Below are 54,698 nucleotides of genomic sequence, written 5' to 3' on the forward strand. Positions count from 1 at the left end.
CGACCAGGCCGTCGAGCAACCCGTCGAGCAACCCGTCGGGAACGGCGGGTACGGCGGGCAGGTCCTCGACGGGCCCCGGCAGCAGCGCCGCGAGCCCGCTGAACGCGAGCAGCTCCCTCAGCGGGCCGCCCGCGTTCAGCAGCACCACGCCCACCCCGTGCCGCCCGGCGGCCAGGCGCAGCCGGGCGAGCGCGTCGACGACGGCCAGGTCGGGGGCGGTCAGCGCGCCCAGGTCACAGGTGACGGCGGGGGCGCGGGCGGGCACGGGTACGGCGGTTCGGGTCGGATCCATGCTCCTAGGACCGTCCGCCCGGCCCGCTCTCATCGCTCGGCCCCCTGATGCCCCGGAAAAAAAGCTTTTCGAGGAAATCCCGCTCGGAGCGATGAGTTCCGCCCGCACCCTCGGTCCTACCCCGTGAACGCGCGCCACCGGGGCGCCGGAACACGAACGAGGACGGACACCACCATGACCGAGAACCTGGGCGAGCTGACCATCACCCGCGAGCTGCCGGCCGCCCCGGAGGCCGTCTTCCGCGCCTACGTCGAGCCCGAGCAGTTCGTCCGCTTCTGGGGCCCGGTCGGCACCCACGTGGACCTGGACAGCGTGACCATCGAGCCGCGCGTGGGCGGCCGTTACGAGAGCACCATGACCATGGACGAGAGCGGCCAGTCGTTCCCGGTGGCCATGGTGATCACCGAGTTCGTTCCCAACGAGCTGATCGCCCTCAAGGAGGAGGCCGTGGGCATGCGCTCCACCATGACCTTCAAGGACCTCGGCGACGGCCGCACCGAGATCGTCCTGCACCAGCAGGACGTGCCCGGGATGTACCTCGGCCCGGAGGCCGAGGCGGGCCTCAACTCCAGCTTCGACCGCCTGGTCGAGCACCTCTCCTCCCTGGCCGGCTGAGCACCGGACACCCCGGACACCCGGGGGCGGGCGGTGGCAGAGTTGTGCCGCCCGTACCCGCCCTGCCCCAGGAGGACCGTCGTGTCGGCCGAGCCCTTGAAGTCCCGTGAGGAATGGTTGGCGTCCCTGCCCCGGATCTACGCGGCCGCCGGCTGCCTGCTGCGCGACGCGTCGGGCCGCATCCTGATCGTCAAGGCGGGCTACCGCGAGTTCTGGCAGTTCCCGGGCGGCACGATCGACCGGGGCGAGGGCCCGGTCGAGTGCGCCAAGCGGGAGTTGGAGGAGGAGACCGGGATCGTCAAGGACGCCGGCGACCTGCTCGCCATCTCCTGGACCCACCCCTCGGCCGAACTCGACCACCCCGCCGAGCACTTCATGTTCGACTTCGGCACCGTCCCGGACGGCACCCCCGTGACCGTCCCGGCCGGCGAACTCGACGACCACCGCTGGGCGACGCTCGACGAGGCGCTCGAACTCCTCGGCCCGGCCCGCTCGCTGCGCCTGCGCGCCGCCCTGGAGGCCCTCGAGGACGGCCTGGTGCGGATCGTCACCACCAAGGTCTCCGGGTTCTGAGGCTTTCGGAGCACCACGGCCGGCCCCGGGCGACACCGTCGCCCGGGGCCGGCGGCTACCGTGAGCCCTGTTTCCGCCGGGCCTACTCCGCCGGTCCTACTCCACCGGGTCGCCGTCCCGCGAGGCGGCCGCGAGCGCGGCGAGCGCCTCGGTCACGAAGGTCTCGGTCTCGGCCTTGTCGACCTTGAGCCCGTTCAGCACGCCCTCGCCGTTCTCCAGCTCCAGCAGCGCCAGCAGCAGGTGCTCGGTGCCGACGTAGTTGTGCCCGAGGCGCAGCGCCTCCCGGAAGGTCAGCTCGATGGCCTTCTTGCCCCGCGCGTCATAGGGGATCAGCACGGGCACCGACTCGACGGGGGCGGGCAGCACCCCGGCGACGGCCTCGCGCAGGGTCTGGGCCCCGACCCCCTGCGCGGCGAGGGCCCTGGCCCCGAGGCCCTCCGGCTGGGAGAGCAGGCCGAGGGTGATGTGCTCGGCGGTGATCTCGTCGTTGCCGGCCGCCCTGGCCTCCTCCTGGGAGGCCACGATGACCTTCCGGGCCCGGGTGCTGAACCGGCTGAACCCGTGGCTCATGTCCAGGTCGTTGGTGGTGCCCGGGTCCTTGGGGACGAAGCGCTTCTGGGCGGCCTGCTTGCTGACGCCCATGCTGCGGCCGATGTCGGTCCAGGAGGCGCCGGAGCGGCGGGCCTGGTCGACGAAGTGGCCGATGAGGTGGTCGGCGAGTTCGCCGAGGTGGTCCGCGGCGATGACCGCGTCCGACAGCTGGTCCAGCGCGTCGGGGCTGACCTTCTTGATCGCGGCGATCAGGTCGTCGAGGCGCAGGGGAGTGGTGCTCGGATCGAGATTCTCCATGCGTCAACCGTAGGTTGTCGATCCGAGGATCGTCAACCATCAGTTGACGCTAGGGAGAAGTCATCTCATCCGACCGGCGGCATCGGCATCATCGGCAGCAGCCGCTCACGAACGGCGGCGAGCTCCGCCGCGGTCGCCCCGGCGGCCAGCAGGTAGTCCGCCGCGTCGAAGCCGTCCAGGAGTCCGGCGACGACGTCCCCGGCGCCGGTCCCGGCCTCGGCCATCACCGCGTCGATCCGGCGGTACGGGTCCTGCAGGCGCAGCATTCCGTAGAGCGGGCGGACGTTCGGGTCGCTCAGCAGGTAGTCCTCGACGATCGCGGCCGGCGTCACCCCGGCCAGCGAGAGCAGCAGCAGGGCGGCCAGCCCCGTACGGTCGCGCCCGGCGCCGCAGTGCACCACCAGCGGGCCCGGGCGGGCGCCGGCCATCGCGGAGACCAGCGCGGCGGCGGCGTGCGGGCAGTGCTCCAGGTACGGGCCGAAGGCCAGCGGGGTGCCGTCCAGCCGGCCGTACGCCTCCCACCAGGCTTCGCCGGCCAGCTCGTCCAGCGGGACACGGACCAGGTCCACGCCCTCGGGCAGCGGCAGCAGCGGCTTGTGCTCCGAGGCGTCCCGCAGGTCGACGACGGTGCGCACCCCGTACTCCAGCAGGGTCTCCCGGCCCTCGGCGGTGAGGCGGTCCAGGTTGTCCGCCCGGACGATCGCCCCCCGGGCCGTCGGCCGCCCGGAGGCGGTGGGCAGGCCTCCGAGGTCCCGGACGTTCAGGCAGCCGTCCCATACCAAGGTGCGGTCCTCGGTGGCGGCCAGCGCGTGCGTCCGACTCATGGAATCCCCGTTTCCTCGACCGGGGGTCCCGTTACCCCCTTGTTATCAACTGTCTGGAACGACTCCCGAGTGGTCCGGATGGTTCCGCGACGTTCGACACACCGTCAGTGACCTGCGCGGACGGCCTCCGGGGCGCCGGCCTCGGCGCGGACGAGCGCGGCCATCGGTTCGACGGCGATCTGGCCGAGCATCGAGCCGGCCACGATCGCGCCGACCAGGAACACCGTCGACAGCCAGGCCATGGTCGACACCGGCAGGGTGAAGGCGCCGACCACCCGGGCCGCGCACTCGGTCAGCAGCGCGGTGCCCCAGATGCCCGCGAACACCCGCTCGTACCGGTGGAAGGCCCGCGAGCCCGCCGCCCGGCCCTCCGCCAGCCGCTGCCAGGCGGCGGAGAGGTCCCGGCGGCCCCTGGTCACGAACGGCATCAGCATCGGCGTCATCACCGGCCGGCCGACCAGCGCCGACACCAGGATCGCCAGCGCCACGGTGCCGCTGAGCCCGCCGTCCTTGGCGATCATCATCCGGGCGTCGCCGGTGACGAAGGTGAGCGCCAGTCCGGCCAGGTTCACCGTGAGCATCAGCGCGGCCCACAGGTTGACCCTGCGCTCGGCCAGCAGTCCGAGCACCGTCCGCCCGGCCGGGACGACGCTGCTCCAGGCCAGCGCGGCGAACTCGCTCATCCCGAGGGCCGAGTGCAGCAGGTAGTAGCCCGCCAGCGGCGCGACCACGTCGAGGGCGAGCGGGCGCAGCGCGGAGGCCACCGGGTTCGGCGCCTTCGTCCTGCTGGCGGTGGTGGCGGCGGCGGTCCCGGCGGTGACGGTCTGGCTCATGGTGGTTTCCTCCCCGGCTGCTGACTTCCGCGGGCCCGGCCCGCGGCGTGCCTCCAGTCTTCGCGGCCGACCCCGTCCCGCAGCAGTGCCGTCCGTTGCCCGATCCGTATGACAGCTGTCATGGGGGCGCCCATGACACCCCCGGTGACCTGCGCTTTCCTCCAGGATCTCGGCTCGTCCCGCCCGTCGGCCGCCGCGGCCGGCAGGTCCTCGCCCCGCCTCCCGGACCCCCCTACTCCCGTGACCGGAGCCGATCCGTTCGTCCGAATGGCGCATCATGTGGCGGGTGCAGAGTGCAGAACGCCCCGCAGCGGGCCCCGGCGAGCCGGGCGACCCCGCCGGCCGGCCGGGCCCGGTTCCGCCCGAAGGGCCTCCACCGGGCCGGGCCCCCGACCCCGCCGAGCTGACGGAGGCCGTCCGGGCCGCCCAGGACGGCAGCGAGGAGGCGTTCCGGCTGCTCTTCCGGACCGTCCAGCCGGGCCTGCTGCGCTACCTGCGGGTCCTGGTCGGCGGCCGCCCCGAGGACGCCCAGGACGCCGAGGACATCGCCTCGGAGGCCTGGCTGCAGATCGCCCGCGACCTGCGTGGATTCTCCGGCGACGGGGACGGCTTCCGAGGCTGGGCCGCCACCATCGCCCGGCACCGCGCCCTGGACCACCTGCGGGCCCGCCGCCGGCGGCCCGTCGCCGACCTGCCCTTCGAGTACCTCGCCGAGCTGGCCGGCGGCGACGACACCGCCCGCTCCGCCCTGACCACGGTCGGCACGGCCGACGCGCTGGCCCTCATCTCCCGGCTGCCGCGCGACCAGGCCGAGGCCGTCCTGCTGAGAGTGGTCATGGAACTGGACGCCGAGAGCGCCGCCCAGGTGCTCGGAAAACGAGCCGGAACCGTCCGGATGGCCGCCCACCGGGGGCTGCGCCGACTCGCCAAGCTGCTCGACCAGCCCCTCGCCGCGGGGATTCCGGCGGCCCGGGGAGAGGCTGCGCAGGGGGCCCCGGACCGGTCGGCGAAGCCCTTCCGGAGATCCGCGAGAAAAAGTTCTCCCCAAGGTGTGACGGAACACCGCGCCGCGACGCTGAAGGACATGAGATGAGCACCAACCGATCCCGTCGGATCGACCGTGATGCCGCCGAGCAGCTGCTCCGCGGTGCCGTGGGCGGCCCGTCGGCCGGGCAGGGCGACTCCCTCACCGGACCGGACGGTCCCGGGCCCGTGGCCCGGGTACTGGCCGCGGCCGCCGCTCCGGCGACGGCCGGGGAACTGGCCGGGGAGGAGGCCGCGCTGGCCGCGTTCCGGGCGGCCCGTCTCGCGTCCGAGCCCGTAGTGACCACACCCGTCCGGAGACGATCGATGGCGACCGCCACGCTGGCCAGGGCCTTCAGTGCGAAGGCCGCTGCCACCGTGCTCGGCGCCACCGCGCTCTGCGGCGTCGCGGTCGCCGCCGGCACCGGGAACCTCCCTGCACTGGGTGGTGGCGAACCAGCCGAACCGGCCCACACCCTGACGGGCACGGACGGCACCCCGGGCACCACCACCTCGGGCTCCAAGCCCGGCTCCGTCACCGGGAACCCGTCCCCCGGTGCGTCCGCCCACCAGCCCGGCACTCCGTCCGCCGGACCGCGGGCGGGCGGCCCGTCCGCCGTGCCGAACCCCGGCATCCCCACGGCGGACGGGCGCGGCGGAGAGGTCCCGGCGCCGCTGGCCCTGCTCTGCCGCGGCTTCACCGACCGTACGGGCAAGGGTGAGAACCCCGACCGGATGGCCGCCGAGCCGCAGTACAGGGCGCTGCTCGAGGCCGCCGGCGCGGCGGGCAGGATCGCCGAGTACTGCGCGGGGGACGACGGCCGCACGGGCGCCACGGGCCAGCCCCGCGACCCCGGACACGGCACCACCGGGCCGGACCACGGCAACGGCCAGAACAACCAGAACGGCGGCGGCAACTCCGGAGGTGCCAACTCCGGAGGTGGCGACTCCGGTGGCGGCGAAGGCGGGAAGCAGCCCGGCAAGAACGGTGTGACCGCCCCCGCCCAGCCCTCCGCGGCCACGCCGCCGGTGCCCCACGCGTCCAGGACCGAGCCTCAGGACGATCGGAGCGCCCCGAGGTAACCCCAGAACTCCGGATGGGCGGCGAGCGAAACCCCCCGGGCTCGTCGCCCATCCGGACCCAAACCACCCGCAACACCCGCAACACCCGCAACACCCGCAACACCCACCCGAAGACCCCGGGTGGACGGTCGGCTCCCCCGTGCCCGCCGTCCACCCGGCCGGCCCCGGCCGGCCCGGCAAGGCGCACCCCCCGGACGCGCCCCCGGGCCGACCGGCCCGGATTCGTGGGGGCCCCCCCCCCCCCCGCCGGGCGGGGCGCCCCCCCCCGCCCGGGGGGGGGGGGGCCCCGGCCCCCGCCCCCCCCCCCCGGCCCCCCCCGGGGGCCCGGCGGCGCGGGGGGGGGGGGCCCCCCCCCCCCGCTGGGGGGGGGCCCCCCACCCCCCGGCCGGCGGCCGGGGGACCGCTGCCCGGTCCCCCGACCGCCACCCCCCGGCGGCAGGCCCCGCTATCGTGCACGGGTTGCACGATCGCGAGGGGAGTCCCAGGTGACAGGTCGAGCGCTGAACGGGCGTTACGAGCTCGGCGAGATACTCGGGGTCGGCGGCATGGCCACCGTCTGGCGCGGCGTCGACCGCGTGCTGGGCCGCCAGGTGGCCGTCAAGGTCCTCAACGGGGGCCTCGCCGACGACCCCCGCTTCGCCGAGCGGTTCAGCCGCGAGGCCCAGCACGCCGCCATGCTGGCGCACCCCCGGATCGTCATGGTGTTCGACTCGGGCGTGGACCAGGGCACCCCGTTCATCGTCATGGAGCTGGTCAGCGGCCGTTCCCTCGCCGCCGTCCTGGCGCAGGAGCGGGTGCTGCCCGTGGAGCGCGCGGTCGGCATCGCCGCGGCCGTCTGCGAGGCGCTCGCCGTCGCCCACGCCGCGCGCCTGGTGCACCGCGACATCAAGCCCGGCAACATCATGATCACCGATGACGGCGGCGTGAAGGTCGTGGACTTCGGCATCGCCCGTGCCGGCTCCTCCGGCAACCTCACCCAGACGGCGAGCGTGCTCGGCACCGCCGCCTACCTCTCGCCCGAGCAGGCCACCGCCTCGGCCCTGGACGGCCGCACCGACCTGTACGCGGTCGGCTGCGTGCTGACCGAGATGCTCACCGGCGAGACCCCGTTCACCGCCGAGACCCCCGTCGCGATCGCCTTCAAGCACGTCAGCGAGCACCCGGTGCCCCCGTCCGTCCGGCGCCCGGGCCTGCCGCCCGCGCTGGACGCCGCGGTGATGCGCCTGCTCGCCAAGGACCCGGCCGCCCGGCCCGCGGACGCCGCCGCCGCCCGCGCCGAACTCCTCGCCACCGTGCCCGGGCTGATGGTCGGCGACCCGACCGCCGAGCTGCTCGCCACGACCTCCGCCGCCACCCAGCTGCTGCCGCCGGTGACCCCGGTGCACCCGAACCAGCAGCACACCACGCTCCTCCCGCCCCAGCCCCAGCCCCAGTCCCAGTCCCAGTCCCAGTCCCAGTCCCAGCCCCAGTTCCAGTCCCGGCCCCCGGCGGCCACCTCGGTGATGGCCCCCGTCCCGGCCGCACCGCCGGCCGCCCCCGGGTACGTGCCCGTGCCGCCGCCGCCCGCCTCCGGCCGTCGCCGCAGGCCCCTGGTGATCGGGGCGCTGGGCGTGGCCGCACTGGCCGGGGTCGCGGCCATCGCGCTGACCGCCTTCGACGAGCCGGCCGGCAACGCCGCCGCCAAGCCCGGGGCCACCGCCCCCCAGAAGCCCACCCCGGCCGCGACCACCCCCGCCACCCAGGCCCCGACCACGGCCGCCACCCCGACCGCCCCCGCACCGACCCAGGCCGTCCCGCGCAACCAGCCCGCGGCCGTGCAGATCCAGTCCTTCCGCCAGGCCGTCGCCCAGACCCAGGTGACCAAGGATCGGGACCACCAGGTCGAACTGCTGCGGATCCTCGACCAGACCGCCGCCCGCGTGAACGAGGGCGACCCGGACGGCGCCGCCCAGGAGCTGAAGGACGCCCAGAAGGTGATCAAGGACATGGGCAAGAAGCACGCCGTCGACGCCCCCACCTACGCCAACTGGAACGCGCGCCTCTCCGCCCTCTACGGCACCCTCCACACGGCCGCCGACCTCCAGAACGACTGACGCCGTCCACAGCCTGTGGACGACTCACTCCCCGCGGCGGCCGTGCGTGGAGATGCCGGCCAGGATCGTCCGCGACAGCGTTCCGGCGGCCGCGGCGATGAACACCACGCTGTACCCGATCTGCAGCATCACCAGGAGCCGGGGCCCCTGGCCGAGCGGGGTGATGTCGCCGTAGCCGATGGTGGCCAGGGTGACAGCGGTGAAGTAGACCGCGTCGAGCCGGGTGCGCAGGCCGTGGAACTGGCCGGGCTGCGAGGCGAGCACGTAGTAGGCCGCGGCGAAGATCGTCACGGCGAGGACGATCAGGAAGGTCAGCCAGGCCACCGGCCGGGGCTCCGACCCCTGGAGCACCCCCGCGATCTTCACCAGCAGCAGCCCGCTCAGCCCGGCCAGCGCCGCGCCGAGCACCAGCCAGCTGAGCACCGGGTGGTGATGGCCGAGCACCCGCAGGGGCAGCAGGGAGTACGCGAGCGCGAGCGCCGTGCAGGCGCCGAGCAGGCACAGGGCGGTCCGTAGGTCGGTGCGCGGGCGGGCCCGCACACCGCCCGGCCGTCCCGCGCCCGGCCGTCCCGCGTTCGGTCGCCGGCCGGGCGGTGCCCCGCTCAGGGCGATGCTCCGACCGGGCGTTCGGGCGCGTCCAGCAGCTCCAGCAGGGCCAGCACCGCGAGGAGCACCAGTGCCAGGCAGAGCGTCACCAGCACCGTCGGGTAGCTCCACAGCACGAAGGCCAGCGCCGCGCCCGCCACCGCCGCCCAGCTCAGCACCACCTTCCAGCGGTGGACGAACGGCCCCACCGGCCCGAGCCGCAGCCCGGCCCGGGCGCCGAGCCCCCGCAGGGCGCCCAGCGTCTCGCGCCAGCCGCGCCGTACGGCCCTCGCCCAGCGCCCGCCCCCGGTGATCCAGGCGCCCAGCGCGACCACCACACCGAGCGCCACGATCACCCGGACGGCCGAGCGCAGGTACCGCACCAGCGCGTCGTACACCGCCTGCGCGGCGGCCTGGTCCACCCCGGCCGGCAGCCGGTCCAGGTACAGCGCCCGGAACAGGCTCAGCCCGGCGCCCAGCAGCAGCGCCCCCGCCGCCATCCCCAGGGCCGCCGTCACCGCCGCCCGGCGCCTGCGCACCGCCGCCAGCACCCCGCCGACCGCGCAGGCCACCGCCAGCACCGGCACCCAGAACCCGGCGAGGTCCAGCAGCCGCACGCCGGTGCGCACCTTGGGGATGGCGTCGGACTGCACCAGCGTGTACGAGGTGTGCACCTCCGGGATCTTCGAGGCCAGGGAGAACCCCCGGTCGACCAGGTCGGTCTTCGCCCGGGCGATCACCGGCGCGAGGTCGAGCACCACGGTGTCGTCCCTGATCTCGACGGCGCCGCCGCCCCGCCCGGTGAGCATCTTCTCGATCGCGGCGTGCGCGTCCAGGTTGACCTGCCGCCAGATCGCGGCGAAGGCGTCGCTGTCCACGAGCCGCTGCACCTCGGTGCGGACGAAGCCGGAGAGCCCGTTGGCGAGGGTCTGCCCGACCTGGCCCAGCAGGCTGCGCAGCAGCGGCTGGTCAGCGGGGGCGACGGTGTCGACCAGCGAGTCGACGGGGATCTGCCGCATGATCTCGTCGGTCACCCGGTCGACGACGGCGGCCTTGATCACCGGGTCCTTCGCCAGCGGCTCGACCGTCGCCAGGTACCGGCCGGAGTCGTCGATCTCCGACTTCGCCCAGAGCGCGACGGCGCTCAGCGGCGTCAGCAGGCAGGCCAGCAGGAGGAGGACGGCGGCGAGCGAGGCCCGCCCGAGGTGGCGCCGTGGAGGGGGCGCCAGGGCGAGCCGCCCCGCGTGCGCCTCGACGGCGCTCAGTCGCGCCCGCAGGTCGGCCAGGTCGTCGGGCTCGGCGCTGCCCGGCTGGTCGGTCGGCATGCCGCGACTCCGTTCCGCTCCTCCTGTGGGTGCATACCAGGAGACAACGGATCAGATCGGACGGCCATTCGGACAGCGGCGCCGGGAACGCGTACGGCCCCCGGCGGGTGCCGGGGGCCGTACGGGAGGAACCGGGGTCGCTCAGACCGTCTTCTCGGTGTGCGGAGCCTCGGAAGCCTTGGTCACGTTGGTCGGCGCGACGGCCGGCTGCGGGGCGGCAGCCGGCTGCGGCGTGGCGGCGCTCTGCGCGGTGCCGGCGTCCGCCGGGGGCTCGTCCTCGCGCATGGCCTTGGTCTCGGCCTTCAGGATACGCATGGACTTGCCGAGGCCACGGGCCATCTCCGGCAGCTTCTTCGAACCGAAAAGCAGCACTACGACCGCCAGCACCACCAAGAGGTGCCAGGGCTCAAGACCGTTCCGCAGCATCCCTGGCCACCGGTCCCTTCTTGTCTAGAGTCGCGGGAGGGCTAGCGCCCGTGCTCGCCAGTATGCCTGGCCTTACCGGCGAACGGATACACCGCCCGGGAAACGCTGGCCGAAAACCAGGTGCCGCCCGGGCGACCTCACAGGGGCCGCCGCGCCGCCCTTTTCCCCATGTACGGCGGTTCGAAAATGAAACAGATGTACATCTGCTACATTTGTGGCATGAGTGAGCCGGTAGTGGAATCGATGGCCGAAGTCCGGAGCCACCTCGCGGACGTGATCGACCGGGCGCGGCGGGACGAGACCCCGACGATCATCACCAGGCGGGGCAAGGAGGAGGCGGTGGTGATCGACATCGCCGAGTACCGGCACCTCAAGGAGATGGAGGAAGCGGCCGAGGATGCCTGGCTGAGCCGTCTCGCGGCGGAGTCGGAGGCCGAGGGCAGGGAAGGCTCCGTCTCCCTGGAGGAGATGGCCGCGATCCTCCGCGAACACCACGGCTGACCGCGATGGGGTACGTCACGCAGTTCACCCCAGGTGGCCAGCGGGACCTGACCAAGGTGCCGCTGCCCGCCGCGACCCGCATTCTCCGTCGACTCACCGAGTTGCAGCGGGCGTTGGACGGAGGGGACATCTCGGCCTTCGACGTCAAGGCGCTCCAGGGCTACCCCTCGCACTGGAGGCTCCGGGTAGGGGACCACCGGGTCGTCTACACGATCGAGGACGGGGAGCTGATCGTCTGGGTCGTGTCGGTCGGCCACAGGCGCGAGGTCTACCGACGCTTCTAGCCCAGAGACGGCGGAGAGCCCCCGCCCGGGTGGGCGGGGGCTCTCGATGACTCGCGGGGATCGGTCGTGCCGTGCTGGGTCAGGCGGCGACGGGCTCGTTCTCCGTCTTCTCGTTCTCCGTCTTCTCCGGAGCCGCCGGCACCGGCAGGTGCCCGAGCAGCCGGTGGGCCAGCAGGGCGGCGCCGAGGGCGAAGACGAGGCCGACCACGGCCGCCATGTGCAGCCCGTCGGTGAACGCGCCCCGGGCCGTCTCCAGCAGCTGCGCCCCGACCTGCCCCGGCAGGTGGGCGGCGACGTGGACCGCCCCGCCGAGGGTGTCGGTCGCGGAGGAGTCCACGCCCGCCGGCAGCGCCCCGTCCAGCTGGTGCCGGTAGACCGCCGCGCCGGCCGCGCCGAGGAGGGCGATGCCGAGGGAGCTGCCGAGCTCGACGGCCGTCTCGGAGGTGGCGGAGGCGGCGCCGGCCTGCTCCGCGGGGGCCGCGGAGACGACCATCTCGGCGGTCATCGTCATCGTCCCGACCGTGCCGGCGGCCAGCACGCCCGCCGCCGTGAGGATGAGCGCCAGCGGTGAGTGGGCGCCGACCAGGGTCATCATCGCGAAGCCCGCCGCGCCGACCACGAACCCGCCGGCCATCAGGACCGCCGGCCGTACCTTGCCGGCCAGCGCCGAGGTGAGGCCGATCGCCGCGCCGACGCCCACGCTGGGCACCAGCGACCACAGCGAGGCGGTGAACGGGCTCATGCCCTTGACCAGCTGCAGGTACTGCGAGGTGAAGAGGGCGAAGCCCATCATCGCGAACATCGCGAGGCTGTTGACGCTGATCGCCCCGCTGAAGGTGCGGATGCGGAACAGCCCGAGGTCGATCAGCGGCGAGGCTGCGGTGCGCTGGCGCCGGTAGAAGGCGAGGGCGAGGGCGAGTCCGACGGGCAGGGCGAGGGCGGGCAGCAGGCTCCAGCCGTCCACGGCGAGGGTCTTGATCCCGTAGACGATCGGCAGGATCGCGGCCATCGAGAGCGCGGCGCCGGCCAGGTCGAAGCGGCCGCCGCGGGCGGGGGCCCGGTACTCGGGGAGCAGGCCGGGGGCGGTCAGCAGCACCAGGGCCATCACCGGGACGGCGATCAGGAACACCGCGCCCCACCAGAAGTGGTCGAGCAGCAGGCCCCCGGCGACGGGCCCGAGGGTCGCGCCGGAGGTGAGGACGGCGCCCCAGGCGCCGAGGGCACCCTGACGCTGCTTGGGGTCGTGGAACATGTTGCGGATCAGCGCCAGCGTCGAGGGCATCACGGTGGCCCCGGCGGCGCCGAGCAGCGCCCGGGCGGCGATGAGCTGCCCCGCGTCCTGCGACCAGGCGGCGAGCAGTGAGGCTCCGATGAAGCCGGCCGCGCCGATCATCAGCAGCCGGCGGCGGCCGATGCGGTCGCCGAGGGCGCCCATGGTGATGAGCAGTCCGGCCAGCAGGAACGAGTACATGTCCATGATCCACAGCTGCTGGGTGCCGCTGGGCGCGAGCGTGGTGGAGATGTACGGGACGGCGAAGAACAGCACGCCCATGTCCATGGAGAGGACGAGGGTCGGGAGCAGGAGGACGGCCAGGCCGATCCATTCGCGACGGCCTGCGCGGCCGGTGGTTGCGGTCATGAGGAAGACGGTACGGGCGTGTCAGACGCTTGTCTAGTACGAATGTGTAAATCGCTCGTGCAAGACATCCGTGCAAGACATCCGTCCAGTCCTTCCGTAGGATCGGGGGCATGGGAAACCGCGAAGACCTGATGGCCGGCGCCAAGCGCTGCCTGTACGAGAAGGGCTACGGCCGCACCACGGCCCGCGACATCGCGCAGGCCTCCGACGTGAGCCTGGCCGCGATCGGCTACCACTTCGGCTCCAAGGAGGCCCTGCTCAACGCCGCGATGATCGAGGCGATCGGCGAGCTGGGTGCGCACATGGGCGCGGTGGTCGTGGCCGCCAACCGGACCTCCGACGATCCGGAGGAGCGCTTCGCCGCCGCCTGGGAGGGGCTCAAGGGCGTCTTCGTCGAACACCGGGGGCTCTGGGCGGCCCAGTTCGAGGCGCTCGCGCAGGCCGGGCACTCACCCGAGCTGGCGGCCGCGCTCGCCGGGGTGCAGAAGGAGGGCCGCCTGGGCCTCGCGGCGCTGTTCCAGGGGCTGCCCGAGGTGCCGGACACTGAGGAGGAGATCGCCCGCGGCGCCTTCTACCAGATCCTGCTGGCCGGGTACTGCGCCCAGTGGCTGGCCGCCCCCGAACTGGCGCCCAGCGGCCAGGAGTTCCTGCGCGGCCTGCGGCTGGTCAGCGGCAGCGTGCTGGGGACGCCGGCGGCCTCAGACAGGCCCTAGCCAGGCCCTACGCCGTCACGGCCGTCAGCAGCACCACCGAGTCCACGTGCGCCAGCAGCCCGTGCCGCTCCTGGGGCACGGGCTCGAGATGCCCGGCCGGCAGCTCCAGCAGCCGGCCGGCGATGGTGAGGGAGACCCGTCCGCGCAGCACCTGGACGCTGCCCGCGGACGGCGGGGTGTGCTCGTCCAGCGCCGTCCCGGCGGTCAGCGCGATCACGGTCTGCCGCAGCACGCCGTCGTGCAGCACCAGATGGGCGCTGCGCCCGTGCGGGCTCTCGGCCGCCCGGGCGGCGTGCTCCACGGCGAGCCGCTCGAGATCCGGCATCGCACCGCCTCCGTTCACGCGCTTCCCGTCTGCTCAGAGTCGCGGACCGGCCCGTGGCCCGCACCCCGAAGCGGCGCCCGGACCGGTGCCCGGACCGGCGCCCGGACGGGTGCCTGGGCTGGTGCTCGGACCGGTGCTCAAGGTGCAGCCCCCGCCGACTGCCCGCATCGTGGAGGCATGGCGACCAACGAGAGAGTCCTCCCGGGCATCCGGGTCAACCGTGGGCTGCTGGCCGGCGGCGCGGTGCTCACCGGCATCGGCTCGCTGCTCGGCGCGGCCGGGGCGGTGATGCTCTGCGCGGCCGTGGTGACGGCCGGCCGCGACTGGATGCGCGGCCTGGAGAACCGGCCCACCACCTATGCCCAACGGGCGCTGCACGAGGCGCGGGTGGCCTCCACCGCCGGCTGGGAAGCCTGGCGCGCGGAGCACGGCTCACCCAACTGAGGCCGCTGAGGCCGCAGGGGCCACTGAGCCACTGAGCCACTGAGTCACGGAGGCCGGACGGGCGGGTGCGACGGGTGCGGCGGGCCGCCATGGGGGTGCGGCCCGCCGCGGTTCAGGGGCCGAAGGGCCTCACAGACCCATCGACTTCGCGATGATGCCGCGCATCACCTCGCTGGTCCCGCCGTAGATGCGGAACACCCGGTTGTCCGTGTAGAGCCGGGCGATCGGGTACTCCAGGATGTACCCGTAACCGCCGTGCAGCTGAAGGCACTTGTCGATCACGGTCGAAGCCGACTCGGTGCAGAACAGCTTCACCGCCGCCGCGTCCGCCACCGTCAACTCGCCCTGCTGGTACAGCTCCAGGGAGCGGTCGACCATGGACTGCTGCGCCACGACCTGCGCCTCGCAGTCCGCCAGGGTGAACTTGGTGTTCTGGAACTCCGCCACCGCCTTGCCGAACACCTTGCGGTCCTTGACGTACTGCACCGCGAACCGCACCGCCGCCGCGGCCGCCGCGTACGCGCCCACCGCGATCGCCAGCCGCTCCTGCACCAGGTTGTGGGTCAGGTACGCGAACGCCTTGCCCTCCTCGCCGAGCAGGTCCTCCACCGGCACCTTGACGTCGCTGAACGCCAACTCGGCCGTGTCGGAGGTCCGCAGGCCGATCTTCTGCAGCTTGCGGCCGACGGTGTAGCCGGGGGAGGTGGTGTCCACGCACAGGATGGACAGCCCGGCGCGCCGGTTCTCCGGGTCGTACGGCGAGGTGCGGCAGACCACCAGGACGAGGTCGGCCAGCACGCCGCCGGTGATGAAGGTCTTGGCGCCGTTGAGGACGTAGTGGGTGCCGTCCTCGGAGAGCTTCGCGCTGGTGGTGATGCCCGCCAGGTCGGAGCCCGCGCCGGGCTCGGTCATGGCGATGGCGGTCATGATGTCGCCGGAGACGAACCCGGGCAGCCAGCGCCGCTTCTGCTCCTCGTTCGCGTACTCCAGCAGGTACGGCAGCACCAGGCCCGTGTGCACGCCGGAGGAGCCGAAGCTCACGCCCGCCCGGGCGGTCTCCTCGGCGATCACCGCCTGGTACTTGAACCCGCTCTCGCCCGCGCCGCCGTACTCCTCCGGCACCTCGATGCCGTAGACGCCGAGCTCGCCGAGCTGCCGGTAGAAGTCGCGCGGCGGATGGCCGTCCGCCTCCCAGCTCTCGTAGACGGGGACGACCTCGTGCGCGATGAAGTCCCGGATGGTCTCCCGGAAGGCTTCGTGGTCCTCGGTGAACACGGTGCGGCGCACGGCGGCGCTCCCTTCGGCTGGGCCGGCGGCGGGGGCCGGCCGGGGCGGAACGGGCCAGGTGATGGCCTCACAAGTTAATCCGGGGTAGCTTCGGCTGTCCAGGGTCGGAGCGCCGTTCGGAACCCTTTGATCACGGGTGGACGGCCACGCTGGGTGAATCCTTGCTAGCCTTCCGTCCGCGACGTGTGCGGCCGTGCGGAGAGAGGGGCTCGTCATGGTGGTCCGACGCCCGCCCGGGCGGCGCGCCCAGATCCTCGCCGTGGCCGCCGACCGCTTCCACCGCAGCGGGTACCACCAGGTCTCCATGACCGAGGTCGCCGCCGGGGTCGGCATCACCGCGCCCGCCCTCTACCGGCACTTCCGCGGAAAGCCCGAACTCCTGGACCGCACCCTCCGGTTGGGCCTGGACGCCCTCGCGGACGGGCTGCGCGGAGCCCGTACCACCGCCGAGGTCGGCGCCGCGCTGGCCGCCGTCGCGGTCGCCCACCGCCCGCTCGGCACCCTGGTGCAGCGTGACGCGCGGCTGCTGCCCTCGGCCCGGCGGGCGGCGCTGCGCCGCGAACTGCGGGCGGACGTCGCGCTGATGACCGCCGTCCTGCGCGCCGAGCGGCCCGAACTCGACGAGCCCGACGCCCAGTTGCTCTGCTGGTCGGCGCTCTCCGCCTGCGCGGGCCTCTCCTACCAGTCGGCCGCGCCGCAGCCCCGCCGGGCCGAGGCCCTGCTGCGCGAACTGGTCGCGGCCGTCCTCGCGGTACGGCTGGACGGGACGGCCCCGGACGCGCTGCCCGAGCCGCCCGAGCCCCGCCCCCGGGCCCGCCGCGAGGAACTGCTCGCGGCCGCCGTCCGGCTCTTCCACCGGCACGGCTTCGACAACGTCAGCACCGACCGGCTCGGCGCCGCCGTCGGCATATCCGGCCCCAGTGTGTACCGGCACTTCGACAGCAAGGCGCACCTGCTGGCCGCCTCCCTGGTGCGCAGCCGCGAACGGCTCTGGCACGAGGTAGACGGCGCGATCGCGGCCGCGGAGGGCCCCGACCGGGCGCTGGCGGCCGGGCTGCACGGCTACGTCGGCTTCGCGCTGCGCAACGGCGACTACCTGGGCGCGATGCTCAGCGAGACGGAACGGCTCGCCCCCGCGGACCGCCGCGCGGCCGTGGACTTCCGCCGCGACTTCCTGCGCACCTGGGTCGAGTTGCTGCGCGGCGTCCGCCCCGAGCAGGACGCCGCAGCCGCCCGCATCCGGGTGCACGCGCTGTTCGCCCTGGTCAACGACGGCGTCCGCAACCGCCCGCACAGCGACCGCCCCGACCTCGGCGACTGCCTGCTGCGCCTGGGCCGCGCCGTCCTCGGCGTGGCCTGACCGGTAAGAACCCGAAAGGCCGGGCGCCCGCCCCCACCGGCGTGGGAGTGGACGCCCGGCCCCTTGGCAGGACAACGCCCCGGGAGGCGTGGGGCGTTGCCTAGTGCGGGTAGTACACCCGCGCGTCGAAGTTGCCGTTGCCCTGCAGGGCGCCGACGTTGCCGGAGTTCCCGGCGACGGCCAGGCCGTTGTTCTGGTTGCTGGCGCCCGAACCGGTGGCCGTCTGCTGGGTGTTGACCAGGTTGCCGTTGACGGTGCCCAGCACGTTGCCGGAGCCGACGTTGCTCACGACGCTGCTGTTGGAGTGGTCGATGGCGCCGGCGCCGTTGTCGGCGTGCGCGGTGGCGGCGCCGACGCCGACCAGGAGGAAGGCCCCGAGGGCGGTGACGGCGGCGGCTGCGCGGATACGGGACACGATGGTCTCCCTGAACTGTGGTGCGAGGATGGCGACTTGCGGAGTGGCCGCTCCGAATCGCCGGGGCTTGACGTCGCACACCCAGCATTCACCAGGGCTGCGGACGAACTCCACCGAACGGGTGGCAATTCCCCCGATGGTGGGGGAGTGGTCAATTCCGGATTGACCACGATCCGTCGGAAATCGGGAAGAGCTGGCGGGGGAGCGGGCGCGGAGCGGTCCTCCGTAAAGAAATGGTCGCCGGATTGTCGCACTGGCACACTGGGGACTCATGTCTGATGGTGCCCCGTCCGAGCCCATGCCCACCGACGATCTGCGCACGACCGAGGTCGACCTCGGCGGCCTGGTGACCGTCCTCGCCAGCCACCTCTACTCCACCCCGCTGGTCGCCCTGCGCGAACTCGTCCAGAACGCCCACGACTCGCACACCCGCCGCTTCCTGGAGGACCCGGACGGCGGCCACCGCCCCCTGATCCGGGTGCGCGCGGACGGCGCCCGGCGGACGGTCTCCGTCGAGGACACCGGCGCGGGCCTCACCGAGCCCGAGATCCACGCCTACCTCGCCACCGTCGGCACCGGCTACACCCGCATGCTGCGCGAGCTGACCGGGAACCAGGACCTGATCGGCGCCTTCGGCCTCGGCTTCCTGTCCGCCTTCTCCGTGGCCGACGAGGTCACCGTCACCACCACCTCGCACCGCGAGCCGCACCACGGCCACCGCTACCGCAGCCGCGGCGGCGAGCAGTACCAGGTCGAGCCGGTGCCCGCGAGGCCGCAGCCCGGCACCGTCGTCGAGCTGTCCCTCAAGGCCGAACACGGCCACCTCGCCGACGAACAGGCACTGCGCGAGGTGCTCGGACGCTACTGCGTGCTGCTCCCGATCCCCGTGCACGTCGGAGACGACGTCCAGCCGGTGAACGGCGTTCAGGTCCCGTGGCGCCAGGGGTCCCGCCCGTCACCCACCCCCACCCTCGACGGAGACGCTTCGCGTCGCCCCTCCGACGGGGACCCGTACGAGGCGAGGATGCGCTTCGCCACCTCCTTCGGCCGCCGCTTCGAGCCGCTCGCCGCCTTCCCCGTCGCCCCGGTCGAGGGCGGCACCGACGCGGTCGGCCTGCTCTGGGTCCAGGACGGCGCCACCTTCGGCAGCAGCGACAACCGGGACCTCGCCGTCTACCTGCGCGGCATGCTGCTCGCCGACGACGCCCGCGACCTGCTGCCCAGCTGGGCCGGGTTCATCGGCGGCGTGGTCGAGTCCAACCGCCTCACCCCGACCGCCAGCCGCGAGGACCTCCAGCGCGACGACCACTACCGAGCGCTCCAGCGCGTCCTCGCCGACGCCGTCGTGGACGGCCTGTACGAGACCGCCCGGCTGCGCCCCGCCGCCTGGCGCCGCATCCTCACCCGCCACGGGCAGGACCTGCTCGGCGCCGCGCTCTGCGACGACCGGCTCTTCACCCTGCTCGCCGACGACGTCCCCGTGCCCACCTCGCAGGGCGACCTGACGGCGGGCGCGCTGCGCGCGGCCGGCGGGGGAGCGGTGCACGTGGCGCTCGGCAGCGGCGGCGGCTTCGAGGAGATGCTCTACCGCGCGATGCGGGTGCCGATCGCCCGGGGCGACCGCTACGCCGTCCTGCCGTTCCTGCGCCGTTACGCGCAGCTGCGCGGCTGCCGGCTGGTCGAGCTGGGCAGCGAGGACGGCAACCGCGAGCTCTTCCGCGACCCCGAACGCCCGCTGGCCGCCGAGGAGTCGGCCTGGCTGTCCGCCGCCCTCACCGACCGGGGCGAGCAGCTCGTCGCGGCCCGGTTCGACCCGCCGGGCCTGCCGCTGGTGCTGGTGCCCGACCGCGAGGCCGAGCTCAAGGCTCGGATTGAGGACGACCAGGCCGACGCCCGCATCCCCTCCGCCGCCCTGCGGCTGGCGCGGGCCTTCACCGCCCGCACCGACGGCGAGGTCAGGGCCCGGCTCTACCTCAACCTGGACTGCCCGGCGGTGCGCGACCTGCTCGCCGCCTACCGCACCGGGCACACCGGCAGCGCCACCGCCGCCGGGCTGCTGCGCTCGCTCAAGGTGATCATGGCCGCCGCCTCCTCCGGCCCGTCCGAGGGGGACCTGGGCGCCGCGCTCGCCGGTGTCGGCACCGCGGTCTCGGCGCTGACCGCCGCCGTCCCGCCGGGCCTGCCGGAGGTCCCGGACAACCTGCCGGAGGGGCTGTGACGGCAGGTCGGCGCCGTCCGGACACGGACGGATTGTCAGTGGTCCCTGGTAGACCATCCATCAGCACCGCGCAGGGGGAGACGACATGACCACCGACATCTGGGCCTGGGTCCACGACGCACACCGACAGCTCTCCGAGGCCGGCCACCACCGACTGGCCGAGGCCATCTACGAGCTGCCCGGCCACGCCAACGAGGGCCGTGACGACCAGCTGGACGCCGTCTTCCCCGAAGCCCTGGCCGCCTCCCGCGCGCTGGGCCTGCCCTGGGTAGAGGTCTACCTGCGGCACTGGCGGATGCAGAACCTGCTGAACCGCCGCCACCAGGGCGAGCAGGCCCTGCCCGAGGCGGTCGACCTGCTGGAGTTCGCCCACCGGGAGGAGACGGCCGGCTGCCCGCAGGCGGTCTGCGTGGTGCAGGACCTGGCCATCTGCTACGCCCGGGTCGACGGCCCCGGCTTCGTGGAGCAGCGGCTGGAGGTGCTGGACGAGACGCTCGCCCGGATCGAGCCCGGCCGGGCCTGCTTCGACTGCCTCTCCCGCGAGTACTCCGACGCGCTCGAGGACGGCGGCCGCCCGGCCGAGGCCCTCGCCCACCTGGACACGGCCGCCGCCCGCATCCAGGCCGCCGGCGAGCGGCTCTCCCTGCACTTCCACCACCGCCGGGCCGGCGCGCTCCAGCTGCTCGGCCGGTACGGGGAGGTGCTGGAGGTGCTCGACACCGCCGAGCGGGCCGAGCGCGCCCGGGGCCGCGAACTGGACGAGAGCGACGTGCGCTGGGGCTCCCTGCTGCGCGCCCGCGCCCTCGCCTCCCTGGGCCGCACCGAGGAGTCCCTCGCCCTGCTGCCCTCCCTGGAGGCGGCCGACCGCCACGTCGACCTGCGGCAGACGTGGACGCAGACGATCGAGGTGCTGGTCGCGGCCGACGCCTGGGACAACGACCTCGAGCTGGGCACCGCCCTGGCCCGCTGGGTCGGGTACCTGGACGGCACCGGCTCGCACCGCCCCTGCGTCGACCTGCTGCTGGCGGCCGGCCGGCTCGCCCTCGCCCGCGGCGCCCGTACGGTCGCGCTGACGCTCGCGGAGACGGGGGAGCGCAAGCTCGGCCGGCTGCAGAGCACCGCCGGCGTGGCCGAGCAGGTCGCCGCGCTGCGCGCCGCCGCCGAGGCGCTGCCGCAGCCCGAGCTGCCCGTCCCGCCCGCCGAACTGCTGGCGCACCTGGCCGAGGCCGGGGCGTCCTACGAGACCGGCGCCGACCTGCTCTCCGTCGCCCTGGACCAGTACCAGGGCGAGCGGGACGGTGCCTCCGAACTGGCCTGGGCGCTGTCGGGCGTGCTGTCCTCGCTCGGGCACGCCCGGGCCGCCGCCGACCGGCTCTGGCGGCAGCTGGACGCCGACCCGGGCAATCAGCGCCTCGCCCTCGCGCTCGGCGGCACCCTGATCGAGGCGGGGGACGGCGAGGGCGTGCGCCGCCTCGCCGACCGGCTGGCGCAGGCCGGGAACGCACCCGACGCGCACTGGACGCGCGCCCGCTGGGCCGCCGCCGAGAGCCGCTGGGCCGAGGTGCTGGAGCAGTGCGAGGCCGCCCTCGCCCTGGCGCCGGAGCGGATCAACACCCGCCGGCTGGCCGCCTCGGCCGCCACCCGGCTGGGCGACCACGCCACCACCCAGCGGCTCTACCTGGAGCTGCTGGAGCACGCCCTGCCCGCCGAGGGCGCCCCGGAGGGCGAGGAGCACCGCGTCGTCCAGGAGCCGGACCTCTGGCAGCTGATCACCGCGGCCACCGCCAACCGGGACTGGCAGGTCGTCCGCTCCACCGGCGCGCTGATAGGCATCGAGTTCGACGAACCGGAGGGCCCCGTCGAGGAGGAGTGGCAGCTGATCACCCTGCGGGCCACCCGGACGAACGGCGCCCGCACCGACCTGCCCGCGCTGCGCACCGGCCCGGCCACGGCCCGCGTGCTGCCGGTGCTCGGCGAGGACCTGGCGCTCAACCACGGCGACACGGTGGTCTTCGCCCCGGCCCTGCTGGAGCGGCCGCCGGCCGAGGACGCCCCCGAGGAGGAGAAGGAGCGCTGGCGCCCGGTCTTCGAGCTGCTCACGCTGCTCGACCCGGCCGGCTACACCACCTACTGGATCGACGGCGGCTGGCCCGGCGACGAGACCTGGTCGGCCCTGCGCGAGGAGCTGAACGCCGCCGGCCACGCGGTCTGGGTCTACAGCGGCGACCAGTACCGGATCACCGACCCGGCCGACGAGGACGCCACCCTGCCCGGCGTCTACGCGGCGGTCGGCGTCCCGCCCACCGTCTCCGCCGCCGAGGCCGACGCGCTGCTGCACCGGCTCACCGGCGACTGGCCGCACCCGCTCGCCTGGCTCGACCTCGCCAGGGCGGCCGGTACGGACCTCGCCCGGCACGAGGACATCGTCGAGCGCTACGGCCTCTGAACAACCCCGGCACGTGACGCGAAGCCCCGGCCGCCCGCCGGGGCTTCGTCGCGCCCAGCCCGTGCGCTGCCCGTGCCCCGCCCGTGCGCACGGGAACCTTCCGCTCCCCAGCCGAGTCTTGGTAGATGCTTTACCATTTCATTGCCAAGACCCGACCGCAGGAGTGCCCCACGTGACCAGCCTCGCCCTCGGCCCGTCCTGGCTCGATCCGACCCACCTGATCTCCACCTTCGGGCTGATCGGCATCCTGGCCATCGTCTTCGCCGAGTCCGGTCTGCTGATCGGCTTCTTCCTGCCGGGCGACTCGCTGCTCTTCACCACGGGCCTGCTGGTGGCCGGCGGCACCGCTCTGCCCCAGCCGCTCTGGCTGGTCTGCGCCCTGATCGTGGCCGCCGCCGTGGCCGGTGACCAGGTCGGCTACCTGTTCGGCCGCAAGGTCGGCCCGAGCCTGTTCCGCCGTGAGGACTCCCGCCTCTTCAAGCAGGAGAACGTGGAGAAGGCCGCCGCCTTCTTCGACCGCCACGGCCCCAAGGCGATCGTGCTGGCCCGCTTCGTGCCCATCGTGCGCACCTTCACCCCGATCGTCGCCGGGGTGAGCAGGATGAACTACCGCCTCTTCGTGGTCTTCAACCTGGTCGGCGGCGTGCTCTGGGGCGCCGGCGTCACCGTGCTCGGCTACTTCCTGGGGCAGATCGCCTTCGTCCGGGACAACATCGAGGCCATCCTGATCGCCATCGTGCTGGTCTCGGTGGTCCCGGTGGCGATCGAACTGCTGCGAGCCCGACGCTCCGGCAAGGCGTCCGCCGAGGCCCACCGCGCCGGGTAGGCACCCGCCGCCGGGGCCACCCGACGATCCGGACATGTGCACCCGGCTGCTCGATCGGGCAAGGTGTCATCAGAGATCGAGCGGTGGCCCGGGCGGCCACCAGGGGCGGCGAGGAGTGGACGTGCCTAAGCGGGGCCGACCGGGTTCGGGCAAGCGCGCGAGGGGAGGCCGGGCGGCCCGTCAGACGCGGCAGGCGCCGCCGAAGCCGCTGCACCCCGCCGAGGCGCCGCCCACCGAGGGCCTGCTCGGCCATCCCGCCCCGGCCGCCGATCCCGTCACCGTCGTCCCGCTGCTCCCGCCCGCCCCCGAGACCAAGGGCCTCCTGGCCCCGGAGCCCGAAGCGGCGCCCGAGCCGCAGCCCGAGCCCCAGCCCGAGCCGCAGCCGCAACCCGGAGCGCGGCAGCCCGGAGCGCCGAAGTCCGGAGCGCCGAAGTCCGAGCCCGGCGCGAGGCCCGAAGCGCAGCAGCCCGGCCCCCACCCCGAGCTCACCACGCCCGTCGGCGCCCGCCCGGCCCCCCGCCGCTCCGTCGCCGAGGACACCCTCACCCCCGAGGAGTGGCGCGCCGCCGGCTACACCCCGCCCACCGGCATCCCCATCCCCGCGCTGACCAGCGGCGCCCCCGGCGAGGCCCCCTGGCCGGACCGGATGCGCACCCTGCTGCGCACCCCGATGTCCGAGCGCCCGTCCTTCGAGCGGACGGCCCGTGAGCTGCACCCCGCGGCGGCCACCACCCGCAACGTCCCGCGCATCCTCGACCTGACGCTGCGCATCGGCGAGCTGCTGCTGGCCAGCGGCGAGGCCGCCGAGGACGTCGAGGCCGCGATGCTCGGCATCGCCCACGCCTACCGGCTGGACCGCTGCGAGCCGCAGGTGACGTTCACCCTGATCGGCATCTCGCACCAGCCCTCGCTGGTCGAACCGCCGATCACCGCCGACCGCGTGGTGCGCCGCCGCACCTCCGACTACACCCGCCTCAACGCGGTGTACGAGCTGGTCGCCGACATCACCGCGGAGCGGGTGTCCGTCAACGACGCCTACCGCCGCCTCGCCGAGATCCGCCGCAACCGGCACCCGTACCCGGCCTGGGTGCTCGCGATCACCACCGGTCTGCTGGCCGGCGCGGCCACCTTCCTCGTCGGCGGCCGGCTCGACGACAAGGCGTGGCTGGTCTTCGCCAGCGCCTTCGTCGCGGCCGTGCTCGGCGACCGGCTGGCCTCGGGGCTGGCCCACCGGCGGCTGCCGGAGTTCTACCAGTTCGTCGCGGCCGCGATGCCGGCCGCCGCCTCCGGCATCGTGCTCTCCTTCAACGACTGGGGCCTGCGCGGCTCGGTGGTGATCACCGGTGGCCTGTTCGCCCTGTTGCCCGGGCGGGCGCTGGTCGCCGCCGTCCAGGACGGTCTGACGGGCTTCTACATCACCGCGGCGGCCCGTCTGCTGGAGGTCATCTACCTCGTCGCGGGCATCGTGATCGGCGTGATGCTGATCCTCTACCTCGGCGTCGGCTTCGAGGCGAGACTGCGGCCGGACGAGAGCCTGGTCGGCATCAGCTACCCGCCGGTGCAGATGGTGGCGGCGATGGCGCTGACCCTCGCCTTCGCGACGCTGCTGCAGACCGACCGCCGCACGCTCGCCCTGGTCACCCTGAACAGCGGCATCGGCTGGGCCTCGTACGGCGTGCTGGCGTACAACGCGGGCGTGTCCCCGATCGTGGCCACCGGGGTGGCCGCCGGGCTGGTCGGCCTCTTCGGCCAGCTGATGGCCCGCTACCGCAACGACTCGGCGCTGCCCTACGTGACGGCGGCGATCGGCCCGCTGATGCCGGGTTCGGCCCTCTACCTCGGGATGCTGGCCTTCGCCCAGGGCCACTCCAGCGCCGGCCTGGTCTCGATCTCCCGGGCGGCGGCCATCGCGATGGCGCTGGCGATCGGAGTGAACCTCGGCGGGGAGATCGCCCGGCTGTTCATGAAACTGCCCGTCGGCGTGGAGCGTCCGTCGCTCCAGGCGCTGATGCCGCGCCGGGCGGCCAAGCGCACCCGGGGCTTCTGAGCCCCGCGCGACCCCCGGACGACCTCCGGATGCCCCCGGCCGCCCCCCGGAATCGGGGGCGGGCCGCCGAGGGGCGCGAGCGGTGTTGGACCCGAGTTGGGTTGCGGGCCATGTCGCCGCAGGCAGGACGCAGGACCAGGAACGAAGGTAAGACGCATGACCACACTGCTGGACGGCTACCGCGAGCACATCGTCGCCACGCACAAACAGCCGCTGTTCCTGCTGCTGGTCGGCTTCATCGTCTCCTTCGTCTTCATCCGCTTCAGCGTCCGGATGATCCGCGCCCAGGTGCGCTGGTGGCCGGGCAACGTGACGCCCGGTGGGCTGCACATCCACCACATGGTCTTCGGCCTGGGCTTCCTGCTGGCCGGCGGCATCGGCGTGTTCGCCACCTACGGCGGGCACCCGTGGATCGACGTGTTCGGCCTGGTCTTCGGCATCGGCTGCGGCCTGGTGCTGGACGAGTTCGCGCTGATCCTGCACCTGGACGACGTGTACTGGAGCGAGCAGGGCCGCAAGTCCGTGGACGCGGTGATCTTCGGCATCCTGTTCACCGCCCTGCTGCTGGTCGGCTACGTCCCGCTCGGCGTGGTGCCGGGCGAGGAGACCAGGTGGGGCCTGATCACGGTGATCTCGGTGAACTCGCTGGCCTCGGTGATCACCCTGCTCAAGGGCAAGGTGTGGACGGGCCTGCTGGGCATCATGGTCCCCGGCCTCTCCTGGATCGGCGCCGTCCGGCTGGCCCGCCCGAGCAGCCCGTGGGCCCGCTGGCGCTACGCCGACCGCCCCCGGCGCCGGGCGCGTGCGCTCCGGCGCGAGCGCCTGCTGCACCGGCGTGCGGACCGGGCCCGCACCTGGCTCTTCGACCTGATCGCCGGCGCCCCCGACAAGGTCTCCGCCAACCACCCGGCCGCCCACCGGGTCGCCGAGCGGATGGCCGCCCGGGCCACCGCCCACCTCGACGCCCACGCCGCCCGGGCCCTGGCCCGCCGTCAGGCCCGCCTCGCCGACCGCCGCTCCGCCGCCGCCTCGGCGGCCGCCTCCGGGGCGTCCGGCACCCACCCGGGCCCGGCCGAGGGCCCCGGGTACGGCGCCTCCGGCGGCGCCCCGGCCCGTACCGGCCGGGCACAGCAGTCCCGCCGTACGGTCCGGGCCGGGCGCAGCCGCACCTACGCCGTCCGCCCGACGGGCCTGGAGCGCCGCCCGGAGCGACACCCGGAGCGACACCAAGAGCGACACCTCCACCTGCGGACGCGGACCCGCCGGATGCGGCGGTAGTTCGTCCACCATGTGCGCCTGGCCGGGGGCGGGCCCCGATCGAGCCTGGTCGGATCATCCGATGGTCACCCGCCCGGCGGCGCGCGTTCGAGGTGTGAAACGCGTCCGGGTTGAGAACATGAGCGTCGTGTGACCGATCTGTCACGTGATGCGATGATTCGTGACCCGTCAGAAGGGAAGCCGCGTGGCGCGCAGGCTCCTGCCGACCCTCCTGTTGACCCTCACCGCCCTGCTCGGGCTGCTGCCCGTCGCCCAGGCGGCCCCGGCCGATCCGGAGCCGGCGGCCGGGCAGGCCCAGGGCGAGGGCCCCTACCCGACCACCGAGGAGATCGACCGCGCCCGTGCCGAGGCCGAGGGCAAGGCGTCCTCGGTCACCGCGCTGGAGGCGGCGCTCACCGAGTCCAAGGCCGAACTCGACCGGGCCGTCCGCAGCGCCGAACAGGCCGTCGAGGCGTACAACGGCGCCCAGCTCGCCCTCACCCGCGCCCGCGCCGAGGAGAGCGCCGCCACCGGGCGCGCCACCACCGCCGAAGCCGCCCGCGCCGCCGCCGTCGAGGACGCCGCCCAGCTCGCCGCCGAGACCTACCGCCAGGGCGCCGGCGCCGAACTCTCCGCCCTCAACGCCCTGCTCGCCGCCCGCGGCCCCCGCGAGGCCGGGGACCGGGCCACCGTGGTCGGCATCGCCAGCCGGCGCACCCGGGAGATCCTCGACAACGCCACCTCCACCGCCGCCGAGGCGTCCCGCGCCTCCGCCGCCGCGCACACCGCCACCGAGGCCTCCGAACGGGCCGCCGCCGAGGTCGGCTCCGCCAAGGCCAGGGCGGAGCAGCGGCTCTCCGCCCAGCAGAGCGAGGTCGCCGCCTCGGGCCGGCGCCGCGAGCGGCTCCTCGCCGAACTCGCCGCCGCCCGCAACACCACCGTCGACCTGGAACGCCGCCGCCGCGAGGCCCTGGAGGCGATCGCCGCCCGGGAGGCGGAGGCCGCGGCACGGGCGGCCGCCGAACAGGCGGCCCGCGAGGCCGAGGCGGCGGAGGCCGCCAAGGCTTCCGCGGCCCCGCCCGCCGCCGCCCGCCCCTGGTCCGCCGAGGGCGCGGCCGCGGCCGTCGCCTTCGCCCGGTCCAAGATCGGACTGCCCTACATCTGGGGCGGCGAGGGCCCGGCCGGCTACGACTGCTCCGGCCTGACGATGATGGCCTGGCGCGTCGGCGGCCGGCAGCTCAACCACTTCGCCGCCGACCAGTACGCCCAGAGCACCCCGGTCACCTACCGTCAGCTGAGGCCCGGCGACCTGGTCTTCTGGACGGACACCGGCCGCGCCGCCGACATCCACCACGTGGGCCTCTACATCGGCGACGACCAGATGATCGAGGCCCCCCGCGCGGGCATGCCCATCAAGCAGGCCAGCCTCTGGATCATGGGCACCCCGGACTTCTACGCCCGACCGTAAGGCGCGTCACGCGAGCTCCTCGAAGCCGACCACCGGCACCACGCCCCGGGCGGCCGCCGCCAGCGCCGGGTCGAGGGTGACCAGCGCGTCGGCCTGCAGCCGGGTGAGGGCCAGGTACTCGGCGGTCAGGGTGTCGGGGAGGTCGAGCTGTTCGGCGATGCGCCAGGCCGTGGACTGCAGGACCCGGTCGCCGAGCAGCCGGATGCGCAGCCCCCGCACCCCGTCGAGCGCGCGCTCGGCCTCCTTCGCCGTCAGCTCGCCCCGCCGGACGGCCGCGTAGAGCAGCGCGAGCACCTGCGAGCGCAGCAGGGTCGGCGCCAGCAGCTGATGCCCGTCCGGGAGCGGGCTCCCCTCCCGGACGAGCCGGAGGGCGACCTCCGGGGTGATCACGTACTTCGGCACGGTCGTCCGGCCTCCTCGGTGCTCTTCGTCCCCCACGTTGTCAGAGGCATCGGTTAGCGTGCACCTCTTCGGTTGCCGAACGAGGAGGACGGAATGCGACTGCGTGCTGTCGAGGCGGGGGACGTCGAGGCCTACGTGCGGATGCGGTGCGACGCCGGGATGATGGCCGAGCTGGGCGGCCCGCTGCCCCGCGAGCAGGTGGTGGCCAGGCACGCCAAGGACGTCGAGGGGGGCGAGTACATCTGGGCGCGGATGATCGTCACCGACGAGGGCGAGACGGCCGGCGGCGTGGCGCTCTGGTCCATGGAGGAGGACGGCGTCACCGTCTCCGAGATCGGCTGGGCCGTGCTCCCCGAGTTCCAGGGCAAGGGCCTGGCCAAGGCGGCCGTGCGGCAGCTGCTGGACGAGGCCGCCGAGGACGGCCGCTGGGGTGAGGTGGAGGCCAACCCCGGCGTGACCAACGGCCCGTCCAACGGGATCTGCCGGGCGACGGGCTTCCAGCTGCGCGGCGAGCGCGAGCTGACCTTCGCGGACCGGCTGCTGCGCACCAACCAGTGGGTGGTCGTCCCGGGCGAGCACACCGGATCGCGTACGCAGCAGCCCGGATAAATCGGATGCCGTGCCCCGGGGCCCGCGCCTACGGTGACCTCATGGGCAAGAGCATCGACGGCACGATCGTCGACACCGTGAACGGGCTCCAGGTGCGGACGATCGCCGAAGGCGAGGTGGAAGCCTGGTGCCACGCACTGGTCCAGGGCTTCCTCCGTCCCCACGCCGGCGGCCAGGCCGACATCCGCCGCGCGGACTTCAAGCCCGGCCGCTGGACGGCAGGCTTCGACGGCGACCGGATGGTCGCCACCTTCCGCAGCTTCGACGTGGAGCTGACGGTGCCCGGCGGTTCCACCGTCACGGCCGACGCGATCACCAACGTGTCGGTCCTGTCCACCCACCGCCGCCGGGGCCTGCTCGGCACGATGATGCGCCGCGACCTGGCCGCGGCCGCCGAGCGCGGCAACGAGGTCGCGATCCTGGTCGCCGCCGAGTACGGCATCTACGGCCGCTACGGGTTCGGGCCCGCCACCCGCGGCCACGGCTGGAACATCGACCTCAACCGGGCAGGCGGCCTGCGCGACGGGCTGCCGACCGTCCCCGGCGGCCGGATCGACTTCGTGTCGATGGACGAACTGCGCGAGATCGGCCCGGAGTTGTACGACCGCTGGCGGGTGGGCCAGCCTGGTGCGATCACCCGCAGCGAGTCGTGGTGGAAGCACGCCACCGGGGTGGTCAGGTACCCCGACCGCGACTGGAAGGAGCCCTTCGCCGCCGTCCACCGTGACGGCGAGGGCGTGGTCACGGGCCTGGCGGCCTACCGGGTCGACGACAACTGGGACGGCAGCTACCCCGACTGCACCCTCACCCTGGCCGGCTTCCTCGCCCTCGACCTGCCCACGGCCGTCGCGCTGTGGCGCCTGGTCCTCTCCGTCGACTGGGTCCGCAAGGTCGTCGTGGACAACCTCGGCCCGGACGACCCGCTGCCCCTGCTGCTCAAGGACCCGCGCGGCGCCACCCCGCACGAGGACAACTGCGACTTCACCTGGGTGCGGGTGCTCGACGTCGAGAAGGCGTTCAGCGCCCGGACGTACGGGGCGCCCGGCCGGATCGTGCTGGAGGTCGAGGACGAACTCGGCTACGCCGCCGGCCGCTGGGCGATCGAGGTGGCGGAGGGCGGCCTCGGCCGCTGCACCCGGACGGTCGACGAGGCCGATCTCGCCCTGGGTGTCAGCGAGTTGGGCTCCATCCACCTTGGATCGGAGACGCTGTCGCGCCTGGCCGCGGCCGGTCTGGTGAAGGAGCTGCGCCCCGGCGCGGCGGCCGCCGCCGACCTGCTGCTGCGTGCCCCGCTGGCGGCGTGGACCCCGGACGTCTTCTGAGCCCGCGCGCCTCCCGGGGCCGGACTGCCGTACGGGCGGTCCGGCCTTCGGGCTGCCCAAGTCGGCCTGGAATCCCTTTACTTGACGACCGTCTTGCCGATGGTCGGCAGGATGAAGTCCTGGATGAGGCCCTTGGCGTCGCGCACGATCGGGCGGAAGACCCGGTAGCGCGACAGGTTGATCACCCGGGAGGTCATCGGCGTCGAGCGGCGGACGAACTCCCTGGTGCGCTCGGTGTCCGGGGTGCGGTCGAAGACCCAGTACAGCACCACGACCATCAGGTAGAGCCAGAGCACGTCGGGCAGCAGCTCGACCAGTTCGGCGTCCAGCTTCGGCGCCAGGTCGGAGCCGACCAGCACGTCCCGGAACAGCTCGACGGCGGTGGCGCGCGCCGGGTGCGACTCGTTCGAGAACGGACTCAGCGAGCTGGTCGGGTCGGCGGCGGTGCGGAAGAACTGCGCGGAGAACTCGTGGTACGGCGCGGCGGTGTCGAGCCAGGAGCTCAGCGCGATCTCCAGCCGCTCGGCGAAGTCCCGGGTGTGCGCCATGCGGCGGCGGGCGTCGGCCGCGTGGTCATGGGTCATCCGGTCGTAGAACCCCTGGATCAGGAATTCCTTGGCCGAGAAGTAGTAGTAGGCGTTGCCCACGGAGACGCCCGCCTCGGAGGCGATGGCGCGCATGGTGGTCTTCTCGTAGCCCCGCTCCTGGAACAGCCGCATGGCCGTCTCCAGGATCAGCGCCCGGGTCGCCTCGCTCTTGTCGGTCTTCGGCCGTGCCCGGCCGCCGGCCATCGGGCCGCCGTCCGCGCCGCGCTGCTCGTCGGCGCCGTCGTCGCCGGTACTGTTCGTCGCTGCGAGGTCGTCCACGGGGACGAGCCTAACCGGAGCCGGGCCTCGGCCGTTGTCGGTGGTCGCGGCACCGGAAGCCCCCTCCGCATCCGGTGCCGCGACCACCTCCCCCCGGGGTGGAGAACGCGTCCCCCGTTCTTTCGAACGCGTTCAAAAGATCACTGAGAGCACTCTAGGGCGAACAGCTGAACGTGTTCAACTTCAATCCGTAGGAGGATCGTCACATGAACGCTTCCGACCCCGCCCGGATCACCGTCCGCCACGGCGACACGGCGGACGCCCGCCGCGTCGCCGAGCTGCACGCGCTCAGCTGGCGCACCGCCTACCGGGACTTCGTCCCGGCGGAGGCCCTGGGCGACGGACTGGCCGAGGAACGCGGCGCGATCTGGGAGCTGCGGCTGACCGCCGACTACGGAGACCCGGCCGCCACCCCTGCCCTGCTGATCGCCGAACACGACGGCGAGACCGTCGGATTCGCCTACCTCGTCCCCGAGCCGGACGGCCGCGTCCTGCTCGACAACCTCCACGTCCACCCCCACCACACCGGCGCCGGCATCGGCCACACCCTCCTGACCGCCGCCCGCACCCACGTCACCGAACACCACCCGAAGGCCGACCTCTACCTCGAAGTCCTCTGCGCCAACACCCGCGCCCTCGCCTTCTACGAACGCGAGGGCGGCCACCGCACCGCCCACCAACAGGGCGTCTTCCCCGGCGGCTTCACCCTCCCCGAATACGTCTACACCTGGCCCGCTCACCCGTAGTCGTACACCGTCACCGCCCCCGCCCCACCAACCGGATCGTCGCCCTGGCCGTTCGCCATGTTCCGAACGCTAGACCGGGGCACTGACAATCGGCTCGGGCTCCGCGTGTTCGGCGGGGGTGCGCAGGTGGCGGCGGCCGGTGAGGGCGATGAGGAGGGCGAGGGCGGCGGCGCAGGCGGGGAGGGTGTAGCCGGTGCCCGGGGCGGTGTGTTCGGTGAGGGTGCCGGCGAGGGCGGCGCCGGCCGAGATGCCGACCACGATGCCGGAGACCGCCACGGCCATGGCCTCGTTCAACTGTCGCTGCGGCAGCAGCTCCTGGATGAGCGACATGCCCGTCACCATGGTCGGTGCGGTGGCCGTTCCGGCCGCGAACAGGGCCATCCCGAGCGGCACCAGGCCGACCCGGCCCAGTCCGGCGGCGAGCGGCAGCAGCAGTACCGCCGCCATCGAGGCGGCCCCGGTCAGGAACCGTACGGCGGGCGGCCGACGCGGCGTCAGCAGGCCGAACACCAGGCCCGCCACGCAGGATCCGCCCGCGATCAGGCCCAGCAGCAGGCCCGCGGCGGGCTTGTTCCCGAGCGCCTCGGCGTAGGCGACGGTGGTGATGTCGGTCGCGCCGAAGATCATCCCCGTGGCCAGGAAGGTCAGCACCAGCACCCGCAGCCCCGGCACCCGCAGCGGTGAGCCCGCGTGGCGCTCCTCCCGAGAGGGGGCCTCGGGCAGCGGTGGTTCGGTGCGCCGCTGGGCGGCGAACAGCAGGCCGCCGACGGTGCCGAGCCCGGAGGCGGTGACCAGTCCGGCCTCCGGGGCGAAGGTGGTGCACAGCAGCATCCCGAGCACGGGGCCGCTCATGAAGCAGAGCTCGTCCAGCGACTGTTCCAGCGAGTTGGCGAGGTGCCGGGCGGCCGGGTCGTCCCGGTACAGGTGCGCCCAGCGGGCCCGGGCCATGCCGCCGAGGTTGGGCCCGGCGGCGCCGGAGGCCCAGCAGAGGTACAGCGTCCAGTCGGGCGCGCCCAGCCGTACGCACAGCAGCAGCGCGGTGAGCGGCACGAGCAGGAAGAGCGTCGTCGGTACGGTCACCCGCGCCTGCCCGAAGCGGTCCACCAGCCGTCCGACCAGCGGGATGCCGATCGAGGCGGTGACCAGCCCGGCGGCCGCGACCGTCCCCGCGAGCGCGTACGAGCCGCGCCGCTCGGTGAGCAGCACGACCAGCGAGACGCCGCTCATCGACAGGGCGAGCCGGCCGAGCAGCCCGGCCAGGGTGAAGGCGGTGGCGCCGGGTACGGAGAAGAGGCGGCGGTAGGAGGGGATCAGGGCGCGCGGGGGCATGGGGCTCCTGGGCCGGAGACGGAGACGGGGATGCCCGACAGCCTGGCGGCGGGGGTGCTCCGTGGTCCAACACTTAATCCGCCGCATTCACAACAGCGCGTTGTTAGTCTGCCGCTCATGCCCCGTGACCTGCACCCCCGCCTGCTGCGCGGCTTCGTCGCGACCGCCGAGACCCTGCACTTCGGCCGGGCGGCGGGCCTGCTGCACGTCGCGCAGCAGGCGCTCAGCCGGGACGTCCGGGCGCTGGAGGCGCTGCTCGGCGACGCGCTGTTCAGCCGCACCACCCGAAGCGTCGAACTCACCCCCGCCGGGCGGCGGTTGCTGCCCCAGGCCCGCCGGCTCCTCGCCCTGCACGACGAGATCCTCGCCGGGGCGGCGGGCCGGCCGCTGCTGCTGGACCTCAACAGCGATGTCACCGGGCCGGACCTCACCCCCGGCCGGATCCTCGAACGGGCCCGCGCCGACTGGCCGGAGGGCGAGCTGCTCGCCCGCTTCCACGGGGGCCTCGCGGCGGCCGCCGCCGAACTGCTCGCCCACCGGCTGGACGCCGCCTTCGGCCGGTTCGCCGGTCTCCCCGTCCAGGCGCGCGGTCAACTCGCCCAGGTGCCGGTGCGGTTGGAGCCGATGGCGGTGATGGTGGCCGCCGCCCACCCGCTGGCCGACCGTACGGTCCTGCGCCCGGCCGACCTCACCGGCCACCCGGTGGACGTCTGCGCGGGAAACCCGGCCACCACGGAGTGGACGGACCTGGGCCTGCGCCTGCTGCGCGAGCACGGGCTGACGGCGGCGGAGCCGCACGTCCCTCCGGTGGGCGAGGACGAGATGGCCCACTACCTCCTCCGCCACGGCGAGCCGGTGCTCACCACGGTCGGCGGCCCGGACATCCCGGGCGCGGTCAACCTGCCGCTGGTCGAGCCCGTCCCGCTCAGCCTGGTCAGCCTCGTCCACCGCCCCGGCGACCGCCACCCGGGCCTGCGCGCCCTGACCTCGGCGGCCGCCGCCCTCGGCACGGCCGGACACTGGCTGCACCGCCCGCCGGGCAGCTGGCTCCCGGCGGCCGACGCGGCGCTGCTGGCCTGAGGGCACGGAAACGCGGCACCGCCCCTGCCGAGGGGGAGCGGCAGGGGCGGTGCGGTTCATGGGGGTGCCAGGCGTCAGGCGGCCTTCACGGCGGAGATGTCGAAGCTGAGCTTGACCTTCTCGCCGATCAGCACACCGCCCGTCTCCAGCGCGGCGTTGTACGTCAGCCCGAACTCGGTGCGGTCGACGACGGCCTTGCCCTCGAAGCCGACCCGCTCGGCGCCGTACGCGTCGGTGGCGCTGCCGGTGTACTCGAGGTCGAGGACGACGGGGCGGGTGGCGTCCTTGATGGTGAGGTCGCCGTGTATCCGGTACGTGTCGTCGTTCAGCCGCTCGGTGGAGGTGCTGCGGAAGCGGATCTCCGGGTAGGTGTCGGCGGCGAAGAAGTCGCCGGTGCGCAGGTGCTCGTCGCGCTGGGCCTGGTTGGTGTCGATGCTGGCGACCTTGATCACCAGTTCCGCCGAGGAGTTGCCCGGCGTGGTGCCGTCCAGGTGCAGCTTGCCGTCGTACTCGGTGAAGCGGCCCTTCACGTTGGTGACCATCGCGTGCCGCACCGAGAAGCCGACCTCGCTGTGGGTGGTGTCGACGGCCCAGTCGCCGGTCAGGTGCCCGAGGTCGGGGCCTGCCGGGGCCTGCGCGGTGGTGACGGCGGTGGTGGTCTTGCTGCGGTTGAACAGGCCCATGGCTCCTCCTCGGGTCCGAAGCCATTTGTTTAGGCTTCAACTTGTTGGCTCCACCATAACCCCATCTGGTTCAAGTTTCAACCAATGCCGTCGAACGGATGACGCGAGCCTGTCGGACCGCCCGGCTACGCTGCGAGGAAACCGGTTCCGCGCACCCCCCGAGAGGCCCCGATGTTCGTCCTGCACGCACTCTGGCGGCCGGACGGGCACCTCGCGCTCTGGGCCGAAGACGCCCGCGCCTACCCCGGCGCCCCCGGGGCCACGGGCGCCGCCCACCCCTACGCCTGCACCGCCGAAGCCCTGGCCACCGTGCTCGCGGGCATCGGCCCTGGCCTCGGCTGGCTCGCGGGCCAGGCCCCCGAACGCTGGGCCGGCCTGCTGCTGCCCACGGTCGGCGCCCTGCCCGCGCCCTCGCCCGACCTGCCGGTGTCCCCGCCGCGCGGCGGCGCCGTCCTCAGCCCCTGGCGGGTGCCCGCCCTCCTCTTCGACGCGGCGGCGGCCGCCCAGCTGCTCGGCGAGGTCTTCGACCCCCACTGGTCCGTCGCCGTCGCGGAGCTGCCCGACGCGGGCCGCACCGAGGTCGTCCACGGCTCCTCCCTGCGCTGGCTCACCGGCGTCCATGACCTCGCCTGGCGCGCGGTCGGCCGGGGCCGGGTGCTTCCGCACGTCCTGCCGGGCGCCCCCGCCCAGGCCCGCTGGCGCCCCGACCTCGGCCCGGACGGGCTCCGCGAGGCGGCCGCCCTCGCCGCCGGCTGCCCGCCCGTCCTGCTGGGGGAGCGGCCCACCGGCTTCGCCACCGGCCGCGAACTGCTCGACGCCTCGCTCGGCGCCCTCGTCGACGCCGAGGTCCGCAGCGCTCTCGCCGACACCCCTTTCCCTCCGGGGGAGAGCCCCGCCGAACGCTGGCTGCACGCCCTCACCACCCCCTCGGGCGCCGTCGACGCGGCCACGGAGGGCCTCACCGACCTCACCGACCTCACGGACCTCCGCCGCAGCCTCGACGCCTGGTACGCCACCGCCACCCCCGCCGACCCGGCCCTGCGCCTCTGCTTCCGCCTCGTCGAACCGCTCGGCCCCGCCGCCGACGACCCCGAGGGCAGGCCGTCCGAGGACGCCTGGCGGCTGGAGTTCCTGCTCCAGGCCGCCGACGAGCCCTCCCTGCTGGTTCGCGCCGCCGACCTGCACGACGGCGGCGCCGCCCACGCCACCCTCGCCCGCAAGAGCCCCGACCCTGACGGGGTCCTGGTCGCCGAACTCGCCCGCGCCGCCCACCGCTGGCCCGCCCTGGACGTGCTGCGCCACCGCTCCCGCCCGTCCGCCCTGCCGCTCGACCGGGCCGGCGCCCTGGACTTCCTGCGCACCGCCGGCCCCGCCCTGGCCGAGGCCGGCTTCGGCGTGCTGCTGCCCGCCTGGTGGCGCCGCCGCCCCCGGCTGGGCCTCGCCCTGCGGGCCACCACCCCGCCCGCGCCCGGCACGCTCGCGGTGAGCAGCCAGGTCGACCGGGACGCCGTGGTCGCCTTCCGCTGGCAGGCTTCCCTCGGCCCCGACGCCCCGCCGCTCACCGATCAGGAGTTGGCCGAACTGGCGTCCGCCAAACAGGAGTTGGTCCGGGTGCGCGGCACCTGGCTGGAAGCCGACCCGGCGCAGATCGCCGCCGCCCTCGCCTTCCTCGCCGACCGCCGCGAGGGCGTGCTCGCCACCGCCGACCTGCTGCGCCTCGCCCTCGACCCACAGGCCAGAGTCGCGGGCCTGCCCGTCACCTCCGTCCGGGCGGACGGCCCGCTCGGCGACCTCCTCGACGGCCGCAGCGCCGCCCCGCCCGCTCCCGCCGCGCTCCCGGCGGACTTCCGGGCCGTCCTGCGCCCCTACCAGGAACGGGGGTTGGCCTGGCTGCGGGCGATGTCCGGCCTCGGCCTCGGCGCCGTGCTGGCCGACGACATGGGCCTCGGCAAGACCGTCCAGACCCTCGCCCTGCTCGCCGCCGAGAAGGCGGACGGCGCCACCGGGCCCACCCTGCTGGTCTGCCCCATGTCCCTGGTCGGCAACTGGCAGCGCGAGGCCGAGCGCTTCGCCCCCGCGCTGCGCCGCCACGTCCACCACGGCGCAGGCCGCCTCGACGCCGATCGACTCGCCGAAGCCGTAGGGGAGTCGGATCTGGTCATCACCACCTACGGCCTGGTGCAGCGCGACCTCGCCGCCCTGCGCGCGATCCGCTGGCGCCGGGTGGTCGCCGACGAGGCCCAGCACATCAAGAACTCCGGCACCGCGCAGGCCCGGGCGATCCGCGCCCTGCCCGTCACCCGGCACCGCATCGCGCTGACCGGCACCCCGGTGGAGAACCGGCTCTCCGAACTCCACGCCGTCCTGGACTTCGCCAACCCCGGCCTGCTCGGCCCGGCCGAACGCTTCAAGGAGCGCTACGCGATCCCGGTCGAACTGCACCGCAGCCCCGACCGCACCGCCGAACTACGGCGCCGCACCGCCCCGTTCGTCCTCCGCAGGCTCAAGACCGACCCGGCGGTGGCCGCCGAGCTGCCCGCCAAGCAGGAGATCACCGTCCTGTGCAACCTCACCGCCGAACAGGCGGGCCTCTATCAGGCGGTGGTGGCCGACCTGCTGCGCCGGGTCGAGGGCGTCAAGGGCGTGGAGCGGCGCGGCACGGTGCTGGCCGCCATCGGCAAGCTCAAGCAGGTCTGCAACCACCCGGCCCAACTCCTGCACGACGGCTCCGTGTTGGGGGAGCGCTCGGGAAAGGTCGCCCGGCTGGCCGAGCTGCTGGAGGAGGCGCTGGCCGAGGGCGACCGCACCCTGGTGTTCACCCAGTACGCCGAGTTCGGCACCATGCTGCGCCCCTACCTGGAGCGCCGGCTCGGCGAGGAGGTGCTGTACCTGCACGGCGGCGTCTCCCGCGCCCGGCGCGAGGAGCTGGTCGAGCGCTTCCAATCGCCGGACGGGCCAAGGGTGTTCCTGCTCTCGCTGCGGGCCGGCGGTACGGGCCTGAATCTGACCGCCGCCAACCAGGTCATCCACCTGGACCGCTGGTGGAACCCCGCCGTCGAACAGCAGGCCACCGACCGGGCGTTCAGGATCGGCCAGCGCCGGGACGTCCAGGTCCGCCGCCTGGTCTGCGTCGGCACCGTCGAGGAGCGGATCGACGAACTCCTCGCCGCCAAGCGCTCGTTGGCCGAGACCGTGGTGGGGGAGGGCGAGCGCTGGCTCACCGACCTGCCGCTGGACGACCTGCGCGAACTCGTCGCCCTCACCCGCGAGGACGCCGTCGCCGAGGAGGACGCGTGAGCACCGAACCCAGGTCGGAGACGGTCAACGTCGCCGCCTACTGGCGCGGCGACTTCACCCTGACGCCCGAAGCCCCGTCGGAGAAGGAGGACGACACCCCCGCCCCCCGCCGCTTGGGCCGCTCCGGCATCACCGCCCACGGCCGCGACCTCGCCACTCTCCTCCTCCCGGCCTACGAAGCCCTGAAGTCCTGAGGTAGCGTCGCGCCGTGACCGAGATCCTCGACCCCCACCTCGCCGACTTCGAGCAGAACCGGCGGACGGTCTTCGGCATCGCCTACCGCATGCTCGGCAGCGTCGCCGACGCCGAGGACCTCGTCCAGGACACCTGGCTGCGCTGGAACGGCGTCACCGAGGCGGTCGCCAGCCCCGGCGCCTACCTCACCCGTACGGTCACCAACCTCGCCCTCAACAAGCTGACCTCGGCCACCGCCCGCCGCGAGTCCTACGTCGGCCCCTGGCTGCCCGAACCGCTGGTCGACGAGCCCGACGCCGCCGAGGGCGTCGAACGGGCCGAGTCCGTCTCCATGGCCATGCTCGTCGTCATGGAGAGCCTCTCCCCGCTGGAGCGGGCGGTGTTCGTGCTCAAGGAGGCGTTCGGCTACAGCTACCAGGAGATCGCCGAAGCCCTGGACCGCACGGAGACCGCCTGCCGCCGGATCGGCAGCCGCGCCAAGGCGCACGTGAGCGCCCGCCGCCCCCGCTACGACGCCCCGTCGGAGCTGCGCCGCCGCGCCACCGACGAGTTCCTCGCGGCCTGCGTCGGCGGCGACCTCAACCGGGTGCTGGAACTGCTCGCCCCCGAGGTCACCACCTGGAGCGACGGCGGCGGGGTCGTCCGGGCCGCGCTGCGCCCGGTCGTCGGCGCCGAGAAGACCGCCCGCTTCCTCCTCGGCCTGATGAGCCGCTACGCGGCGAACGCCGGAGCCCGCCCGGTCCTGGTCAACGGCCAGCCGGGCCTGCTGTTCACCCTCGACGGCGCGCTCGACTCCGTGGTCGTCCTCGACCTCGACCTCGACCTCGACGAGGCCCAGGGGCCGGAAGAGCCGGAGCGGCCGGAAGGGCTGGAAGGGCCGGAAACGCCGGAGCGGCCGGAAGGCTCGGAGCGGTGCCTCGCCCGGATCTCCGCCATCCGCGTCGTCCGCAACCCCGAGAAGCTCGCCCACCTGGCCGTCCCCGCCACCCGGGCTTGACCCTCGACCAGGTCGAGCCCCCAGAGTCCCCCGCATGGAGAGCGAGCTGCACAGCATCGGCGAGCTGGCCCGCGCCAGCGGCCTGGGCGTCGGCACCCTGCGCTACTACGACGGCGCCGAGGTGCTCACCCCCGCCTGGGTCGACCCGCAGACCGGCTACCGCTGGTACCGCCCCGACCAGCTCGCCGACGCCCGGCTGCTGGCCCGGCTGCGCCGGGTGGGCCTGCCGCTGGCGGCCGTCCGCGCCGTGCTCGTCGCCGCCCCCGGCGGCGGCGACGCCCAGCGGGTGCTCGACGCCCACCTGCGCCGCCTGGAGGACGGCCTCGCCGACGCCCGCCGCGAGCTCTCCCTGATCCGCGCGATGATCGACCAGAGGGAGCAGCCGATGACCACCACCCCCGCCGAACTCCGCCTCGTCCTCCCCGCCGCCGAGCTGGCCGCCGCCCTCGACGCGGTCCGCTTCGCGGTCGGCAGTGACCCAGAACTCCCCTCCCTCGCCGGGGTGCTGTTCGAGCCGGACGGCCCGCTGCTGCGCCTGGTCGCCACCGACCGCTACCGGATGGCGCTCGCCGAGGTGCCCGTCATCGGCGGGCCGGAGGAACCGGTGCCCGGCACTGTCGTCCCCACTCCGCTGGTGGACGCGCTGCGCGCCCTGCTGGGCCCGTCCGACGGCGAGGCCGTGCTGACCCTGGCGGGGGAGACCGTCCGCGCCGAGGTCGGCGGCCACCGGATCGAGGGCACGGCCCCGGCCCTCGACTACCCGGACCACCGCACCCTCACCCGGCTGGAACCGCGCCACCGGATCGCCCTGCCCGCCGCCGACCTGCGCAGCGCCGTCGAGACCGGCGCCACCCGTACCGTCCCCTCCGGCCCAGACGGCGCCGACTGTGAGGTCACCCTGCTCGCCCTCACCCCGGACGGACGCCTCAGCGTCACCGCCGACCCTGCCCCGGAGGGCCTCACGGTGGCCGTCAACCGCGGCTTCCTCCTCGACGCCGTGGACGCCCTGGCCGCCGCCCGCCCCGGTCAGCTCCTCCTGGAACTCGACACCCCCATCTCCCCCCTCGCCATCCGCTCGGCCGACCCCGCGGACCCGTTCTCCCTGCTCATGCCCGTCCACCTCCCCGCCCCGGGCCGTACCGGCTGACCGCCCGCACGCCGCAGGCCTCCTCCCGGGGAATCCGGGAGGAGGCCTGCGGTCCACGCATGATCAGCCGCCGGTCGCGCCGCCGCCCCGGCCGGCGCCACCCGCACCGCCGGCGAACCCGCCGGCGCCCTCGACCAGTTGCGAGGCCGTGTAGCCGCCGTTGGCGTCGGGGGTGCCGACCACCGTCACGCTCTGTCCGGGCAGGAGGTCGGTGACCTTGCCCTCCTTGTTGAGCTGGACCTTCGTCGCGTCGCCCGTGGTCACCTTCACGGTGTTCCCGTTGGCGTCCGTCAGGTAGACGGTGTTCCCGTCGACGGCCTTCACCGTCCCCCGGGTGAACCCCGCCTGCCCGCCACCCGGCCGCTGGCCCTGGCCCTGGCCCTGACCTTGGCCCTGGTTCTGTCCCTGTCCCTGACCCTGCCCGTTCCGGCGCCCGGTGCCGCCCTGCCCGCCGTACCCGCCGTACCCGCCGCCGCCCGTCTGGCCGCCACCGGCGACCGCACGGGGTGTCGAGGAGGCGGAGGGCGCCTGGTCCTTCTGGTACCAGACCCCGCCCGCGAACGCGCAGGTCGCGATCACGCCGCCGGCCAGCGCGAGGCTCAGCCAGGGCAGCTTCCGCCGCGGCGGGGCCGCCAGCTCCCCGCTCACGTCCCGGGTGTCCGGCGGCGTCGCCAGCAGCTCCAGCCGCTCGGCGTGCTCCGTCCGTTCGGCCTGTCCAGCCTGTCCAGCCTGTCCAGCCTGCTCGGCCTGTCCAGCCTGTTCCGTCCGCCGCTCGTCGGCCTGACTCATCGAACCATCGCTCCTACTCGTGCCGAAGGGCGTCGATCGGCCGCAGCGAGGCGGCCCGGTTGGCGGGGTAGCTGCCGAAGAACAGTCCGATCGCGACGGCGATCCCGAACGCGCCGAGCACCGACTCCGGGATCACCACCGGTTCGATCCCGACGATGCTGAAGTGCGACCCGGCCATCCCGGCCAGCACCCCCAGCCCCGCCCCGATCACGGACAGCAGCGTCGACTCGGTGAGGAACTGCCCCAGGATCACGATGCGCGGCGCGCCGAGCGCCTTGCGGATGCCGATCTCCCTGGTCCGCTCGGTCACCGTGACCAGCATGATGTTGGTGATCCCGATCCCGCCGACCAGCAGGGAGATCGCGGCCACCGCCCCCAGCAGCACGGTGAACGTCTTGGTGGTGCTCTCCCGCGCGGTGAGCAGCGACGCCTGGTTGGTGATCCGGAAATCCGCCTTGCTCGGATCGGCGATCGCGTGCGTGCCGAGCAGCACCCGGGTGATCTCGGACTGCGCGGCCGTCGTGGTGTCCGCCGAGGACGCCTGCACCAGGATCTGGCTGACGGGCCCGAACCCGGTGAACGCGTTCTGCACGGTCGGCAGCGGCGCGATCACCACGTCGTCCGGGTCGGTGAAGCCCGTCCCGCCCTTGGCCTGGAGCACCCCGACCACGGTGAACGGCGTTCCGCCGAGCACGATCCGCTTGCCGACGGCGTCCTCGGTGTCGAACAGCTGCTTGGCCGTCGTCGCCCCGAGCACCGCGACCTTGCGCGAGCCGAGCACGTCGTCGTCCGTGAAGTAGTCGCCGCGCGCCACCTTCTGGTTGGCGGTCTCGAAGTACGAGGGGTACGTCCCGACGATCGACCCGGGGCTGTACGAGATGTTGCCGTACAGCGCCGTCCCGGTGGTGGTGACCACGGGCGCGACGGACCGGATCGCCGACGAGTCCGCGTCGCCGGCCAGCGCCTTGGCGTCCGCGACGGTCAGCCGCTTCCCCGAGGACGCCGCTCCTCCGCCCCGCGCCCCGCCGTACGCCGAACCGGCGCTGACCGTCAGCGAGTTGGTGCCGAGCGAGGTGATCGACTCCTTCACCGCCACCGAGGAGCCGTTGCCGACCGCCAGCAGCAGGATGACGGAGGCGACGCCGATCATCACCCCGAGCATGGTCAGCGCCGAGCGCACCTTGTTGGCCATCAGCCCGCCGACCGCGAACCGCAGCGTCTGCCAGAGGATCACGCGGACACCCCCACCAGCGCGGGCGGAGGCCCGTCCACGGGCGCCTGCCGGACGTCGTCGACGATCGCGCCGTCGACCAGCCGCAGCACGCGCTTGGCGTGCCGGGCCACCTCGTCCTCGTGGGTGATCAGTACGACGGTGCGGCCGGTGGCGTTGAGGCCGTCGATCAGGGCCAGCACCTCCTCGGTGGAACGGCTGTCGAGGTTGCCGGTGGGCTCGTCCGCGAGCAGCATGGCCGGCGCGGTGACCAGCGCCCGGGCGACCGCGACGCGCTGCTGCTGCCCGCCGGACAGCTCGTTGGGCTTGTGCCCGGCCCGCTCGGCGAGGCCGACCAGCGCCAGCGCGGCCAGCGCCCGCCGACGGCGTTCGGCGGTCCGCACGCCCGCGTAGGCGAGCGGCAGCTCCACCTGGGCGAGCGCGGTGGTGCGCGGCACCAGGTTGAAGGACTGGAAGACGAAGCCGATCTTGCGGTTGCGCACCAGCGAGAGCTGCCGTTCGTCCAGGTGGCCGACGTCGATGCCGTCCAGCAGGTAGCGGCCGGCGGTCGGCACGTCGAGGCAGCCGAGGATGTTCATCAGGGTGGACTTGCCGGAGCCCGAACTGCCCATCACGGCGACGTAGTCGCCCTCGGCGATGTCCAGGCTGACGCCCATCGGGGCGCCGGTGACCGGGTCGGAGGGGCCGCGCAGCGCGTGCACGGTCGCGTCGCCGTGCCCGTACGCCTTGGTGAGCCGGCTGATCCGGATCACCGGGACGGGCGCCGCCGGGGTTCGCTGGTCGATGACGTGACGCATCCACTCAGCCCTTGCTGCCACGACCGGCACCGGCGCCGGCGCCGGGGATGCCCGCCGTGCCGGCGTTGCCGCCACCGTTGCCGCCGCGACCGCCGCCGTTGCCGCCGTTCAGGCCGGGGAAGGAGGCGTTCGGGAAGCCGTTCCCGCCGCTGGTGGTGGGGAGCGCGACCTTGTCGCCCTCCTTGAGCCCGGACACCACCTGCACGGTGCTGTCGCCCTCCACGCCGACGCCGACGTCCACCCGCTCGGTGCTGCCGTCCGGGTGGACCAGCGTGGCGGTGCGGCTGGCGCCGGTGCCGGAGAGCGCCGAGGTGGGCAGCGACAGCGCGCCGTCCGCCTCGCCGGTGACGACCTGGACGGTGGCGCTCAGGCCGGTCCGCAGGGTGCTGGTGTCGCCGGAGAGCTGTAGCGTCGCCGCGTACTGCACGGCGGAGGAGCCGGCCGAGCCGCCCGATCCGCCCGAGCTCGGCAGCGAACTGACGGACAGGACGGTCGCGTTGAGCTTGGTGTCGGACTGCGCGTTCAGGGTGACGGTGGCCGCCTCGCCCTTCTTCAGCTTGAGCGAGTCCAGCTCGGAGAAGTTCGCGGTGACCTGCATCCCGGTCGGGTTGGTCAGTACGACGAAGCCGCTCAGGCCGGCCGAACTCCCGCTCGACGAACCGCTCTTGGCCGAGGACCCGGAGGCCCCCGAGGACGATCCGCCGGAGGCGCCCGAGGTGGAGCCGACCGTGTCGCCGACCTTTCCGGCCACCGAGGCCACCGTCCCGTCCACCGAGGCGGTGAGCGTCGTCCCGGACAGCGCCGCCTGGGCGTTGGTGAGGTTGGTCTGCGCGGTGGCCACCTGCTGCTGGGCCTGGGCCACGGCCGCGTCGTCGACCTTGGTGGTGGTGACCGTGGTGGGCTGCGGTGCGGGAGCACTGCTCGCTCCCGCCCCCTTGCCGCCACCGGTGCCACCGGTGCCACCCGAGTTGTTCGAGCCCGAGCCCGAGGCTGACCCGGAGCCCGACCCCGACCCCGACCCCGGTATGACTGTCGTCGTGGTGACCCCGGCCTGCGCCTTGGTCAGGTTGGCGTTCGCGGTGGTGAGCGCGGACTGCGCGGAGTCGACCTGCTGCTGGGCCGCCGTGGTGTCGACGGTGGCGAGCACCTGACCCTTTTTCACCGCGTCCCCCACCGCGACCTTCACCGAGGTGAGCCGCCCGCCGGTGGTGAAGTCCTGGGCCGCGTCGGTCGGCGAGACCAGCGAGCCCGTTCCGGACACGGTGGCCAGGACCGTGCCCTTGGCCACCGTCGCGGTACGGGCGGTGGGCCGCGCCTCGGCCTTGCCGCCGCTTCCGTTCACCGTCGTGAACGCCAGGGCGGCGCCGCCCAACAGGGCCACGCCGAGCGCGGAGTTGACGAGGACGGCGCCTCGCCGCCGTGGTAGCACCTTCATGGCGACAGCTTCCCGGGGGGCTCTTTCGGAGTCCTGAGCGGCGGCTGGGAGTTGCCTGACCGGCGGAATCCGGGCAATCCGGGCGCTCCGCCCGCACCGTACACGCCCCTTGCCCCCCACCCGGCCCGCCGTTGGCCGAACTCCCAGCAAGCTTCCAGCGAACTCCGGTCGCCCCGAAAGCCGCGGCGGGCCGGATCCGGGGCCGTTTGCTCGGGCTAGCACTCTGCTTGCAATTGCAAGCAGAGTGATGCAGGCTGTTCCCATGGCCTCACTGAACGTCGCCTCGCTGGGCGAGTACATCCGCGAGCAGCGCCGCAACGCGCAGTACTCGTTGCGGCAACTGGCGGAGGCCGCCGGCGTGTCCAACCCCTACCTCAGCCAGATCGAGCGAGGGTTGCGCAAGCCGAGCGCGGAGATCCTGCAGCAGATCGCGAAGGCGCTGCGGATCTCGGCGGAGACGCTGTACGTCCAGGCCGGGATCCTGGAGGAGCGGCGGAGCGAGGGCCACGAGCTGCGGGCCTCGATCCTGGCCGATCCGCTGATCACCGAGCGGCAGAAGCAGGCGCTGCTCGCGGTCTACGACGCCTTCCTCAAGGAGAACGCCGCCTCGGCGTCCGCTTCGGACCCCAGCTCGGAGCCAGGTTCGACGACCGACGGCCCAGTCACCCAGCACACCCACCGGGAGGACCGGTAACCATGCCCATCACCGACGACATCAAGAAGACCCTCACCGACCCCACCCCCCTCTACGCCCTCGCCGGCGCCGGGGACCTCGCCTACGAGAAGCTGCGCGAGGTGCCGGGCCGGGTCGAGGCGCTGGCGGCGGACCGCAAGGGCGCGCAGGAGAAGGCCACGGCCCGGCTGCACGAGGCGCAGGAGCTGCTGACCGGGGCGCCCGCCAAGGTCACCGGGGCCGTCAGCGCCCTGCCCACCGACCTCAAGGCGCTGCAGGAGCGGGCCCAGGGCTTCGCCCTCCAGCAGGTGGGCCGCGCGGTCGAGCTGGCCGTGAAGGCCAAGGAGACGTACGACGAGCTGGCCGAACGCGGCAAGGTCGCCGTGGAGAAGGCCCGTCCGGCCGCCCCGGCGGTTACGGTGGTCACCGTGGAGTCCGAGCCCGCCGAGTCCGTGGGGGAGCCCGAGCTCGTCGAGGCCGAACTGGTCGAGGACGAGCCGGCGCCCAGGAAGCCGGCGGCCCGGGCCACGAAGAAGAACGCGGACCGCTAGGCGAGACGACGAGGAGGCCACGATGGGCGGAGTGTTCCAGGTCCTCGCGCTGGACTACCTGAACCCCTTCTGGTGGGTGGCCGTGGCCATCCTGGGGTTCAAGCTGGTCGCGCTGGTCGACGCGGGGAGCCGTCGGGAGGACGCCTACCGCGCCGCGGACAAGAAGACCAAGACGTTCTGGCTGGTCATCCTCGGCCTCGCCTTCGGCCTCGACCTGCTGTTCGGGGTGAACCCGCTCTACAGCATCCTGACGCTGGCCGGGCTGGCCGCGACGATCGTCTACTGGGTGGACGTCCGCCCGGCGATCCGGCAGCTGACGGGCCGGGGCGACGGCCGGAGCAACTCCGGCCCGTACGGCCCCTGGTAGACCGGGGGACCACGGGACCACGCACACACGCACACAGCACTGCGGCCCGGCCGGGGAACCCTCCCCGGCCGGGCCGCAGTGCTGTGCCGGAAACGCCGCGCCCGAAACGCCGCGCCGAAAACCGTCAGCCCAGGATCAGCTGCACCGGGTTGCGCTCCAGCAGCAGCACCGCCACATCGTCCGTCAGCGCGCCCCCGTTGAGCTCCTCGACCTCGGCGATGGCGCTGTCGACGAGCCGGCCCCTGGTCAGCCCCGCCGTCTGGTGGTCGGCGACCAGGTCCGCCAGGCCGTCCTGCCCCAGGCGCCGGGATCCGGCCCCGACGCGGCCCTCGATCAGTCCGTCGGTGTAGAGCAACAGCCGCCAGCCGGGCTGGAGTTCGACCTCGTGGGCGGGCCAGGCGGCCCCTCCGTCATGGCAGGGCAGCAGCCCGAGCGCGGGCCCGGCGAGGTCGGCGGGCAGGGTGAACGGGCGGTGGTCGCGGCCGAGCAGCAGCGGCGCCGGGTGCCCGGCGAGGTAGAGCCGGGCGCGTTCGCGGGCGCCGAGCGAGTCGAGGTCGGCGTCGGAGCCGCCGGGTTCGATCACCAGCATGCAGAGCGTCGCGAAGATCTCGTCGCTGCGCCGCTCGTGCTCGAGCACGTGCTGGAGGGTGGTGAGCAGGGTCTCGCCGGTGAGGCCCGCGAAGACGAGGGTGCGCCACGCTATCCGGAGCGCGACGCCGAGGGCCGCCTCGTCCGGGCCGTGGCCGCAGACGTCGCCGATCACCACGTGGACGGTGCCGTCGTCGGTGCGCACGGCGTCGTAGAAGTCGCCGCCGAGCAGGGCGCGGCGGCGGCCGGGGCGGTAGCGGCGGGTGAAGGAGAGCCCGGCGCCGTCGAGCAGCGGGGTGGGCAGCAGGTGGCGCTGGAGGCGGGCGTTCTCCTGGCCGCGCAACTCGGCCTCGACGAGGCGGCGCTGCGACTCGTCGGCGCGCTTGCGCTCGACGGCGTAGCGCAGGGCGCGGGCCAGCAGCGGGCCGTCCGTCTCGTGCTTGATGAGGAAGTCCTGGGCGCCGGCGGCGACGGCGGCGGCGCCGAGTTCGGCCCCGGCGGCGTCGGTGAGCACCACGACGGGGGTGTGCGGGGCCCGGCGGAGCAGCTCGTGCAGGCCTTCGAGGCCGTCCGAGGCGTCGGAGGGGTGCGGAAGGTCGGCGGGGGAGGCGAGGTCGAGCAGCACGCAGTCGAACTCGGCGCCGCGGCCGCGTCCGCGCCTGGCGGGGGAGGCGGGCGCGGTGAGCAGGGCGGCGGCCTGGTCGAGGCCCCGGGCCCAGTGGAGCTCGATGGAGGTGCCGCTGTCGGCGGCGGCCGCCTTGATCAGCTGGGCGTCGGAGAGGTCGTCCTCGATGACCAGCAGTCGCAGGGGAGGGGTGCCGCCCTCGACCGGGGCCTCGACCGGGGCCTCGGCCGGGGCTGCCGGGGCCGCCGGGGTGTCTCCGAGACGGGAGGCCCGGGAGCGGGGGTGAGGTATCGGGGAGGCCGTCGTCGGGCCGGTCGTCGCGGCCGGGTGGTTGCGGGCGCGGCCGGTGCGGGCGCCGTCGTGGGCGCCCGGCAGGCCCGTGGCACCAGGTGCCCGCCCGTCTCCCGTTGCGGGCATCGGTGGTTCCTCCCTTTCCCCGCCTGCGTAACGGTCGGCGTCCGTCCGCAGTGCCCGGCTGGCACCCTGCGGCGGGGAACTTCTCGCGACCATAACGTGATCTCCGGGGATTCTTCTGGCCGACCGCGCCGTTGTGGTCATCGCCACGCCGGTGCCCGGTGGCGTCCATGGTGGCGCGCGGGGGCGTCAACGCGCCAGAGATATTCGATAACTCGTTCGAGTGAAACGCGGTGCCCCGCTACGGCGCCAGCGCCGACCAGGGGAGGGTGACCTCGCCCTGGCGCCACCGGCCCCGCGCGTCCACCAGCGGCCAGCTGCCCGCCAGCGCCGTGCAGGCCGCCACCCAGCGCTGGCGGGCGCCGAAGGCCCCGTACGGCGCGGCCGCCGCCCAGGCCCGGTCGAAGTCCGCCAGGAAGGCGTGCACCGGGCGGCCCGGCACGTTGTGGTGGATCAGCGCCTTCGGCAGCCGTTCGGCCAGGTCGGAGGGCTGGACCAGGCCGCCGAGCCGCGCCGCGAAGGTCACCGTCCGGGGGCCCTCCGGCCCGAGCGCGACCCAGACGTGCCGCCGCCCGATCTCGTCGCAGGTGCCCTCCACCAGCAGCCCGTCGGGCGCGAGCCGGGAGCAGAGCCGCTCCCACACCCCGGCCACCGTCGACTCCTCGTACTGCCGCAGCACGTTGGCCGCCCGGATCAGCTGCGCCGGCGCCCCGCCGTCCAGCGGCACCTCGAACCCGCCGCGCCGGAAGGTCAGCAGCGGCGGATCGGCGTACGGCAGCGCCGCCGCGACCCGCTCCGGCTCGATCTCGATCCCGACCACCCGCACGTCCGCCCGCACCGCCCGCAGCCGCGCGGCCAGCTCCACGGCCGTCCAGGGCGCGGCCCCGTACCCGAGGTCCACCGCCACCGGCGGCCGCCCGGCGGCGCGCAGCGTACGGCCCAGGGTGTGCGCGATCCAGCGGTCCATCCGCCGCAGCCGGTTGGTGTTGGTGGTCCCCCTGGTGACCGTCCCCACCGGACGCCCGCTCCGGCCCCGGGCGGGCACGGCGGAAGCGGGATCGAAGGTGGAGGCCATGACCAGCAGCCTAGTGCGGCCCGACGCACCCTCCGGCAGTTCCTCCCCCGCCCCGGGAATTCCGGACGCCGTGGACGTGGTTGGCACACTGGTGGTGATGTGTGCCCGGACGGGCAGCGCACACCGGCCCCGTCCGCGGGGCGCCGAGACGGGCCGCACCCGAGGAGGATTCAGCCAGGTGATCCAGCACCCCGTCCGTTCGGCACGCCGCGCGCAGCCGCCCGGCACGCCCGCCCGTGCCCGGCTGCAGTCGCTCGTCCCGGGCCGCCGCCGCCCGCGCCGCATAGCCATGCTGAGCGTCCACACCTCGCCGCTGCACCAGCCCGGCACCGGGGACGCGGGCGGGATGAACGTCTACATCGTCGAGCTGGCCAAGCGTCTCGCCGAGCTGAACATCGAGGTCGAGGTCTTCACCCGCTCGATCTGCTCCGACGACGCCCCCACCGTCGAGCTGGCCCCCGGCGTCCTGGTGCGGCACGTCACCGCCGGGCCGTACGAGGGCCTCCTCAAGGAGGACCTGCCCGCCCAGCTCTGCGCCTTCACCCACGGGGTGCTGCGCACCGAGGCCGGCCACCGCCCCGGCCACTACGACCTGGTGCACTCCCACTACTGGCTCTCCGGGCAGGTCGGCTGGCTGGCCGCCCAGCGCTGGGGCGTGCCGCTCGTGCACACCATGCACACCATGGCGAAGGTCAAGAACGCCGCCCTCGCCGAGGGCGACACGCCCGAGCCCGCGGCCCGGGTGATCGGCGAGACCCAGGTGGTGGAGGCGGCCGACCGGCTGATCGCCAACACCACCGAGGAGGCCGCCGAGCTGGCCCTGCACTACTCCGCCCGCCCGGATCAGCTGGCCGTCGTGCACCCGGGCGTCAACCTGGACGTCTTCCGGCCCGGTGGCCCGGAGGCCCGGGCCGCCGCCCGCGACCGGCTGGGCCTGCCGCAGCACGCCGCGGTACTGCTGTTCGCCGGCCGCATCCAGCCGCTGAAGGCGCCGGACGTGCTGCTGCGCGCGGTGGCGGCGCTGCTGGAACGCCGCCCGGAGCTGCGCGAGCGCCTGGTGGTGCCGGTGGTGGGCGGCCCGTCCGGTACGGGGCTGGCCCGGCCGGAGAGCCTGCACAAGCTCGCCGCCCAGCTGGGCATCGGGGACGTGGTGCGCTTCCACCCGCCGGTCGGCCAGACCCGGCTCGCGGACTGGTACCGCGCGGCGACGGCCCTGGTGATGCCCTCGTACAGCGAGTCCTTCGGGCTGGTGGCACTGGAGGCGCAGGCGTGCGGCACCCCGGTGGTCGCGGCGGCGGTCGGGGGCCTGCCGGTCGCGGTGCGCGACGGCGAGTCCGGCACGCTGGTGAGTGGCCACGATCCGCTCGCCTGGTCGTACGCGCTGGAGCCGTACGTCACCGACCCCGAGCTGGTGGCCCGGCGCGGCGAGGCGGCGGCCCGGCACGCGGCGGGCTTCGGCTGGGGGGCGGCCGCGGCGACCACCGCCGAGGTGTACGCCGGCAGCCTGGCCCGCCCGGCGGGCCGCCTGGCCGTCGCCCGCCGCAGGCTGGTCTGAGACCGGACTCGTCCGAGCCCGTCCCGTCCGAGCCACCGTGCGCGGGGCCGGTACCGGCGAGTAGCGTCACCCTCATGGCAATCCGCACCAAGGACGAGGCCCTGACCCTCCTGCGCACCGCTCTGGACGAGGCCGGGGTGGCCTGGGAGCCGGCCGCCGCCGATCCGTACACCCTGGTGGCGACCCTCCCGGGCACCCGCAAGCTGAACACCGCCTGCGCCCTGCGGGTCGGCGACCACAGCCTCTCGGTGAACGCCTTCGTGATCCGCCGCCCGGACGAGAACCACGAGGGCGTCTACCGCTGGCTGCTGGAGCGCAACACCCGGCTGTACGGCGTCGCGTACGCGATCGACCCGCTCGGCGACGTCTACCTGGCGGGCCGCCTGCCGCTGGAGGCGCTCACCCCGGACACCGTGGACCGGCTGCTCGGGGCGGTGCTGGAGAACGCCGACGAGCCGTTCAACACCCTGCTGGAGCTGGGCTTCGCCACCGCGATCCGCCGCGAGTGGGAGTGGCGCACCAAGCGCGGGGAGTCCACCCGCAACCTGGCCGCCTTCGCCCACCTCGCCGCTCCCACCGCTCCGGTCACCCCTGCCGCGGAGTGACTCGGGTGCGGTGACCCAGCCGCAGTGACTCAGGCGGGAGCCTTCGCGGGCTCCACCTCGGTCACCGACCCGGACCGCACCGCCGCCGCTGCTGCCGCCGCGGCCTTGGTACGGCGGCCCAGCACCACGTGCCCGAGCGCCGCGACCGTGCCGCAGACCCCGCACACCAGCCACAGCGTCCCCGGCCCGGCGTGGTCCAGCACCAGCCCGCCGGCCGCCGGGCCGATGAACGCGGCGAGCGACCAGGAGAGCGAGTAGACGCCCTGGTAGCGGCCGCGCGCCTGGGTCGGCGCCAGCTCGGCGACCAGGCCCATCATGGTCGGGGCGTTCAGCACCTCGCCGACCGTCCAGACCGCCACCGAGAGCGCGAACAGCCAGGCCGAGGAGCCGGCCAGCGCCGCCAGCCCGAAGCCCCATCCGGTGACCAGGCAGCTGGCGATCAGGAGCGCGGTGCGCGAGCGGCCCTCCATCCAGCGCGTGAGCGGGATCTGCAGCACCACGATCAGCAGCCCGTTCAGGCCGATGACCAGCCCGTACTCGGTCGTGGTGATGCCCGAGGCGCCCATGTCGACGGCCAGGGTGGTGCTCCCCTGCTGGTAGATCAGGGCGAGCAGCAGGTTGAGCCCGACGACCGCCATGAACGGCGCGTCCCGGAACACGGTGAGCAGGCTGACCTTCGGCTCGGCCGGGCCGTCCGGCTCCGCCCCGGTCACGGGCACGGCCACGGCCACGGGTTCCGGCCTGGTCTCCGGGATGCGGATGAAGATCACCACGGCGCAGATCAGCGTGGTCAGCGCGTCCAGCACGAAGAGCGTGAGGTAGCCGTGGGTGGCGATCAGCCCGGCGACGGCGGCGGAGAGGCCGAAGCCGATGTTGATCGCCCAGTAGTTCAGCGAGTACGCCCGCACGCGGTCCTCGGCCGGGACGAGGTCGGCGATGATCGCCGAGGTGGGCGGCCTGGTCGCGTTGTTGCACAGGCCCACCAGGAAGGCCACCACGGCGATGGCCACCTGACCGTCGGTGAAGCCCAGCACGACCGTGAACAGCGCGGTGCCGAGCTGGGCGGCGACCAGCGTCGGCCGGCGCCCGATCCGGTCGGCCAGCACGCCGGCGCCGAGCGCCGCGATCGCCGAGCCGAGCCCGAACAGTGCCGCCACCAGGCCCGCGTACGAGGCCGAGTATCCTCGCTCCGCGGTCAGGTACAGCGCCAGGAACGTCACCACGAAGGCGCCGAGCTTGTTCACCAGGGTGCTCACCCAGAGCCACCAGAACGCGCGCGGCAGCCCGCCCACCGTCTCCCGGACCAGTCTTCGGACGCGGGGATTGGCGACGAGGGCGACGAGCATGTGGGGGCTCCCGAATGTAAGTGGCAGACAAGCAGTGCGCACATTACTCGCCGAGGTGAGACGCCCACCAGTGCTTTTTCGCCCTCCACTAAGCTGGGCGCCATGGCTGACACGACGTACCGACTCATCCTGCTCCGTCACGGCGAGAGCCAGTGGAACCAGAAGAACCTGTTCACCGGTTGGGTCGACGTCGACCTCAACGAGAAGGGCGAGAAGGAGGCGGCCCGCGGCGGTGAGCTGCTCGCCGCCGAGAACCTGCTCCCCGACGTCCTGCACACCTCCCTGCTGCGCCGCGCCATCCGTACCTCGCAGATCGCCCTGGACAAGGCCGACCGCCACTGGATCCCGGTCTCCCGCAGCTGGCGCCTGAACGAGCGCCACTACGGCGCCCTCCAGGGCAAGGACAAGGCCCAGACCCTGGCCGAGTTCGGCGAGGAGCAGTTCCAGCTGTGGCGCCGCTCCTACGACACCCCGCCGCCGGTCCTGGCCGACGACTCCGAGTACTCCCAGGCCCACGACGCGCGCTACGCCGAGATCCCCAGCGAGCTGCGCCCGGCCACCGAGTGCCTCAAGGACGTCGTCGAGCGGATGCTCCCGTACTGGTACGACGCCATCGTCCCCGACCTCGCCGCCGGCAAGACCGTCCTGGTCACCGCCCACGGCAACAGCCTGCGCGCCCTGGTCAAGCACCTCGACGGCATCTCCGACGAGGCCATCGCCGGCCTGAACATCCCCACCGGCATCCCCCTCGTCTACGAGCTGGACGCCGACTTCAAGCCCCTCACCCCGGGCGGCCGCTACCTCGACCCGGAGGCCGCCGCCTCCGCCATCGAGGCGGTCAAGAACCAGGGCAAGAAGTAACGCGCCCGCCGACGACGGCCCCCGACCCGCGCCCGGTGCGCGGATCGGGGGCCGTCGTTCGTTGTCGGGCCGTTCGTGGGCCGTCAACTTGCCTGGTGGGGAGGCGAGTTGGTGCCCGCAAAATGGTTCAGACCATTGACGGCGAAAGGGTCGGCTCCTACCGTGGGAGCACCGGGCTGGCACAGGCATGCCAATGATCGGGGCCGCCTTCCGTCGCGCACCCCCACGCGCGACCGCCGCCCGGCGCACACTCCATCCACCCCCACGGAGGAGCACCATGCGCAAGCGTCATGTCGTCGGGGCGGTCGTCGCCGCCCTGGCGGTCCCGTTGGCCCTCGCCTTCCCGGCGCAGGCCCACGGGTACATCACCACGCCGCCGAGCCGCGCCGCGCTCTGCGACGAGCACGTCCAGGGCGTCCCCTGGGACTGCGGTGACATCCAGTGGGAGCCGCAGAGCGTCGAGGGCCCCAAGGGCTTCCCGAGCCTCGGCCCCTCGGACGGCACCATCTGCGCCGGCGGCAACGCCCGCTTCGCCGAGCTGGACGACCCGCACAACGGCGCCTGGCCGACCACCCGGGTGACGGCGGGCCAGCAGCTCACCTTCACCTGGCGCTTCACCGCCCGGCACGCCACCACGGACTTCCGCTACTACATGACGAAGCCCGGCTACGACGCGAGCCAGCCGATCACCCGGGCCAACCTGGACCTGACGCCGTTCCTGATCGCCCCGTACGGCGGCGTCCAGGTGCCCACCACGCTCAGCCACACCGCGACTCTCCCGAGCGGGCGGACCGGCCACCAGGTGATCGTCGCGGTCTGGACGATCTCCGACACCGGCAACGCCTTCTACTCCTGCTCCGACGTCCAGTTCTGACAGGTCGGACGGCCCAGGTCTCCCGCCGCACGCACCGGTGCCCGGCCGTCCTCAGGACGGCCGGGCATCCGGCACAGGACTCCGTGACTCCTCAGTGGCCGCCGCAGCAGCCTCCGTCGGCGCCGCCGCACTGGCAGGGCGCGCCGGACTGGCAGCCGCAGCCGCAGCCGGGACCGCAGCCGCAACCGGCGGCGAGGACGGGGAGGAGATTCGGCGGGAGCGGCTCGACGGGGTCGTTGGCGGGTGCAGGACGGGTGGGGTGGGCCTTCATCGAGCTGTTCCCTCCTCGTGACGGGCACACTTCGGTGCCTGCTGTCCGAGTGAAACCGCCGATCGGAGGGGGCGTCAACGGGCGTGCAGTAGCGGACCCGTGAGGCGCCGTGCCTCCGCACCACCCCCCGGCCCAGGTTTACCCACCCGCCGAGGTGAGGCCCACCGCCCCGCCCGGCTCACTCCGCCCGGCTCACTCCGAGGGCGCCGCCGCGTCG

54 protein-coding genes (2 of these 54 cut by a window edge) are annotated in these 54,698 nt (G+C 74.1%); 31 read left to right on the forward strand and 23 right to left on the reverse strand.

What is annotated here, in order from left to right; all coding sequences use genetic code 11:
- Positions 1 to 292: the 5' portion of an STAS domain-containing protein gene (locus ACIBCA_RS10320; protein WP_396282452.1), read on the reverse strand. The gene continues 125 nt to the left of window position 1, outside the view; 292 of the gene's 417 nt are visible here — the first part of the coding sequence; the start codon lies at positions 290 to 292; its stop codon lies beyond the left edge, outside the window.
- 174 nt (positions 293 to 466) lie between these two features.
- On the opposite strand from ACIBCA_RS10320, the gene ACIBCA_RS10325 reads away from it, so the two are divergent.
- Both ACIBCA_RS10325 and ACIBCA_RS10330 read left to right on the forward strand, forming a co-directional pair.
- Complete coding sequence (locus ACIBCA_RS10325) at positions 467 to 907, forward strand: SRPBCC domain-containing protein (RefSeq protein WP_396282453.1); 441 nt, start codon at positions 467 to 469, stop codon at positions 905 to 907.
- Positions 908 to 988: 81 nt separating this feature from the next.
- Positions 989 to 1,480 carry an NUDIX domain-containing protein gene (locus tag ACIBCA_RS10330; protein WP_396282454.1) on the forward strand — a complete coding sequence of 164 codons (492 nt, stop codon included), beginning with the start codon at positions 989 to 991 and terminating at the stop codon, positions 1,478 to 1,480.
- 96 nt (positions 1,481 to 1,576) lie between these two features.
- Here ACIBCA_RS10330 and ACIBCA_RS10335 read toward each other — a convergent pair whose 3' ends face one another.
- The 3 genes from ACIBCA_RS10335 to ACIBCA_RS10345 form a co-directional block, all read right to left on the reverse strand.
- Complete coding sequence (locus ACIBCA_RS10335; RefSeq protein WP_396282455.1) at positions 1,577 to 2,329, reverse strand: Clp protease N-terminal domain-containing protein; 753 nt, start codon at positions 2,327 to 2,329, stop codon at positions 1,577 to 1,579.
- 65 nt (positions 2,330 to 2,394) lie between these two features.
- Complete coding sequence (locus tag ACIBCA_RS10340; protein WP_396282456.1) at positions 2,395 to 3,153, reverse strand: tyrosine-protein phosphatase; 759 nt, start codon at positions 3,151 to 3,153, stop codon at positions 2,395 to 2,397.
- 104 nt (positions 3,154 to 3,257) lie between these two features.
- Positions 3,258 to 3,986, reverse strand: a complete 729-nt coding sequence (locus ACIBCA_RS10345; protein ID WP_396282457.1) for a VC0807 family protein — start codon at positions 3,984 to 3,986, stop codon at positions 3,258 to 3,260.
- Between the two features lie 277 nt (positions 3,987 to 4,263).
- Between ACIBCA_RS10345 and ACIBCA_RS10350 the strand changes: the two genes are divergently transcribed.
- The 3 genes from ACIBCA_RS10350 (at position 4,264) to ACIBCA_RS10360 (ending at position 8,185) form a co-directional block, all read left to right on the forward strand.
- A complete protein-coding gene (locus ACIBCA_RS10350) occupies positions 4,264 to 5,079 on the forward strand; it encodes an RNA polymerase sigma factor (protein ID WP_396282458.1) in 816 nt (271 codons plus the stop codon).
- A complete protein-coding gene (locus ACIBCA_RS10355) occupies positions 5,076 to 6,092 on the forward strand; it encodes a hypothetical protein (protein WP_396282459.1) in 1,017 nt (338 codons plus the stop codon). Before ACIBCA_RS10350 ends, ACIBCA_RS10355 begins: the two co-directional genes overlap by 4 nt.
- Positions 6,093 to 6,577: 485 nt before the next feature.
- Positions 6,578 to 8,185: a protein kinase gene (locus ACIBCA_RS10360; protein WP_396282460.1), complete on the forward strand. Its 1,608-nt coding sequence runs from the start codon at positions 6,578 to 6,580 to the stop codon at positions 8,183 to 8,185.
- Positions 8,186 to 8,209: 24 nt separating this feature from the next.
- On the opposite strand, the gene ACIBCA_RS10365 is transcribed toward ACIBCA_RS10360, so the two are convergent.
- The 3 genes from ACIBCA_RS10365 to tatA all read right to left on the reverse strand — a co-directional run bounded on the left by ACIBCA_RS10365 (position 8,210) and on the right by tatA (position 10,521).
- Complete coding sequence (locus ACIBCA_RS10365; protein WP_396282461.1) at positions 8,210 to 8,725, reverse strand: potassium channel family protein; 516 nt, start codon at positions 8,723 to 8,725, stop codon at positions 8,210 to 8,212.
- Between the two features lie 62 nt (positions 8,726 to 8,787).
- Positions 8,788 to 10,095, reverse strand: coding sequence for a hypothetical protein (locus tag ACIBCA_RS10370; RefSeq protein ID WP_396282462.1), 1,308 nt, complete (start codon positions 10,093 to 10,095; stop codon positions 8,788 to 8,790).
- A 141-nt stretch (positions 10,096 to 10,236) separates the two neighbouring features.
- Complete coding sequence (gene tatA / locus ACIBCA_RS10375; RefSeq protein WP_396282463.1) at positions 10,237 to 10,521, reverse strand: Sec-independent protein translocase subunit TatA; 285 nt, start codon at positions 10,519 to 10,521, stop codon at positions 10,237 to 10,239.
- A 219-nt stretch (positions 10,522 to 10,740) separates the two neighbouring features.
- On the opposite strand from tatA, the gene ACIBCA_RS10380 reads away from it, so the two are divergent.
- Both ACIBCA_RS10380 and ACIBCA_RS10385 read left to right on the forward strand, forming a co-directional pair.
- Complete coding sequence (locus ACIBCA_RS10380; RefSeq protein ID WP_396282464.1) at positions 10,741 to 11,022, forward strand: type II toxin-antitoxin system Phd/YefM family antitoxin; 282 nt, start codon at positions 10,741 to 10,743, stop codon at positions 11,020 to 11,022.
- A gap of 5 nt (positions 11,023 to 11,027) precedes the next feature.
- Positions 11,028 to 11,306, forward strand: a complete 279-nt coding sequence (locus ACIBCA_RS10385; protein WP_396282465.1) for a type II toxin-antitoxin system RelE/ParE family toxin — start codon at positions 11,028 to 11,030, stop codon at positions 11,304 to 11,306.
- A gap of 79 nt (positions 11,307 to 11,385) precedes the next feature.
- Here ACIBCA_RS10385 and ACIBCA_RS10390 read toward each other — a convergent pair whose 3' ends face one another.
- Positions 11,386 to 12,945: an MFS transporter gene (locus ACIBCA_RS10390; protein ID WP_396282466.1), complete on the reverse strand. Its 1,560-nt coding sequence runs from the start codon at positions 12,943 to 12,945 to the stop codon at positions 11,386 to 11,388.
- A gap of 110 nt (positions 12,946 to 13,055) precedes the next feature.
- Between ACIBCA_RS10390 and ACIBCA_RS10395 the strand changes: the two genes are divergently transcribed.
- Positions 13,056 to 13,658, forward strand: coding sequence for a TetR/AcrR family transcriptional regulator (locus ACIBCA_RS10395; protein WP_396282467.1), 603 nt, complete (start codon positions 13,056 to 13,058; stop codon positions 13,656 to 13,658).
- A 7-nt stretch (positions 13,659 to 13,665) separates the two neighbouring features.
- Here the strand turns inward: ACIBCA_RS10395 and ACIBCA_RS10400 are convergent, their stop codons facing one another.
- The gene (locus ACIBCA_RS10400) at positions 13,666 to 13,983 is read right to left on the reverse strand and encodes a cupin (RefSeq protein WP_396282468.1); all 318 of its coding nucleotides are present in this window, start codon (positions 13,981 to 13,983) and stop codon (positions 13,666 to 13,668) included.
- Positions 13,984 to 14,160: 177 nt separating this feature from the next.
- Between ACIBCA_RS10400 and ACIBCA_RS10405 the strand changes: the two genes are divergently transcribed.
- Positions 14,161 to 14,427: a hypothetical protein gene (locus ACIBCA_RS10405; protein ID WP_396282469.1), complete on the forward strand. Its 267-nt coding sequence runs from the start codon at positions 14,161 to 14,163 to the stop codon at positions 14,425 to 14,427.
- A gap of 129 nt (positions 14,428 to 14,556) precedes the next feature.
- Here ACIBCA_RS10405 and ACIBCA_RS10410 read toward each other — a convergent pair whose 3' ends face one another.
- A complete protein-coding gene (locus tag ACIBCA_RS10410; RefSeq protein WP_396282470.1) occupies positions 14,557 to 15,714 on the reverse strand; it encodes an acyl-CoA dehydrogenase family protein in 1,158 nt (385 codons plus the stop codon).
- Between the two features lie 214 nt (positions 15,715 to 15,928).
- Here ACIBCA_RS10410 and ACIBCA_RS10415 point away from each other — a divergent pair, with 214 nt between their 5' ends.
- Complete coding sequence (locus ACIBCA_RS10415; RefSeq protein WP_396282471.1) at positions 15,929 to 17,074, forward strand: TetR/AcrR family transcriptional regulator; 1,146 nt, start codon at positions 15,929 to 15,931, stop codon at positions 17,072 to 17,074.
- Positions 17,075 to 17,174: 100 nt separating this feature from the next.
- On the opposite strand, the gene ACIBCA_RS10420 is transcribed toward ACIBCA_RS10415, so the two are convergent.
- The gene (locus ACIBCA_RS10420) at positions 17,175 to 17,489 is read right to left on the reverse strand and encodes a hypothetical protein (RefSeq protein WP_396282472.1); all 315 of its coding nucleotides are present in this window, start codon (positions 17,487 to 17,489) and stop codon (positions 17,175 to 17,177) included.
- Positions 17,490 to 17,760: 271 nt separating this feature from the next.
- On the opposite strand from ACIBCA_RS10420, the gene ACIBCA_RS10425 reads away from it, so the two are divergent.
- From ACIBCA_RS10425 to ACIBCA_RS10450, 6 genes are all read left to right on the forward strand, one after another.
- On the forward strand, positions 17,761 to 19,707 hold the full coding sequence (locus ACIBCA_RS10425; protein WP_396282473.1) for an ATP-binding protein: 1,947 nt from the start codon (positions 17,761 to 17,763) through the stop codon (positions 19,705 to 19,707).
- A gap of 85 nt (positions 19,708 to 19,792) precedes the next feature.
- Positions 19,793 to 22,153, forward strand: coding sequence for a hypothetical protein (locus tag ACIBCA_RS10430; protein WP_396282474.1), 2,361 nt, complete (start codon positions 19,793 to 19,795; stop codon positions 22,151 to 22,153).
- Between the two features lie 172 nt (positions 22,154 to 22,325).
- Complete coding sequence (locus tag ACIBCA_RS10435; protein WP_396282475.1) at positions 22,326 to 22,979, forward strand: DedA family protein; 654 nt, start codon at positions 22,326 to 22,328, stop codon at positions 22,977 to 22,979.
- A 121-nt stretch (positions 22,980 to 23,100) separates the two neighbouring features.
- A complete protein-coding gene (locus tag ACIBCA_RS10440) occupies positions 23,101 to 25,026 on the forward strand; it encodes a threonine/serine exporter family protein (RefSeq protein WP_396282476.1) in 1,926 nt (641 codons plus the stop codon).
- A gap of 156 nt (positions 25,027 to 25,182) precedes the next feature.
- Positions 25,183 to 26,304, forward strand: a complete 1,122-nt coding sequence (locus tag ACIBCA_RS10445) for a hypothetical protein (protein ID WP_396282477.1) — start codon at positions 25,183 to 25,185, stop codon at positions 26,302 to 26,304.
- A 184-nt stretch (positions 26,305 to 26,488) separates the two neighbouring features.
- Positions 26,489 to 27,751 (forward strand): C40 family peptidase, encoded by a 1,263-nt coding sequence (locus ACIBCA_RS10450; protein WP_396282478.1) that lies wholly within the window; start codon positions 26,489 to 26,491, stop codon positions 27,749 to 27,751.
- A 6-nt stretch (positions 27,752 to 27,757) separates the two neighbouring features.
- Here the strand turns inward: ACIBCA_RS10450 and ACIBCA_RS10455 are convergent, their stop codons facing one another.
- A complete protein-coding gene (locus ACIBCA_RS10455; protein WP_396282479.1) occupies positions 27,758 to 28,153 on the reverse strand; it encodes a type II toxin-antitoxin system VapC family toxin in 396 nt (131 codons plus the stop codon).
- A 93-nt stretch (positions 28,154 to 28,246) separates the two neighbouring features.
- Here ACIBCA_RS10455 and ACIBCA_RS10460 point away from each other — a divergent pair, with 93 nt between their 5' ends.
- Together ACIBCA_RS10460 and ACIBCA_RS10465 are read left to right on the forward strand one after the other, a co-directional pair.
- Positions 28,247 to 28,762 (forward strand): GNAT family N-acetyltransferase, encoded by a 516-nt coding sequence (locus tag ACIBCA_RS10460; RefSeq protein ID WP_396282480.1) that lies wholly within the window; start codon positions 28,247 to 28,249, stop codon positions 28,760 to 28,762.
- Between the two features lie 41 nt (positions 28,763 to 28,803).
- Positions 28,804 to 30,084, forward strand: a complete 1,281-nt coding sequence (locus tag ACIBCA_RS10465; protein ID WP_396282481.1) for a GNAT family N-acetyltransferase — start codon at positions 28,804 to 28,806, stop codon at positions 30,082 to 30,084.
- A gap of 77 nt (positions 30,085 to 30,161) precedes the next feature.
- Here ACIBCA_RS10465 and ACIBCA_RS10470 read toward each other — a convergent pair whose 3' ends face one another.
- On the reverse strand, positions 30,162 to 30,950 hold the full coding sequence (locus ACIBCA_RS10470; protein ID WP_396282482.1) for a TetR family transcriptional regulator: 789 nt from the start codon (positions 30,948 to 30,950) through the stop codon (positions 30,162 to 30,164).
- 206 nt (positions 30,951 to 31,156) lie between these two features.
- On the opposite strand from ACIBCA_RS10470, the gene ACIBCA_RS10475 reads away from it, so the two are divergent.
- Entirely contained in the window at positions 31,157 to 31,696 is a 540-nt protein-coding gene (locus ACIBCA_RS10475; RefSeq protein WP_396282483.1) for a GNAT family N-acetyltransferase, read from the forward strand.
- 69 nt (positions 31,697 to 31,765) lie between these two features.
- Here ACIBCA_RS10475 and ACIBCA_RS10480 read toward each other — a convergent pair whose 3' ends face one another.
- Positions 31,766 to 33,025 carry an MFS transporter gene (locus ACIBCA_RS10480; protein ID WP_396282484.1) on the reverse strand — a complete coding sequence of 420 codons (1,260 nt, stop codon included), beginning with the start codon at positions 33,023 to 33,025 and terminating at the stop codon, positions 31,766 to 31,768.
- A 117-nt stretch (positions 33,026 to 33,142) separates the two neighbouring features.
- Between ACIBCA_RS10480 and ACIBCA_RS10485 the strand changes: the two genes are divergently transcribed.
- Positions 33,143 to 34,105: a LysR family transcriptional regulator gene (locus ACIBCA_RS10485; RefSeq protein WP_396282485.1), complete on the forward strand. Its 963-nt coding sequence runs from the start codon at positions 33,143 to 33,145 to the stop codon at positions 34,103 to 34,105.
- Between the two features lie 74 nt (positions 34,106 to 34,179).
- Here the strand turns inward: ACIBCA_RS10485 and ACIBCA_RS10490 are convergent, their stop codons facing one another.
- Entirely contained in the window at positions 34,180 to 34,788 is a 609-nt protein-coding gene (locus ACIBCA_RS10490; protein ID WP_396282486.1) for a YceI family protein, read from the reverse strand.
- A 171-nt stretch (positions 34,789 to 34,959) separates the two neighbouring features.
- Between ACIBCA_RS10490 and ACIBCA_RS10495 the strand changes: the two genes are divergently transcribed.
- Genes ACIBCA_RS10495 through ACIBCA_RS10510 form a run of 4 tightly spaced genes read left to right on the forward strand, consistent with a single transcriptional unit; the run spans position 34,960 to position 40,424 of the window.
- Positions 34,960 to 38,085: a DEAD/DEAH box helicase gene (locus tag ACIBCA_RS10495; protein ID WP_396282487.1), complete on the forward strand. Its 3,126-nt coding sequence runs from the start codon at positions 34,960 to 34,962 to the stop codon at positions 38,083 to 38,085.
- Positions 38,082 to 38,279 (forward strand): hypothetical protein, encoded by a 198-nt coding sequence (locus tag ACIBCA_RS10500; protein WP_396282488.1) that lies wholly within the window; start codon positions 38,082 to 38,084, stop codon positions 38,277 to 38,279. Before ACIBCA_RS10495 ends, ACIBCA_RS10500 begins: the two co-directional genes overlap by 4 nt.
- 14 nt (positions 38,280 to 38,293) lie before the next feature.
- On the forward strand, positions 38,294 to 39,277 hold the full coding sequence (gene sigJ, locus ACIBCA_RS10505; RefSeq protein ID WP_396282489.1) for an RNA polymerase sigma factor SigJ: 984 nt from the start codon (positions 38,294 to 38,296) through the stop codon (positions 39,275 to 39,277).
- 34 nt (positions 39,278 to 39,311) lie between these two features.
- A complete protein-coding gene (locus ACIBCA_RS10510; protein ID WP_396282490.1) occupies positions 39,312 to 40,424 on the forward strand; it encodes a MerR family transcriptional regulator in 1,113 nt (370 codons plus the stop codon).
- Between the two features lie 63 nt (positions 40,425 to 40,487).
- Here the strand turns inward: ACIBCA_RS10510 and ACIBCA_RS10515 are convergent, their stop codons facing one another.
- From ACIBCA_RS10515 to ACIBCA_RS10530, 4 genes are read right to left on the reverse strand one after another with little or no spacing between them, the layout of a single operon-like run.
- Positions 40,488 to 41,213 (reverse strand): hypothetical protein, encoded by a 726-nt coding sequence (locus tag ACIBCA_RS10515; protein WP_396282491.1) that lies wholly within the window; start codon positions 41,211 to 41,213, stop codon positions 40,488 to 40,490.
- 13 nt (positions 41,214 to 41,226) lie between these two features.
- Positions 41,227 to 42,447 (reverse strand): ABC transporter permease, encoded by a 1,221-nt coding sequence (locus ACIBCA_RS10520; protein ID WP_396282492.1) that lies wholly within the window; start codon positions 42,445 to 42,447, stop codon positions 41,227 to 41,229.
- A complete protein-coding gene (locus ACIBCA_RS10525) occupies positions 42,444 to 43,241 on the reverse strand; it encodes an ABC transporter ATP-binding protein (protein WP_396282493.1) in 798 nt (265 codons plus the stop codon). The genes ACIBCA_RS10520 and ACIBCA_RS10525 overlap by 4 nt, the downstream gene beginning before the upstream one ends.
- A 4-nt stretch (positions 43,242 to 43,245) precedes the next feature.
- Entirely contained in the window at positions 43,246 to 44,676 is a 1,431-nt protein-coding gene (locus ACIBCA_RS10530) for an efflux RND transporter periplasmic adaptor subunit (protein WP_396282494.1), read from the reverse strand.
- A gap of 262 nt (positions 44,677 to 44,938) precedes the next feature.
- Between ACIBCA_RS10530 and ACIBCA_RS10535 the strand changes: the two genes are divergently transcribed.
- From ACIBCA_RS10535 to ACIBCA_RS10545, 3 genes are read left to right on the forward strand one after another with little or no spacing between them, the layout of a single operon-like run.
- Positions 44,939 to 45,370 (forward strand): helix-turn-helix domain-containing protein, encoded by a 432-nt coding sequence (locus ACIBCA_RS10535; RefSeq protein ID WP_396282495.1) that lies wholly within the window; start codon positions 44,939 to 44,941, stop codon positions 45,368 to 45,370.
- Between the two features lie 2 nt (positions 45,371 to 45,372).
- Positions 45,373 to 45,900 carry a hypothetical protein gene (locus ACIBCA_RS10540; RefSeq protein ID WP_396282496.1) on the forward strand — a complete coding sequence of 176 codons (528 nt, stop codon included), beginning with the start codon at positions 45,373 to 45,375 and terminating at the stop codon, positions 45,898 to 45,900.
- Between the two features lie 22 nt (positions 45,901 to 45,922).
- Positions 45,923 to 46,267 (forward strand): DUF2516 family protein, encoded by a 345-nt coding sequence (locus tag ACIBCA_RS10545; RefSeq protein ID WP_396282497.1) that lies wholly within the window; start codon positions 45,923 to 45,925, stop codon positions 46,265 to 46,267.
- A gap of 124 nt (positions 46,268 to 46,391) precedes the next feature.
- Here the strand turns inward: ACIBCA_RS10545 and ACIBCA_RS10550 are convergent, their stop codons facing one another.
- Positions 46,392 to 47,897, reverse strand: a complete 1,506-nt coding sequence (locus ACIBCA_RS10550) for a PP2C family protein-serine/threonine phosphatase (protein WP_396282498.1) — start codon at positions 47,895 to 47,897, stop codon at positions 46,392 to 46,394.
- 238 nt (positions 47,898 to 48,135) lie between these two features.
- Positions 48,136 to 48,969 carry a class I SAM-dependent methyltransferase gene (locus ACIBCA_RS10555; protein WP_396282499.1) on the reverse strand — a complete coding sequence of 278 codons (834 nt, stop codon included), beginning with the start codon at positions 48,967 to 48,969 and terminating at the stop codon, positions 48,136 to 48,138.
- Between the two features lie 178 nt (positions 48,970 to 49,147).
- On the opposite strand from ACIBCA_RS10555, the gene mshA reads away from it, so the two are divergent.
- Positions 49,148 to 50,524, forward strand: coding sequence for a D-inositol-3-phosphate glycosyltransferase (gene mshA, locus ACIBCA_RS10560; protein ID WP_396282500.1), 1,377 nt, complete (start codon positions 49,148 to 49,150; stop codon positions 50,522 to 50,524).
- A gap of 74 nt (positions 50,525 to 50,598) precedes the next feature.
- The gene (locus ACIBCA_RS10565; protein ID WP_396282501.1) at positions 50,599 to 51,129 is read left to right on the forward strand and encodes a YbjN domain-containing protein; all 531 of its coding nucleotides are present in this window, start codon (positions 50,599 to 50,601) and stop codon (positions 51,127 to 51,129) included.
- A gap of 29 nt (positions 51,130 to 51,158) precedes the next feature.
- Here ACIBCA_RS10565 and ACIBCA_RS10570 read toward each other — a convergent pair whose 3' ends face one another.
- Positions 51,159 to 52,475, reverse strand: coding sequence for an MDR family MFS transporter (locus ACIBCA_RS10570; protein WP_396282502.1), 1,317 nt, complete (start codon positions 52,473 to 52,475; stop codon positions 51,159 to 51,161).
- A gap of 102 nt (positions 52,476 to 52,577) precedes the next feature.
- Between ACIBCA_RS10570 and ACIBCA_RS10575 the strand changes: the two genes are divergently transcribed.
- Complete coding sequence (locus ACIBCA_RS10575) at positions 52,578 to 53,336, forward strand: phosphoglyceromutase (protein ID WP_396282503.1); 759 nt, start codon at positions 52,578 to 52,580, stop codon at positions 53,334 to 53,336.
- Positions 53,337 to 53,613: 277 nt separating this feature from the next.
- Positions 53,614 to 54,210, forward strand: a complete 597-nt coding sequence (locus ACIBCA_RS10580; protein WP_396282504.1) for a lytic polysaccharide monooxygenase — start codon at positions 53,614 to 53,616, stop codon at positions 54,208 to 54,210.
- Positions 54,211 to 54,673: 463 nt separating this feature from the next.
- On the opposite strand, the gene phoU is transcribed toward ACIBCA_RS10580, so the two are convergent.
- Positions 54,674 to 54,698 carry the end of a phosphate signaling complex protein PhoU gene (gene phoU, locus ACIBCA_RS10585; protein WP_396282505.1) on the reverse strand. 665 nt of this gene lie beyond the right edge of the window, so 25 of the gene's 690 nt are visible here — the last part of the coding sequence; its start codon lies off the right edge, out of view; its stop codon occupies positions 54,674 to 54,676.

Origin of the sequence: Kitasatospora sp. NPDC051170, from assembly GCF_044455705.1 — a bacterium.
In the GTDB taxonomy this organism is placed as follows: domain Bacteria; phylum Actinomycetota; class Actinomycetes; order Streptomycetales; family Streptomycetaceae; genus Kitasatospora.

What these genes read in the sequence shown, in the direction of transcription:
- ACIBCA_RS10325 (WP_396282453.1), top strand. Translation starts at nt 467, where the DNA reads ATGACCGAGAACCTGGGCGAGCTGACCATCACCCGCGAGCTGCCGGCC.
- ACIBCA_RS10335 (WP_396282455.1), bottom strand. Translation starts at nt 2,329, where the DNA reads ATGGAGAATCTCGATCCGAGCACCACTCCCCTGCGCCTCGACGACCTG.
- ACIBCA_RS10340 (WP_396282456.1), bottom strand. Translation starts at nt 3,153, where the DNA reads ATGAGTCGGACGCACGCGCTGGCCGCCACCGAGGACCGCACCTTGGTA.
- ACIBCA_RS10345 (WP_396282457.1), bottom strand. Translation starts at nt 3,986, where the DNA reads ATGAGCCAGACCGTCACCGCCGGGACCGCCGCCGCCACCACCGCCAGC.
- ACIBCA_RS10350 (WP_396282458.1), top strand. Translation starts at nt 4,264, where the DNA reads ATGTGGCGGGTGCAGAGTGCAGAACGCCCCGCAGCGGGCCCCGGCGAG.
- ACIBCA_RS10355 (WP_396282459.1), top strand. Translation starts at nt 5,076, where the DNA reads ATGAGCACCAACCGATCCCGTCGGATCGACCGTGATGCCGCCGAGCAG.
- ACIBCA_RS10370 (WP_396282462.1), bottom strand. Translation starts at nt 10,095, where the DNA reads ATGCCGACCGACCAGCCGGGCAGCGCCGAGCCCGACGACCTGGCCGAC.
- tatA (WP_396282463.1), bottom strand. Translation starts at nt 10,521, where the DNA reads ATGCTGCGGAACGGTCTTGAGCCCTGGCACCTCTTGGTGGTGCTGGCG.
- ACIBCA_RS10380 (WP_396282464.1), top strand. Translation starts at nt 10,741, where the DNA reads ATGAGTGAGCCGGTAGTGGAATCGATGGCCGAAGTCCGGAGCCACCTC.
- ACIBCA_RS10385 (WP_396282465.1), top strand. Translation starts at nt 11,028, where the DNA reads ATGGGGTACGTCACGCAGTTCACCCCAGGTGGCCAGCGGGACCTGACC.
- ACIBCA_RS10390 (WP_396282466.1), bottom strand. Translation starts at nt 12,945, where the DNA reads ATGACCGCAACCACCGGCCGCGCAGGCCGTCGCGAATGGATCGGCCTG.
- ACIBCA_RS10395 (WP_396282467.1), top strand. Translation starts at nt 13,056, where the DNA reads ATGGGAAACCGCGAAGACCTGATGGCCGGCGCCAAGCGCTGCCTGTAC.
- ACIBCA_RS10400 (WP_396282468.1), bottom strand. Translation starts at nt 13,983, where the DNA reads ATGCCGGATCTCGAGCGGCTCGCCGTGGAGCACGCCGCCCGGGCGGCC.
- ACIBCA_RS10405 (WP_396282469.1), top strand. Translation starts at nt 14,161, where the DNA reads ATGGCGACCAACGAGAGAGTCCTCCCGGGCATCCGGGTCAACCGTGGG.
- ACIBCA_RS10415 (WP_396282471.1), top strand. Translation starts at nt 15,929, where the DNA reads ATGGTGGTCCGACGCCCGCCCGGGCGGCGCGCCCAGATCCTCGCCGTG.
- ACIBCA_RS10425 (WP_396282473.1), top strand. Translation starts at nt 17,761, where the DNA reads ATGTCTGATGGTGCCCCGTCCGAGCCCATGCCCACCGACGATCTGCGC.
- ACIBCA_RS10430 (WP_396282474.1), top strand. Translation starts at nt 19,793, where the DNA reads ATGACCACCGACATCTGGGCCTGGGTCCACGACGCACACCGACAGCTC.
- ACIBCA_RS10445 (WP_396282477.1), top strand. Translation starts at nt 25,183, where the DNA reads ATGACCACACTGCTGGACGGCTACCGCGAGCACATCGTCGCCACGCAC.
- ACIBCA_RS10460 (WP_396282480.1), top strand. Translation starts at nt 28,247, where the DNA reads ATGCGACTGCGTGCTGTCGAGGCGGGGGACGTCGAGGCCTACGTGCGG.
- ACIBCA_RS10465 (WP_396282481.1), top strand. Translation starts at nt 28,804, where the DNA reads ATGGGCAAGAGCATCGACGGCACGATCGTCGACACCGTGAACGGGCTC.
- ACIBCA_RS10475 (WP_396282483.1), top strand. Translation starts at nt 31,157, where the DNA reads ATGAACGCTTCCGACCCCGCCCGGATCACCGTCCGCCACGGCGACACG.
- ACIBCA_RS10480 (WP_396282484.1), bottom strand. Translation starts at nt 33,025, where the DNA reads ATGCCCCCGCGCGCCCTGATCCCCTCCTACCGCCGCCTCTTCTCCGTA.
- ACIBCA_RS10485 (WP_396282485.1), top strand. Translation starts at nt 33,143, where the DNA reads ATGCCCCGTGACCTGCACCCCCGCCTGCTGCGCGGCTTCGTCGCGACC.
- ACIBCA_RS10490 (WP_396282486.1), bottom strand. Translation starts at nt 34,788, where the DNA reads ATGGGCCTGTTCAACCGCAGCAAGACCACCACCGCCGTCACCACCGCG.
- ACIBCA_RS10495 (WP_396282487.1), top strand. Translation starts at nt 34,960, where the DNA reads ATGTTCGTCCTGCACGCACTCTGGCGGCCGGACGGGCACCTCGCGCTC.
- ACIBCA_RS10510 (WP_396282490.1), top strand. Translation starts at nt 39,312, where the DNA reads ATGGAGAGCGAGCTGCACAGCATCGGCGAGCTGGCCCGCGCCAGCGGC.
- ACIBCA_RS10515 (WP_396282491.1), bottom strand. Translation starts at nt 41,213, where the DNA reads ATGAGTCAGGCCGACGAGCGGCGGACGGAACAGGCTGGACAGGCCGAG.
- ACIBCA_RS10525 (WP_396282493.1), bottom strand. Translation starts at nt 43,241, where the DNA reads ATGCGTCACGTCATCGACCAGCGAACCCCGGCGGCGCCCGTCCCGGTG.
- ACIBCA_RS10530 (WP_396282494.1), bottom strand. Translation starts at nt 44,676, where the DNA reads ATGAAGGTGCTACCACGGCGGCGAGGCGCCGTCCTCGTCAACTCCGCG.
- ACIBCA_RS10535 (WP_396282495.1), top strand. Translation starts at nt 44,939, where the DNA reads ATGGCCTCACTGAACGTCGCCTCGCTGGGCGAGTACATCCGCGAGCAG.
- ACIBCA_RS10540 (WP_396282496.1), top strand. Translation starts at nt 45,373, where the DNA reads ATGCCCATCACCGACGACATCAAGAAGACCCTCACCGACCCCACCCCC.
- ACIBCA_RS10545 (WP_396282497.1), top strand. Translation starts at nt 45,923, where the DNA reads ATGGGCGGAGTGTTCCAGGTCCTCGCGCTGGACTACCTGAACCCCTTC.
- ACIBCA_RS10550 (WP_396282498.1), bottom strand. Translation starts at nt 47,897, where the DNA reads ATGCCCGCAACGGGAGACGGGCGGGCACCTGGTGCCACGGGCCTGCCG.
- ACIBCA_RS10555 (WP_396282499.1), bottom strand. Translation starts at nt 48,969, where the DNA reads ATGGCCTCCACCTTCGATCCCGCTTCCGCCGTGCCCGCCCGGGGCCGG.
- ACIBCA_RS10565 (WP_396282501.1), top strand. Translation starts at nt 50,599, where the DNA reads ATGGCAATCCGCACCAAGGACGAGGCCCTGACCCTCCTGCGCACCGCT.
- ACIBCA_RS10570 (WP_396282502.1), bottom strand. Translation starts at nt 52,475, where the DNA reads ATGCTCGTCGCCCTCGTCGCCAATCCCCGCGTCCGAAGACTGGTCCGG.
- ACIBCA_RS10575 (WP_396282503.1), top strand. Translation starts at nt 52,578, where the DNA reads ATGGCTGACACGACGTACCGACTCATCCTGCTCCGTCACGGCGAGAGC.
- ACIBCA_RS10580 (WP_396282504.1), top strand. Translation starts at nt 53,614, where the DNA reads ATGCGCAAGCGTCATGTCGTCGGGGCGGTCGTCGCCGCCCTGGCGGTC.